Origin of the sequence: Sulfurimonas sp. (genome assembly GCF_023229025.1) — a bacterium.
Taxonomy (GTDB): Bacteria; Campylobacterota; Campylobacteria; order Campylobacterales; family Sulfurimonadaceae; genus Sulfurimonas.
On the sequence record NZ_JALOAA010000016.1, the window covers coordinates 1 to 43,965 of the forward strand.

A 43,965-nucleotide genomic window follows, 5' to 3' on the forward strand; every position below is an offset into this window, starting at 1 on the left:
ATGGCAAAAAAATTCTCACTTAGTGTTGAGGTTTTAGTCGCTGGAAACAATATTAAACTACTAAACAAGCAGATAAAAGAGCACAACCCAAAAATTGTAGTTATCGCCGATAAAGCAGATGTTTCAAAAGTGAATCATAAAAATGTTTTTTATGGGCAAGATGCTATTTTGAGAGTTATAGAAGATTCAAGTAGCGAGCTAGTCGTAAATGCGCTTGTCGGTTTCTTAGGATTACCGCCGACACTTACTGCGCTTAAATACGGCAAAAGAGTGGCTCTTGCAAACAAAGAGTCGCTTGTGGCTTGCGGAGCATTCATAGAGAGTTCAAAAATTCAACCAATTGATAGCGAACACTTTGGACTTTGGTACTTGATGCAGAACAGACCCGTAGAGAAGATGATTATAACTGCAAGCGGGGGAGCATTTCGTGACTGGGAGATAAAAAGGCTTCAAAACGCGACTCTAGCGGACACACAAAAACATCCAAACTGGTCGATGGGACAAAAGATAACCATAGATAGTGCAACTATGATGAACAAGATGTTTGAACTCTTGGAGGCAAGATGGCTATTTGGCGAGGGCAGATATGACGCTATCATCGAGACTAAATCACTCATTCACGCGCTCATAGATTTTAAAGACGGCTCGACTACGGCGCACTTTGCAAATGCAAGTATGCAGCTCCCTATAGCTTTTGCACTTAACGCTAAGATGGAAGAGAATATACTCCCTCATGTAGATTTGTTAAAAGTAGGCTCCCTAGAGTTTCGCCAAATCACAACCGATAGATACCCAATCTGGCAGATAAAAGAGGAGCTCTTAAAAAATCCTGCAAGAGGAACGGTCATAAACGCCGCAAACGAAGTGGCAATAGAGAAGTTTATAGCTCGTGAGATAGGTTTTATGGATATAGCAAAAAACATTATAAAAGCGTATGAGAAGTTCGATGCCGTGCCAAAAAGTGTAGATGAAGTGTTTGCTCTTGATGAAGAAGTTAGAAGATATATAAAAAAATGAATTATATAGGCTCAAAATTTAAACTAGCATCATTTCTAAAAGAAGAAATCACAAAAGCCGTAGGGAGTGATTTGTCTCAAAAAGTATTTTGCGATATTTTTGCAGGAACGGGGATAGTCGGGCGCACTTTTAAAAAAGATGTAAAAAAAGTAATAAGCAATGATCTAGAAGATTATAGTTTTGTGCTCAATAAAAACTATATTGAAAATCACGAAGAGATAGTGGGTAAAGAAGGGTTTATTGAAGAGCTAAACTCTTTAAAGCTAATTGATAGCGGCTTTATCTACAATCATTACTGTATGGGTAGCGGAAGCCAGAGACAATACTTTAGTGATGAAAACGGTAAAAAGATAGATACTATTAGAACAAAATTAAAAGAGTGGAGTGAGAGAAAAAAAATAGAAGATGATTTGTACTATTTTTTGCTGGCTTCTTTACTTGAAAGTGCCGACAAAGTCGCAAATACAGCTTCTGTCTATGGAGCATACTTGAAGCACTTAAAAAAATCGGCACAAAAAGAGTTGGTACTACAGAGCGCACACTTTGAGCTTAACGATAACCCTCATGAAGTTTATAAAAGCGATAGCAACGAGCTGATAAAAAAGATTCAAGGAGATATTTTGTATCTTGATCCGCCTTACAATCAAAGGCAGTATAGTGCAAACTATCATCTCTTAAACACTATCGCTCTCTATGATGAGTTTGTTCCAAAGGGTAAAACAGGGATGAGAGAGTATAACCGCTCAAACTACTGTAAAAAACAAGAAGTAGCTAAAAGTTTTGAGGATCTTATCAAAAATGCTGATTTTAAATATATCTTCTTGAGTTATAACAATGAAGGTTTGATGAGCAGTGAACAAACAAGAGCTATTATGGAAAAATATGGGAAGTATGATCTAAAAACCAAAGAGTACCAAAGATTTAAAGCAGACAAGACCCAAAACAGAAACCATACTGCAAATAGTACTTTTGAGTATTTGCATATTTTGGAGAAAGTATAGATGACGGAAAATATTGACAAGGCTGCAAGTGGAGGCGATTTGCTTACTTGGGGAGTAATGTTTGGTCTGCTTATTGTTGTAGCAATAGGTTTGGCTATTTGGGATAAAAAGAGTACAAAAGAGTAAAAATGATACTAAGCATAGAGAGTTCATGTGACGACAGCGCCATAGCAATTACAGAGATAGCGACAAAAAAGCTTCTTTTTCATAAAAAGATATCTCAAGAGTTGGAGCACTCTGTTTATGGCGGGGTTGTTCCAGAGCTTGCGGCTAGGCTTCATGCAGAGGCACTTCCAAAGATTTTAGAGGAGTGTAAGCCTTACTTTAAAGAGCTAAAGGCGGTTGCAGTCACATCTTCACCGGGGCTTACAGTCACACTTATTGAGGGTGTTGTTATGGCAAAGGCCATCTCTATCGCTCTAGATATACCAATCATCGGAGTAAATCATCTCATAGGACATATCTACTCGCTCTTTATAGAGAAAGAGACTCAGTTCCCTTTGACGGTTTTGCTGGTCTCAGGCGGGCATACTCAGGTTATGGAAGTAAAAAACCTACAAGAGATAAAAACGATTGCAAAGAGTATGGATGATAGTTTCGGCGAGAGTTTTGATAAGGTTGCTAAAATGATGAACCTTGGTTATCCCGGTGGTCCTTTGATTCAAGAGTTAGCAAAGGGTGGAGATAGAAAAAGATACAACTTTACCGTTCCGCTTCATCAGTCGCCACTTATAGCCTTTTCATACTCTGGGCTAAAAAACTCGGTCAGGCTAGCTATAGAAGCAGCAAATGAGGATGACTTTAAAGATATAGCCGCTTCATTTGAGCATATAGCAACAGCGCATATTATACAGAAGCTAAAAAAATATTTTAAAGCAGTTCCGCCAAAAACTTTTGCTATAGTAGGCGGAGCTAGTGCAAACTTATATCTTCGTTCCCAGATAGAGGAGCTACTAAAGCCGTATAAGGCAGGTTTGCTATTAAGCGAACTTAAATACTGCTCAGACAATGCCGCAATGATAGGGAGAGTCGGAGTTGAGATGTATGAAAAAGGTATGTTTAGCTCGCTTGACGAACTAGAAGTTTGTCCTAAAAGTGTCATTTAGCTTAAAAAATTCTTGGCGTAATATGCATTTTTTCTAAGTTAAGAGCAAAATTATTTCATTTCAAATATACTTCTTTCACAAAAAGTAATAAATCATATTTGACATGAATGTGTCAAGCTTTAGTGCCTTAACGGCTAGCATAGATGGCGGAATTACTTCCAATATCGTTTAAAATAAAATTAAGGAATAAAAATGGCAACTACAAAATTCAAAGGTACAGACGTAGAACTATTAGGAAATGAAGTAAATGTTGGTGATAAAGCACCGGAAGTAACAGTTGTAAACTCAGATGGTTTAGGCGATGTAGTAGTTGGTGGCGCTCAAGGCGTTAAGCAACTAATCATAGTTGTTCCTTCTCTAGATACAGGCGTATGTGCTACTGAGACTCGTAACTTCAATGCAAAAGCTTCTAAATTAGAGGGCGTTAAAACTACTGTTGTCTCTATGGACTTACCATTTGCATCTGGTAGATTTTGTGCTGCAGAGGGAATTGACAAGTTAACTGTTGCATCTGACTTTAGAAATAAAGACTTTGCAAACGCTTATGGCGTACTACTTGGCGGTTCTGTTCTTGCGGGTGTTACATGTAGAGCAATTTTTGTTGTTGACGAAAATGGAATCGTTACTTACAAAGAGATTGTTCCTGAAATCACAGAAGAGCCAAACTACGACGCTGCAATCGCTGCTGCTAACTAATTATACAAACTTCTCCTTCTTCTTTACTATAGGGCTTTTGCCCTATATCAATCAAGCAAAATTTTGATACAATAATCCTATCTACAGAGAAGGATTTCACATATGAAAAAAGTTTTATACACTTTTGTCTGCAGTACGGTTTTCGTCACTACCGTTATGGCTGATATTGCAAGAGTTGAGATGGGTGTGGGTGCATGGTTGCAAACTTCAAAAGGTAGCGCGTCTTATAGTGACGGCGGAGCTGATGGTAGCTATACCTCAAGCAAAAAAGATTCTACAGAGCCTTATATTTGGCTACTTATAAAACATCCGATTCCTGTTTTGCCAAACTTAAGAGTCGAGTATGTCTCTATGGAGGATGACGGCACAGCAAGCGGTCAGTTTAAAGATTTTGATATCGGTACAGGAAACTTTACCACTCTCTCTTACGACATGAAACAGTACGATATTATTCCCTACTATAACATTCTTGATAACACGGGTTGGGTAACGCTTGATTTGGGTTTAGATATTAAAATCATTGATGCATCTTATACGGCAGCGCCTTCAGCTCCATTTTTAGGCTACAGCGATAGTGTGACTTTTGCTATTCCTCTTCTTTACGCAAGAGTAAGAGTTGAGATTCCATCAACTGAGATTGGTCTAGAGTCTGATATAAAGTACGTTACAACCGGTGATTCTACAGCTTATGATATTAGAGCAAAAGTTGATTATACTTTAGATTTTGTTCCTGTTGTGCAGCCTGCTTTGGAAGTTGGATATAGAGTTCAAAAGTTAGACATTGACGAGAGCGGTGTTGATGCAAAATTAGATATTGATTTTTCAGGCTTTTATGCAGGATTGATGCTTCGTTTTTAACTGCTTAGCCTACAAGGCTAAGCCCAACTTTTCCTTCATCTATCGAGATTACCTCTATTTGAGGCAGATATTGATTTAGCGAGAGAACTTCAAGTGGATGAGAGACTCTTTTTGCACTCATCTTTGAGATATGAATCATTCCGTCATTTTTAAGCCCGATGTCCACAAATGCCCCAAAATCTGCAATATTTCTCACAACTCCCGAGACAAAACTTCCAACACGAAGCATTTTTATATCTGTTATGCCATCTTTAAACGGAATTGGCGGCAGCTCTTCTCTTGGGTCAAATCCGGGTTTACTAAGCTCTTTAATGATGTCTTTTAGAGTTTCAGCTCCAACACCAAGTTCTTTTGCTTTAGCTTGGATATCTATCGTTATTAAGTCTAAGCCGATTAATTTCTTTGCAACTTCATAACTCTCTGGATGGATACCGCTGTTGTCAAAGGGATTTTTTGCATCTTTTATGCGGATAAATCCAGCTGCCTGCTCATAAGCTTTTCTACCTAATCCTTTTACTTTTAAGAGTTGCTCTTTTGTTTTAAAAGTTCCATTCTCTTCCCTAAAAGCTATGATGTTTTGGGCAATTTTTGAGCCTATTCCCGCTACATAAGATAAAAGTGAGAGAGAGGCGGAGTTTATGTCTACTCCTACACGGTTAACCAAATCAATAGTTACATCTGTTAGCTTTTTTTCCAAAAGTTTCTGGTCAACGTCATGTTGATACTGCCCTATGCCTAAAGATTTTGGGTCTATTTTTACAAGTGCCGCCATCGGGTCTTGGAGTCTTTGAGCGATAGAGATAGCGCCTCTTATTGTTACATCAAGATTTGGGTATTCAAGTGCGGCTATCTTAGAAGCGGAGTAAACAGATGCTCCCGCTTCTGAGACAACTGTGTAGTTGAGTTTTACTCCCTCTTCTTTGTTGATTCGTGCAAAAAACTCCTGAGTCTCTCTTGAGCCTGTTCCATTGCCGATGGCTACACCTGTTATGTTATACTTTTTTGTTAGTGTTAGTACTCTGTTTTTAGAGTTTTCATAATCTCTCTGCGGCTGGGTCGGGTAGATGACGCATGACTCAAGGTAGTTTCCGTTCTCATCAATAACTGCAAGTTTGCACCCTGTTCTAAAAGCAGGATCAACGCCTAAGATCACTCTTTTTGTAACTGGAGGAGTCATTAAAAGCTGATTTAGATTTTTGCCAAAAACGGAGATTGCGGCACTATCAGCTCTCTCTTTTAGCTCAACGTGAACCTCTCTCTCAAGTGAGGGAAGCAGTAGTCGTTTTAGTCCATCTCTGTATGCTTCAAAAAGCAGCTCTTTTGATGTTGAAGCATTACGGGGGATTTTGTACTCTTTTATATTTGCTTCTATTTTTTCTATGTCGATGCTTATCTTTACACTTAACTCTCTCTCTTTTACGCCGCGCATAATGGCAAGATAGCGGTGAGATGGAATGTAGGCTACTTTTTCACTTTTTCCTTCAAAGTTTTTAAAAGTTCCGTTTTCATCAAAGTTTTTTCTCTTTTTAACTTCTAAAATACCAAAACGAAGCATACCGTTTCTGATGGCTTCACGTTCACGAGGTATATCGGCATAACGCTCTGCTAAAATGTCCTGTGCTCCTTGGATAGCATCTTCAACTGAAGTAACACCGCCTTTTACAAACTCTTTTGCTTTTGATTTAAACTCACTCGTAGTAAGACGTGCTTTTTCTAAGATGTCAGCAAGTGGTGTAAGCCCATTCTCTATGGCAGTTGCGGCACGTGAGCTCTTTTTCTCTTTATATGGACGGTAAATATCCTCTAAAACTCTTAAGCTCTCAGCCTCTTCTATGCTCTTTTTTATTGCGTTGGTTAAAGTGGCTCTCTCTGCAATTAGCCTTGAGATTTCCTCTTTACGCTCAAGCAGTTTTTTGGCACTCATGTAGATACTCTCAAACTCACGAAGTACTTCATCATCGGCTCCGCCTGTCATCTCTTTGCGGTAACGTGCCATGAATGGGATGGTAGAGCCCTCATCAAGAAGCTTTAAAATATTTTCAATATGCTCTTTCTTTAGCTCTGTTTTTTTGGTTAGTAGATTGATTAAATTATTAATATCTTTTTCCCTCGCACTCTATAAAATCTTTTTGGCTCAAATCTTCTAAGAGAGTTTTAAAACTCTTAAGAGCAAAAAGCTTTACATTTTCGCCTTTTAGGGCTTTTAGCTCATTTGAAAAACCGCCCTTTGAGACGATTATGCTAATATCGGGTGCAAGTTCTGCAAGTTGACACTGCTCGCGTAGTTTTGTAAGAGAGCTCTTTTTTGCTTTTTGGTTTGAGTATCTGCACGCACCCGCAATAACTTTGCCGGACTTTGTTTTTGCCAAAATATCTATCTGCGTATTTCTATCCCAATAACTTCCTATCTCTACAATAGGATCATCATTGAAACTTTTTTTTACAAGCTCATGTGAGAGCTTTAAAAATATAAGCTCATAAAATTCACTCTTTCGGTTAACAAAGGACTCTTTTGCCTCTTTGAAGTCTCCCTCTTTTATAGTTTTAAAAAACGGCGATACAAAGGCAAACCAAAAGCGCATAAATGGAGTGTTGAAGCTTAGTTTTTCATCTACTTTCTCATCACTATTCGGCGGTGACTCAAGTGAGAACTCGGTTTTTAAAATTCCTTTATCGCAAAGTGCATCAATAGCATCTTCGCCCTCAGCTCTTGAGATACGCGCTCTCTTTAGCGCAGAGTGAATCCGTCCATCACCAACGGCAGCGGCACTTAAAAGCAAGTGGCTTATCTTGTCGCTATGAGTTACTTTTGTAATGTCGCCATGAATATAGGTATAGTTTTTTAAAATCTTGCTCTCAATCAACTCTTCAAGGCTCTTTGACATATCAACACTCCAACTCATCCCGCCAAAAACCGCAAAATACTCTATAGCCTGCTCTATATCTTGAGGATTGTTCTGAAAATAAAAAGAGCGAAATTGCTGAAGTAGTGTCGGTTTTTTTGACATGTAAGAGCCTTGGAGTTGTTTTTGAAATTATACTTGAATAAAGATTATATTGTATAAAAAAGCACTCTATTTGCATATTGAAAGTTTTTAATGCTAAAATTTCACTCTCTAAAATTTCTCCTCATCGCTTAATAGGATAAAGCAGTCCCCTCCTAAGGGATAGCTCGAGGTTCGACTCCTCGTGGGGAGACCAATTTTTATTTAATAACCTACCGCCGTCTTTTTATTTTTACTAGAGAAATGATATACTTTAGTATGATTAATCTATCTGCAGATAAACAGCTTGGCATAATTCTTCCAAACACGAACAGGGCACTTGGCGTAGTTTTAAAAGAGGTCACGCCAAGCGAGATGCAGACCCTTTTAAAAGAGAAAGATTTAAAATCCATTGTGAACTCATTTTTTAAACAGAGCGCTCAAGGTTCAGACGAGACTCTTTTAAATCTTGTAAAGAACAATCCCACACTAAAAGATTTAGGCAATATATCCGGCAGTGTAAAAGAGCTTTTAAACGCACTTAAGAGTGAAAAAACTGCTTTACCGATTGAGACTACTTTACAAAAGTTTCTTCTTAACATGAAAGAGCTCAACGAGCCGATTTTAAAGCAAAAACTTGAAAATAGCGGTGTTTTTTTAGAGTCAAAACTTAAAAATGTGCAAAACCCACACCTTGAGCTAAAAAATCTACTTTTATCACTTGAGAAAAGTATTGCAAAAAGTGATATATTAGGGGCAAGAACATTGACTCAAAATATAAAGGATTTACTAGGGACTCAACTGCTAAAAGAGGCTTCAAATAGTGCGCTGATTCAAGCTCCAAAAGATGAAAAAACAGCTTTGGCTCAGCTTGCAAAAGGGGTTGAGAATATTGTCTCAAAGCTATCAGAGCAGCTTAGAAGTGCTGATATTACAAGCACAAAAAGTTTTGAAAAGCAGCTCGGTAAGCTTGAACACCTTCTATCTTCAAAAATGATAAGTAGCGATAATTTTAAACCCGCGCTACTCTTAGATGCGCTGCAGAACTTAAGTGTGCAGATGCAGCAGAGTACAAAACCGGAAGTAAAAGGCTTGCTTGATGCATTTTTTAAAATTGTAGAGTCTCTTAAAGCAGTAGATCAAAATACTCATTTAGATAAAAAAATTCCTCAAGAGCTTCGCGGTGCAGTAGATACGCTAAAGGCAGCCGTTGAAAAATCAAATCCTGCTCCTTTAAAGGAGATGGCTGCAATAAGTTCAAAATTGGCTATATTTAGCAACCCTCAAAAGTTAGAAGTACATGAGGGCGTTAGGGAGATTTTATCTCAGGATTTAAAATCTACTTTGTTAAAAGCCGGCGATGAGATAGCAAAAGCATCCTACCCAAATCAAGCAGAGATTTTAAGGCATGTAGATAAACTGCTTTTGCAGATAGATTATTTTCAACTCCTATCCCATCTCTCAAACTCTTCGTCAATCTACCTTCCGTTTTCGTGGGATAGCCTAGAAGATGGAAATATAAATATAAAAAAAGAGAAAAACAGTAAGTTTTACTGCGATATTGAGCTGAAGCTAAAAGAGCATGGAGAGTTAAAGATAAAGTTGGCACTTTATGAAGAGAATCAGATAAATATTCATATCTACTCACAAAGCAGTGAGTTTAGAAAGATGATAAAAGAGAGTATCGGCTCTCTTCGCTCTGCTTTAATTGAGTCACATATTACGCCAAGAGAGATACGTATTTTTGATGCGTTAAAGAGAGTTTCTGCTTATGAAAAAGCAGAAAATCAAATTGATATGGGTTTTGAGGTAAAAGTATGAAAAAAGCTGCAGCTCTAAGATATGATGCTAAAAAAGAGAAAGCACCTCGCGTTGTTGCAAAAGGGAAGGGGGAGAGTGCTGAGAATATTATAAAAATTGCCCAGCTTCATAATCTTCCTATAAAAAAAGATGAAGACCTCATAGAACTTCTCTCAAAAGTAGAACTTGACAAAGAGGTTCCTGAGGCGCTATATAGAGCTGTTGCAGAGGTTTTTAGTTTTATCTATAAAGTGAGCAATAAGAGTTAAAAATCCTTATACTCTTTGATTTGCGTTATATCTATCCCTTTTTCTTTGAGTCTGTTTCCTATATCAAGAACTATTTTATTATATTTTTCAGTCTCTAAAAAACCTTCATACGCGTCCATCTTTTTCTCATACACTTTTGCCGCAATATTATTTATCTCACTAAGCGCTTTTGTGAGCTGCTCATCTAAATACTCAACAGTATCTCCTAAATATTTTTCTTCATCCATCGTTTTCTCCTTTTAGTTTTTTAATCTTCATTTAGCTTAGTTATATGCTCAGGTAGATTTTTACTGTTTGCCGCTCCTAATCTTTGGAGCTTTTGAAACTGGCTTGTTATGCTACCGCTTCCGGAGTGTAGTTTTGAGAATGTCTCCTCATAGGTTTTTTGAACCGTTGTTATCTGATTTCCAAGTTTTTCTACACTCTGTATAAATCCTGCAAATTTATCAAACAGCAACCCTGCACGCTGCGCAATCTCCTGCGCATTTTTTTGTTGGCGTTCATACTTCCAACTATTTTCAACTGCGCGAAGCGATACCATCAGAGTTGTAGGACCTACTAAAATAACGTTTCTTTTAAATGCATGATCAAAGAGGGAACCGTCATGCTCCATAGCCACTATCAAAGCACTCTCAATAGGGAGAAACATAAAGATAAAATCAACTGTTTTTACCCCTTTGAGATTTGCATAATCCTTCTCACTTAGCTCTTTAATATGTTTTTTTACAGAAGCGACATGTTCAAGGGCAAATACTACTTTTTGCTCCTCCTCTTCAGCTGACATGTAGCGCTCATAAGCAAGAAGAGAGTTCTTTGCGTCTATGATAATATCTCTGTTATCCGGAAGATGAACAACTACATCAGGGCGGTAGCGGCTGCCGTTGCTCTTGTGCTCTAGACTTACCTCCCGCTCATACTCTTTTCCTAGCCTCAAACCGGAGTTCTCAAGAACACTCTGTAGAACCATCTCTCCCCAGACACCCTGTTTTTTATTTTCACCCTTTAGCGCTTTTGTAAGGTTTTTGGCATCTTGACTCATCTGATGATTTATCTCTTTGATACTTCTTATCTCAGATTGAAGCATGGAACGATCTTTTGCCTCTTTTATATAGACATCGTTAATCTGCTTTTTAAACTCGTTAAACTGCTCTCTCATAGGGTTAATCATCTTGGATATATTCTCTTGATTTTGCATTGATAATTTTTGGGAGTTGTTCTCTAAAATCTTCTCGGCAAGCTCTTTAAACTCAAGTCTCATCTGCTCTTTGTTTTGCTCTAATAGCTCAAACTTCTCTCTGTTTTTTTCGTTTATACCATCAATTCTCTCTTGTAAAACAGCATTTTGGCTTTGTAAAACCGATAACTTCTCAGCCTCAAGGCGAAGTCTGTTCTTTAAACTACTTACTACACTAATCCAGACACCTATTGCGCCAAATAGCAGACCTATTGATAGGTAAAGGGCTTCAAACATTGCGTATATTCTCCAAATTATTGGTGTATTGTAGCAAAAAGATAATATAATCTACTTTTATAAAAAGTGAGGATTTTGTATGCAAAGTTTATATTTTGGGCGCAAGCCTGTTCTTAATCAAGATGCAGCAATTGAGTTTTATGAACTCCTATACTATTCTCAAAATATGAACAAAGAGGAGAATGGCTTTATATTTCAAAGCCTTCTTTGTAAGGCTCTTGATAAAATTGGCTCGCAGTTAGTAGTGGGCAAGCGCAAAGTGTTTATAAAGGTAGATGAGAGTCTCTTCTTTAGCGATAAACTATTTACTATATCTAGCGAGTTTTTTATCCTCTCTTTGAGTGCGGATATAGATGTAACAAAGGAGAGTGCTATACAAAGAGTCGCCTCTCTAAAGGAGAAGGGGTATATATTAGCCATTGATGATTTTACACTAAATGGTGCAGATATGCAGAAGTATGCAAAAATCTTAGATGAGGTCTCATTTGTAAAAATCAACTTTGATAAGAACATCTTAGTCAATGAAGAGAATATAGATATGCTAGCCCGTGTAAAAGAGAGAGGAGTTAGCGCTGTAGGTAAAAATATTTCGGACAGATTTAAGTATGAGCTCTCTAAAAGATTGGGTTGCGGGTTTTTTACCGGATACTATTTCTCAAAAGCAAAGATGTTTGAGGGGGATGAGTGCAAACCTCCAAGATTAAATATTTTAAAGCTCTATTCGCTTCTGGCAAATGATGCGGATTTTAATCTCATAATAGATGAGTTTAAAAAAAACAGCTCCATAACTATTTTGCTGCTTAAATATATAAACTCCGGGGCATTTCATTTTAAAAATAGAATATCCTCTATTAATCACATCTTAACCCTTGTAGGAAGAGAACCTCTGGCAAAGTGGCTTATGCTAGTAGTCTATTCGATGGCAAATCTTCCAAACCCAAAGACATCGCCCCTTATGCTTATGGTAAAAAATCGTACGGAATTAATGGAGAGAGTCCTAAGAGCGGTTGAGCCTGATGCCGGCAAGAGTATGCTTGAACAAGCCTACTTTGTCGGTGTACTCTCTTTAATAGATGTACTTTTTGAAGATAAGATGCAGAAGATTTTAGATGAGATGAACGTTTATGATGTTGTAAAGAGTGCACTACTGCATGACAAGGGTATCTTAGGTGAGATATATGTTTTAGTTAGAGATATAGAGGAGTTTAAGCCCGACTCTATAATAGAGTTTGAGCGCAGACACTCATTACAAAGCGGTACAATTAGTAATATTACTATAGAGTGCATGAAAGAGACCTCGGCATTTGAGATAGCTGTAGCTTCGATTTAAGGATAAAAGATGAGCGGAACAAAAAGAGCAAATATTAAAAGCGGGATGAGTGTGGCAATAGTCCTTAAAGAAGATCAGCAAAGCGGAAAACTTACAGACGGTATAGTGCGCGATATATTGACAAAATCTCCGATACATCCTCATGGAATCAAAGTCCGCCTTATGAGTCGTGAAGTTGGACGAGTAAAAGTAATATATTGATGAGTAAAACAGATTTTAAAACGCTTACTCTTACTAAAGAGATGCTTCATAACCTAAATGAGATAGGTTATAAAGAGATGACTCCCATCCAAGCCCAGAGTCTGCCTTTTATATTGGAGGGCAGAGATGTTATTGCGCAGGCTAAGACAGGAAGCGGTAAAACGGCAGCCTTTGGAATAGGCTTACTTCACAAGCTTCAAGTTAAAAAGTTTAGAGTTCAAACTCTTATACTCTGCCCGACACGTGAGTTAGCTGACCAAGTTGCCAAGGAGCTTAGAACTCTTGCAAGGTTTGCACACAATATAAAGATTTTAACTCTTTGCGGCGGAAGTGCATTTGGACCGCAGCTTGGCTCACTTCGTCATGGTGCACATATAGTTGTGGGAACTCCGGGGCGTATTTTAAAACACCTCAAAAAAGAGACGCTCTCTCTTAAAGACATGGACACGCTTGTTCTTGATGAAGCCGACAGAATGTTAGATATGGGTTTTAGCGAAGAGATAAATGAAGTTTTAGGGTTTACGCCAAAAGAGAAACAGACACTTCTTTTCTCGGCTACATATACGGATGAGATTATGGATATCAGTGCCAAAATCCAAAAAGATGCCATAAATATAAAAACAACATCTATAGAAGTGGCAAACAAAATCACTGAGCGATTTTATGAGGTGCAAAACTCTCAGAAGATAGATACGCTTATAAATATTTTTAGCAATTTCAAACCTGAGAATGTTATAGTTTTTGCTAACACAAAAGTAGAAGTTGACAAGATTGCTCAGACTCTGCAAAAAAGGAAGATAGATGCACTCGCAATTCATGGGGATTTAGAGCAGTATGAGAGAAACGATGTGTTAGTCCAGTTTGCTAATGGAAGCTGTAGAGTGTTAGTGGCAACTGATGTCGCAGCACGAGGACTTGATATAAAAGAGCTCTCCATGGTGGTTAATTATGACATGCCTCATGGCGAAGAGACTTATACACATCGTATAGGCAGAACAGCAAGAGCAGGTAAAGAGGGGTTGGCTTTTACTCTGTATGAAGCTTACGAGACAGATAAAGCTTATGAGTATAAGAATGAAACTCGCCTTTTTGAAGATGCAAGCAAGCTAAAAGAGATAGATGGATTTGAGATGAAACCCGCATATATAACGCTTGTTATAGAGGGTGGCAAAAAGGATAAGGTTCGTGCCGGAGATATATTAGGAGCACTAACGGGTGATGCGGGATTAGAGGGAAGTGCTATTGGAAAGATAGAGATCTATGAGAAGCAGAGTTACGTTGCCATTTTAAACAGCAAAATAGATAAGGCTCACAGTAAGCTCAAAGATGGAAAAATAAAAGCAAAAAGATTTTCTGTTTGGATTTTATAGTTACTTTTTCTCAGAAAATAGATACTTAAGATAAAAAAGGAGCACCGCATGAAAGAAGAGATAAGTTTGGAAATTATTCAAACTATTATTGATTCACAAAAAGATTTGATGATACTCTTTGAAGAAAATGACCCAATCCTTATAAACAGAGCTTTTAAAAAGTTTTTCACAGTATCCTCTTTAGATGAGTACAAAGAGGAGTTTGGTCCATTTGTGAATAATTTTGTTCCGCACCCTTCCTATTTTCATGAGGAAAAAATTGCAAAAGGGAGCAGTTGGGTTGATGCTATCTTAGAACTCAAAGAGAGTGAGAGGATTGTTAGTATGATGACACCTACATATGAGCCACACGCTTTTTTAGTACATGTACAGAAGATAGACAGGTATGTTATTGGCGTATTTGAAGATATTACGCAGACACTCATAAAGCGTATAATGATACAAAATAATGCAAGCATAGATATTCAAAGCGGCGCTTATGCTAAAAACTACTTTCTTCAAATTGCCCAAAGTTATCAAGATGCAGCCTCCTTTAACAAAAAAATAATCAGTGCGGTGTTGATAAAAATAACAAAAGAGGATGAGATTGACTTAGCAGAGCTAGTTAAACACTTCAAGAGTATTATACGCCAAGATGATATGCTAATTCGCTGGAGCAACGACTCTTTTTTGTTGGCATATCTTGTAGATAGTGAGCAAAATGCACAGAAGATGTTTGAGAAAATGCATGGAAATAGTTGCTCTTTTGAGTTGATAATTCAACGTGAAAAAGAGGGTATTAAAGAGTTTATAAAAAGAGTTGAGAGCTAAGCTAACTCTTTTTGCTAAAGAAGCGATATCTATTTCGCCCACTATTTTTTGCTTCATACATGGCGGTATCGGCATTTTTAAAGAGGGTCTGTTGATCAAGCCCGTCTATTGGGTAGATTGCGATACCTATTGAAGCGGTAACTAAAAGTTCGTTACCTTGATATATATGCGGTGTATTTATTATCTCAAGAAGTTTTTTGGCGATTCGCAGAGCCCCATCTGCATTACTGTTTGGCAGAATAAAAACAAACTCATCACCGCCGAGGCGAGATACGGTATCAACTTCACGTAAAATTGATTTAAAACGCTTAGAGAGTTCAATTAAAAGAGCATCTCCTGCATCATGTCCTAGGTTATCGTTAATATCTTTAAAGTGATCTAGATCTAAAAAAATAACACTAAACTTCTCATGATTACGCTTTGCCGCTCTTATTGCATACTCAGTATGCCCCTCTAGTTGAAACCTATTTGCAAGACCGGTGAGCGGATCAAAGTTTGCAAGACGGTAGATATGCTCTTCTGAGCGTTTCTTGTCTGTAATATCCTCTTTTATAGCAACATAGTGTGAGACTGTTCCGTTAGGTTGAAAAATTGGGGATGCTTTTACTCCTTCAATATATTCGGTACCATCTTTTCTAAGATTTACAAACTCCCCGTGCCATATTTGACCTTTTTTTAAGCTACTCCACATATCGTCATATGCTTTTGTCCGAATTGTGCCGGAGTGTAGAGAGTGAAAATTTTTACCGATTATTTCATCTTTTGTATAGCCGGTAGTTGTGTAAAAAACCTTATTTACATACTCTATGTTTCCGTCAATATTAGTGATTATGATGCTGTTTGGGCTCTGCTCAAGTGCCTGAGAGAGTTTAAGTAGTTCGTTTGCCTGCACTTTTAGTAGATGCCTGCTTTTGATAAGCATCAAAATAATAAAAAGCAACGAAAAGTGTACTAAGAGACCCATAGATGTTATAAGCATAGGGTAAAATGTGTCCGTAGAGTCATGAAAGCTCTCTGTGCTTGAGAAGTCTATATGCCATTTTCTGCCGTTTATCTCTACTGTTTTTTTAGCTTTATATTTAGGAGCGTGGGAAGAAGCGTTAGATGATTTATAAAGCAGACTAGCATCTGAGGTGTTTTGACTATCATAAATCTTAAAGTTTAAAATAGATGTACCCATGGCTATACTATCTAAAAGAGTGTTCATGCGAAAAGGGGCATAGACAAAGCCAAGCAGTGCGTCGCGTCTCTCCTGTATAGTCTCTGTTTTCATCCCCTTTTTATAAAGAGGCAGATATATCAAGATGCCTGCTTGTATATCTTCGTCAATCTCTTGAACTAGGGTCACTTTTTTAGACATAATAGCTTTTGCAGTATCTCTGGCTCTTTGCATGGCTAAGCGGCGAGTAGGTTCTGAGAACATGTCATACCCGATAGCTTCTATATTGCGTACATGCATTGGTTCGAGATAGAGAATTGAGCTATATTGCTCACGTTTACCTGTCGGTTTTAGCGAAAATGATTCAAACCCATCTTCTCTCATCTGTCTCTCTACTTGCTCCACCTCATTAGGTTTAATCATTTTTGCAAAGCCAAGCCCCTCAATCCCTTGATAGTTATGCTCAAGATCTAATGCTTGTACAAAATCATGCCACTCTTTACGAGTTACACTGTCGCTTCCATGAAAAAAACCTACTCCGCTTTGTAGAACTCTTTCATATTTAAGTATATGTTTTTGAATTTTATAGACGTACTCATTAGCAGCGGTATCAAATCTCTCTTGAGCTAGAGAGGCATGATAACTTTTGGATGCAGACCATACTACAATAGCAATAACTATAGATAATAAAATTAATGATATGTAAATTATATTATTTTTAAAGCTACGATGTTTTTGCACTATTTTTACTCCATATATATAAATATTATCTCAATGGGGCGCCTTATTCATTGATTTTAGTCAAATTGTGCCATATTTTTATCATATTTGTGTGAAATGTCGTCCAATTCGCCTTGAGCAACTTCTAAAAGCCCAAAGAGATCTTCTATCTCTTTTTCACCGGTAGAGATCTGTTTTGAAAGCTCTATGATTTTAAAACTATCGCCTCTATTTGTAGCCTCAAGTAGTTTCTGTTGGTAAGAAGCTAAACTCTCTTCAATCTCTACAATAGAGCTCTCAAGCTTTTCAATCCTTTTTTTAATAGGCGAGATACGTTTGTTTCTCTCTCTAATGAGAGCGGCTTTTGTTTTTTTGTTGTTCTTAAAACTTGTTTTAGGTTTTTGCTTGACTCTCTCTTTTTCCTCCTCTTCCCAGCCCATTTTTTCCAAAAATAGGTCATACCCGCCGTCAAAATACTCTGCACCGTTTTTTGTAAATATGATAAGTCTATCACATGTGCGGCGTAGTAGCTCTTCTGAGTGAGTTACTATAATTACGGAGCCTTTGAAGTTTTGGATTGCTACTGTTAGTGCTTCAATGGAGTCCATATCTAGGTGGTTTGTAGGCTCATCTAAAAATAGGAGATTTACATCACGTGCTAATATTTGGCCAAGCATGACACGGCTTTTTTCGCCACCTGAGAGAAGAGAGACCTTTTTATCTGCACTATCTCCGCTAAACATCATAGCTCCGGCAATAGCGCGTATGGCTTGCGCAGAGAGTTTTGTATTAGCAGAGTGAATTTCATCTAAGACACTGCTGCTTGGATGTAGCCTTGCAATGTTTGTCTGTCCGAAGTGTGCAAAAGTGGTGCTTGTATGCATCAAAACTTCCCCGCTAAGCGGCTTTAGCTCTCCTGCAATTGTGTTTAGAAGGGTTGATTTACCTTTACCGTTTTTCCCGATAATCCCAAGACGCTCCCCCTTTTGGAGTACAAAAGAGATATTTTCAAAGAGAATATTCTCAGGGGTATAACCAAAACTTAGATTTTTAACATCCAGAAGAACTTTTGCAGGGGTCTCTTTGTAGTTAAAATCAAACTCTAAAGATGAGTCATATCCCAAATCTTCAAGCATATCCATTTTCTGAAGCTGTTTTACTTTTGACTGCGCAAGAGCAGCGGTTGAAGCACGTGCTTTATTTTTAGCGATAAAGTTCTCAAGCTCTTTTACTTTTTTATCTTGTGAAATTTTTTGCTTCTCATGTAGCTCATCACTTGACTTTAACTGCTCATAATATTTGTGCGTATCTCCGGCGATAACTCTTAAACCTCTACGAACAATTCCCATTGTGTGTGTAGTGACGGCGTCCATAAAATCTCTGTCATGAGTGATTAAAATAACTTCGCCCTCAAAATTCTTTAGAAAACTTTTCAGCCATCTAAGAGAGAGAATGTCGAGATAGTTTGTCGGCTCATCCAGAAGAAGCAGATTTGGTTCGGTTACTAAGAGTTTTGCAAGGTTTATGCGAATTTGATAACCGCCTGAGAAGGAGAGCGGATCTTTTTCTAAGTCCTCTTGTGTAAAACCCAAGCCAAAAAGAATCTTCTCAACTCTGTAAATATCATACTTCATATCCTCTTCAAGAGCTAATGCTGCCTCTTCTCTAAGAGTGCTTTGGCTAAATTCAAGATACTGCTTTAGCGCACCTATTTTATACCCTCTTGGAATAATTACTTCCCCTGTGTCTGGGGTTTCTTCACCTAAAATAAGCTTAAAAAGTGTAGATTTTCCGCTCCCGTTGCGTCCGACTAAACCGACTTTGTTACCTGAGTTTAGTTTAAAGCTAAGGTCGCTAAATAGCTCCTGTTTGCCAAAACTCTTTGAGATATTAATAAGTTGTATCATTAGGCTCTTTTTTGTTTTATTTATAATGCCAAAGGAGTTACTTCCTTTGGCTACGCTAGCCGCTATGGCACTGAAGTTAGCCTCATTCGAGACAGAATATCGTTACTGCTGTTAATTTGAGAGATTTTTTATCTTTTCTAATATCCACGGCCACTCGCCATAACCGCTATCACTATTTATGTGCCCTGCGTTTTCTAATACTAGAGATTCTATATTAAGGGCTTCTTCAAGCTCTTGCGTCTCTTTTTTTGTTATATATGGGTCGTTTGTTGAGGTAATAAGCAGACTGTTTTTTGCATATAAGCTTGCTGGAAGAGTGCATGGAAAAAAGCTGCTGAGCTCTTTTATAGTACACTCTGGGCTTGGAGGAGAAACGAGAATAAGGTTTTGTACTTCTCTTATTTTTTTCTCGTTACAGAGATGAAACCAGAGTATATTTGCCAAGGAGTGACAAATAACAATATCCGGATTAAAATCTTCTAATTCTTTGGTTAACTGGAGTAACCACTCATTTTTATTTGGGAAATCAAAGTTACTAAATTTTAAAAAACTGACACAACCGTAATCTTTGGCAAGCTCTCCCGCAAGCCAACTCTGCCAATGTGGATAATCACTCCCGCCCCAGCCATGAAGAAGTAAAACCTTTTTCATTTTTATGAGTGCCTATCAATAGCATTTGTAATGCGCAATATAGTCTCATCTCTACCTATTATTGCCATTACATTATCAAGTCCCGGACCGGACATCTTTCCCAAAAGTGCAACGCGAAGAGGCTGGCCGATTTTACCAAAGCCTATCTTCATTTCATCGACGACTTCTTGCATTATATGGTGATAATCGCTTGGCAAGTGAAGCTCTTCTGATGTAGTAATCTTCTCCTTAAAAAGAGTAAGAATTTCTACAGTATCATCTTTGAAGGCTTTTTTTACGGCTGCTTGGTCATAATATGTTGGGGTGCTAATAATCTCATAGACGAGACCTGCCATCTCTTTTAATGTTTTTGCACGCTCTTTTAGAGCATCTAGCAAAATCTCTTTTTTATCATGTGAGGTTAGTAGCAGTCCATACTGCTCAAGCAGTTTTGCGAGTTCGTTATTTGGAGTGTTTTTAATATAGTGAGAGTTTAACCAGTCAAGTTTTTCGGTATTGTAGATAGATGCAGACTTGTTTATATTTTTTGGGTCAAATAGCTCTCTCATCTCATCCATGGAGAAAATCTCCTGATCTCCATGACTCCACCCAAGACGCACTAAGAAGTTTAAAAGAGTCTGTGGCATGTAACCCATCTCCTTGTAAGCCATCACATCAGTAGCGCCGTCACGTTTACTTAGCTTTTTACCCTCTGAGTTGTGTATCATAGGAACATGGTGAAAGTTGGGTGTCTTAAATCCTAGAGCATCGTAAACTACAATCTGTTTGGGGGTATTAGAGAGGTGGTCGTCTCCGCGTATGACCTCCGTTACTCCCATTAGATAATCATCTACTGCTACAACAAAATTATATGTAGGTGACCCGTCGGCTCGCGCAATTACAAAGTCATCTAAAATATCTTCAGCTTTAAAAACGGTATCGCCTTTTACGCCGTCTCTGACAACAATATCTCCACTAAGCGGTGCTTTAATGCGGATAACCGGCTCAATGCCTTCTGGCGGGGTGCCGTTAAAATCTCGATATCTGCCATCATACATTGTTCTTTGCTTGTTTGCCATTTGAGTCTCTCTTAGCTCTTTTAGCTCCTCTTTTGACATGTAGCATCTATATGCCTTTCCCTCATCAAGAAGCTGCTTTATATATTTTGCATATATCTCATCTCTTTGAGACTGGTACGTTATCTCCCCGTCATGCTCAAGTCCAAGCCATTTAAAGGCTTCTAATATTGCATCTGCCGCTTCCTTGGAGTTTCTAGCCTTATCTGTGTCTTCAATACGAAGAAGAAACTTTCCGCTATTTTTTCTAGCCCAGAGATAGGAAAAAAGAGCCGTTCTTAAGCCACCGATATGTAGATAGCCCGTGGGACTTGGAGCAAAACGAGTAACAACCATAAAAAGCCTTTGTAAAATAGTTATAGAATTTTAGGCTATCATTTGTTAAAAGCGGGTAAAATACTTTTTTAAATATAATAATAGTTCATAGGATAGCGAATGTATAAGATATTTTTATCTCTTTTTTTTGGTGCGGCACTTGGCGCAGAGTTAATAAGTGGAGTCAGCGCTGTAGTAAAAGGAGAGGCAGTCACTCTTTATGATGTAAAAGAGGAGATGAAAATATCTAAGGTCAACGCAGATACGGCAATAGATAATCTTATAAGAAAAAAATTAGAAGCTATTGAGATTGCTGAGAGAAAAATCAGTGTAACAAGCTCTGATGTTTATGATGATATTAAAAAAGTGGCTGCTGCAAATAAGATGAGCATAGATGAGTTTTATGAAGCTGTAAGAAATTCAAACGGCTTAACCTCTGCAGAGTTTAAAGAGAGGACAAGAGAGAAACTACTCTCACAAAAGCTCTACTCCTCAATTGCCTACTCCTCTATAGACACTCCAAGTGAAGATGAAGCAAAAGAGTACTACTTGCTTCATAAGGATGAGTTTTTGCATCCTACCGCTTTTAGAGTCATAATATATAGCTCAAACAATAGAGCAGATCTTGAAAAGAAAGTATCCATACCGATGTTTCACTCCGATGGAATAAAAATGGATGAGCAGCTTCTTGAGTACAATAAAGTCTCGCCAGAACTCTCAAGACTTCTTGAAAATACGCAAGTAAATAGTTTTACTCCGGTAGTAGCCGATCCAAACGGCTCATATGTGAGCTTCTATTTAAAAGAGGTACACTCTCCAAGCAGCATAGAGTATGAGAGTGTTAAGAATGAGATAATGAACCAGATTATGTCTCAAAAAAGAGAGCAGGTTTTAAGTGATTACTTTGCAAGATTAAGAAATAGTGCGGATATAAAGATTATCAGAGAGCCGTAGTATATGTTGAGCGATAAGAATTTTATAAATATTGCGCAAGAGTTAGCAAGCGCATCGAAGTGTGTCTCTAAGCAGGTTGGTGCCGTTATTGTAAAAGATGGAAGGATATTGAGTACAGGATACAACGGTACTCCTGCCGGATATATAAACTGCTGTGATTATTGGGAGGGCGAATATACGCATGAGCATCATGAGTGGTCAAAAACATATGAGATACATGCAGAGATGAATGCAATAATATGGGCTGCAAGAAAAGGTATCTGCATCGAGGACGCTACTATTTATGTGACGCTTGAGCCATGCAGTGATTGTAGTAAAAATATAATTGCAAGCGGAATTAAGCGCATAGTATATCTAAAGCCTTATGAGCACAACCACTCCGCAATTATCTCAAAATTTATAAAAGACAACAGTGTAAGCATTGAAATGTTAAGTGAAAAAGAGTAGATTATGAATGAAGAAAAAGAGCTCCAAGCGGAGATAGGAAAACATCTTATGCAGCCCGAAAACTACGGGAAAATTGAAGATGCCACTTGTGTTGGGGTTGGGATAGACCATGCAACGAAGAGTTACGTTATTATGTATATCAAAAGAGATAATAACTCTATAGTAGATGTTAAGTTCGGCACAAACGGCAATCAGGATACAACTACTTTAGGTTCGATATTTACAGAGATGATTAAAGGGGAGACAATAGAGAGTGCCCTAGAGATAACCTCGGCTCTAGAGAAGGATTTGAAGGATAGTTATGCGGCAATTCCTGCTCCAAAAGTTGACACGACTAAGCCCGAAGGCGAGCAGGTTGAAGCGATATCTACCGAGCATCAAGATAGTGCAAATATGGTACTTACCGCGTTTCGTGCAGCCATGCGTCATTATGAGAGAGTAGTCGGTGGTATAGAGGAGGAGCAGTTTGAGATGAGCATAGTTAAGACTTGCCCATACTCCACAACAGAGTGCCACTTTGTTAAAAAACAGAGCAGAGAGTCTTAACTATTTAAAAACTGTGCAATCTTCTCTGTGGGTCTTCCTATAATTGCGCTATCTCCTTTGATGATTATCGGGCGCTCTATTAGTTTAGGGTATTTTGCCATTGCAGATATTAAAGCTTTGTCGCTTTGTTCTTCTTTTAGATTTAACTCTTTGTATAAATCCTCTTTTGTTCTCATAAGTTCTCTAGGCGTGAGCTTAAGCATTTTTAAAACACTCTTTATCTTATTCTCATCAGGAGAATCTTCCAAATATTTTATCACATCAGCTTTGCATCCGCTTTGAGCGACTATTTCCATAGCTTGGCGTGATTTTGAACATTTTGGATTATGCCAAATAGTTATTTCTTGCATTTTGACCTCTTTTTTGTTTATATTTTACACTATAATTGAAAACAAAAAATATTTAAGGGGATAGTTTATGGTAGATGTAGTACTCTATATACATATATTGGCGGCAACTGCATGGATAGGTGGAGCATTGTTACTGTTTGCGTTAGGAATTTTATTAAAGGGGAAGGAGGCACAAGCGCAAACATATGAGTATTTAGGACCTCTTTATGGATATTTTGAGACTTTTTGGCTTATAGTTCTGCTTAGCACCGGCACATTTCTTTTTGTAAACTTTAATCTTATTGATGTGTTGACACTCGACCTTAATGAGTCAAAACTCGGGTACATGATGAGCAACAAGCTCTTTTATGTTGCTGCTATAACAATTTTTACGATTGTACATATGCGCATAGCGTTAAAGACACATAAGAATGAGCGCACTATTGTTCAAAAAATAGTATCACGCGCAAGCTCTATGATGATTTTCTTTTTAAACCTCATTGTATTATGGTACGCAATGCAGTTAAGACACATCCTCTCTTAGTAAGAGGATGCTACTATAGTAGTTTAAACTTTTTTAAAAGCATATACATTTTACAACCTATACAGTAGTTAAAAAGCGCCTCTAAGAGAGCGCATGCTGTTAATACAACCATAACCACGACAGTAGCAAATGCCTGATCTAACAAAAATAGAATAACTAAGAGTAGAGCAAATAAAAAACCTATCTTAAGTGCAAACTCTTTTGGGCCTGCATCGATTTTATCTTTTTTTACCCTAAAGAGTTTTGAGGTCACTCTTGCTATATTGTAGAGCGGACTTATCTTCTCATAACCTATCATACGTACAAAAAAGTCATACAGCAGAAGCGCTAAAATAACAAAACTTGGATAAATTATAAAAAAGATTCCAAGAGCAGAGACCTCTGAGGCAACTATTCTTACTATATTTTGATCTACTGTTTTATATGTAATTGGACAAGATTTCACCTATTTTTTCCTATATAGTGTAATTTAAAAATTTATTTTTATATCCGGAGAGCTCTGTTATGCTAACATCAAAAATATCTTTTATGCTCTCTCTTGAGTCGTCAAAAAAGAGACTGAGTATTGGATGCTCGACTTTTGTATCAACGATTTTTAAGTCATCCTCTAGAGCGATTAAGATATCTAAAACCTTTATCTCTTTTGGATCACGTGCAAGTATATATCCCCCTTTAGCACCTCTTATACTCTTTACAATTCCGGCACGTCTTAGTTTTCCAAGAAGCTGTTCAAGATAGTTTTGTGGGATATCAGCATTTGCGGCTATCTCTTTTATCTGCATAGGAGACTCCCCCTCATATTTGCTTAGTTCACATATTGCGGCTAAACCGTATGTTCCCTTTGTTGATATTAGTGGCATTACAACTCCAATATATAAAGTTTAGCAGAAGTATACACTCTTTTTTAAATAATGTAAAGTAATTTTGTCGTATTTAATAAATAATTTTAAAATCCTTTTTAACTCCCATAATAGAAGGGTTTAAAGCAATCCTAACTAAATAAGTATAGATTAACATTACAAATTTGCTTGACTTTACCTCTAAAATAAATTATACTTTCGTCAATTATTAAAATAGGAGGATAAGTAAGATGAAACATGCAGAAAATAGCATACAAAATGTTGTCGATGAGAATCAAACTCGCGTTCATGCAGGAGTAACACTGCTCTTTATGGGTGCATATCTATTTAGCGCAAATGAGTTATTTATATATATATTGATTTATGACTATTTAGTAAGAGTTTACATGACTCCTCTTATGAGTCCTATCTATTTAATCTCTACTATTTTAGTAAAGCTATTTAATCTAAAAGAGAGACTCAGTGAGGGCTATGCAAAGGAGTTCGCTTCACATGTCGGCTTGAGTATGCTCTTTGCGGTATTAATAGCAGACCTCTTAAATGAGACAACGGCAGCTCTTTTATTAACCGTTTTTTTGGCTCTATGGAAAATAGTAGAGGTTGCAAAAGATTACTGTTTTGCATGTAAGTTTTATGAACTATTAAAGAGTAAAAATATTGAGCTGGAGTCACTATGAATTATGCAAAAAATGTAACACAACTTATTGGAAATACGCCCTTGGTGAAGATAAATATTGCAAGCAAAAATGCATTGGTACTCGCAAAATGTGAGTTTATGAATCCAACACACTCTGTAAAAGATAGAATCGGAAATCATATGATTCAAGAGGCGATAAAGCAGGGTTTAATTGACAAAGATACTGTTGTAGTTGAGCCGACAAGCGGTAACACTGGAATTGCATTGGCAAGCGTGTGTGCTAGTCTTGGAATAAAACTTATCCTTACTATGCCAAGGTCAATGAGTCTGGAGAGGCAGCAACTTTTAAAAGCGCTTGGTGCAAAGCTCGTTTTAACAGATGCAAAAAAGGGGATGAGCGGCGCGATTGAGATGGCACATGAACTAGAAAATGAGTTGAAAAATAGCTTTATGCCAAGACAGTTCTCAAATATGGCTAATCCTGAAATCCACAGAAAAACAACAGCGCTTGAGATATTAAAAGATACCGATGGTAAGGTTGACATCTTAGTTTTGGGAGTAGGAACAGGTGGTTCAATTACCGGAATCGGTGAAGTGTTAAAGAGCAAAAATCCAGATATAAAAATCATAGCCGTTGAGCCTCAAAGTTCTGCGGTACTCTCACATGAAGATGCCGGTTCGCATGAGATTCAGGGGATAGGAGCGGGATTTATTCCTGATGTGCTAAATAGTAAAATTTATGATGAAGTTATTAAAATAAGCAATGAAGACGCAATCAACTCCTCAAAAGAGCTGGCAAAAAAAGAGGGTCTTTTGGTGGGTATATCCTCAGGTGCAAATGTTTTTGCTTCAACTCAAGTTGCTAACAGGCAAGAGAATAGAGGTAAAACGATAGTTACTATTTTGTGTGATACCGGAGAGCGGTATTTAAGCTGCGGACTCTACGATGAGGAGTGATGATGCAGGAAAAAGCATATAGGTCGGTTATCAAAACTATCTCATGGAGAACAGTAGGGACGCTAGATACGATAGTAATTTCTTACATAATAACAGGCAATTTAGTTATGGCGGCATCAATAGGCTCCATAGAGGTTGTGACAAAAATGATTTTGTACTACTACCATGAGAGAGCGTGGAACAAGATAGAGATTGGCAGACATAAAGCCACGGCAAACGATTATCATATATAAGAGGAAAATAGAGTGATAGAGAAAATAGCAAAACTAAACCAAAGATTTAAAAATCAAGAACCGAAAAAAGTTTTAAAACAGTTTTTGGAGGAGTATAAAGAGAAGATAGCACTCTCTTCAAGCTTCGGGGCAGAGGATCAGGTTTTGAGTGACATGATTTTAAAAATAGATGAAAGTGCAGAGATATTTACGCTCGATACCGGAAGACTTCCCTATGAGACATATGATGTAATGAACAGAACGAATTTAAAATATAAGACAAAAATAAAGGTCTATTTTCCACACAGCAGAGATGTTGAAGAACTATATCAAAAGCAGGGAATCAACGGCTTTTATAACTCTGTAGAGAATAGAAAGGAGTGCTGCTATGTGAGAAAAATAGTACCTCTACAAAGAGCACTCAAGGGCGTTGATATCTGGATAACGGGTATTAGAGCCGAGCAGAGTCCGACACGAGAAGATATGCAACTTTTTGAGTGGGACGAGGCAAACAGAGTTATAAAACTAAATCCGCTTGTTTCATGGAGCCAAAGCGATGTTTGGGACTACATAAAAGCAAACGATGTCCCATATAACGCCCTGCATGACAAAGGGTATCCAAGCATTGGCTGCGCACCTTGTACAAGAGCGGTTAAAGATGGTGAAGATATACGAAGTGGAAGATGGTGGTGGGAAGACCCTAAACATAAAGAGTGTGGACTACATATAAAGGATACAAAGTGCTAGATACAAAAAGATTGACACATTTAAAACAGCTTGAGGCTGAATCTATTCATATACTTAGAGAGGTCGTTGCGGAGTTTGACAATCCTGTGATGATGTACTCTGTGGGAAAAGACTCCGCGGTTATGCTTCATCTTGCTCTAAAGGCTTTTTTTCCTGCAAAACTGCCGTTTCCGCTTCTACATGTAGATACAAAATGGAAGTTTAAAGAGATGATAGAGTTTCGTGATAAAAGAGCAAAAGAGGAGGGTTTTGAGCTTTTAGTTCATTCCAATCCAGAGGGGATTGAAAAAGATATAAACCCTTTCGTGCATGGCTCGGCTCTGCATACCGACATCATGAAGACACAAGGCTTAAAACAGGCACTAAACAAATATAAGTTTGATGCGGTATTTGGCGGAGCAAGAAGGGATGAGGAGAAATCCAGAGCAAAAGAGAGAATCTACTCTTTTAGGGATAAAAACCATAGATGGGACCCTAAAAACCAGAGACCGGAGCTGTGGAATCTCTATAACTCAAGAGTGAACAAAGGTGAGAGCATAAGAGTTTTTCCACTCTCAAACTGGACGGAGCTTGATATTTGGCAATATATCTACTTAGAGCATATTCCGATTGTGCCACTCTATTTTGCAAAAAAACGACCTGTTGTTGAAAAAGACGGAGTCAAGATAATGGTGGACGATGAGAGAATGCCCATAGAAGAGGGAGAGGTTGTAAAAGAGGAGATGGTTCGCTTTAGAACTCTGGGGTGCTATCCTCTGACGGGAGCGGTTGAGTCAAACGCTACAACGCTAGGCGAGATTATTCAAGAGATGCTTTTGACAAAAACAAGCGAGAGGCAAGGACGTGTAATCGATAATGATTCAGCGGGTTCTATGGAGAAGAAAAAAATGGAGGGGTATTTTTAATATGTCGGTATTAGATACAAAAATAGCAACGGATATAGAGAGTTATTTAAAAGAGCATGAGAACAAAGAGTTGCTTAGATTTATAACATGTGGAAGTGTAGATGATGGAAAATCTACTCTTATAGGAAGACTTCTACATGATTCAAAGATGATTTTTGAAGATCAGCTAGCAGCCATAAAGAAGGATTCAAAAAAGAGCGGTACAACCGAGGGCGAGTTTGACCTCTCACTTCTTGTTGATGGACTGCAGAGCGAACGCGAACAGGGGATTACCATTGATGTCGCATACAGATATTTTACGACAGATAAGAGAAAGTTTATCATCGCCGATACACCCGGACATGAGCAGTACACAAGAAACATGGCAACAGGTGCGAGTACTGCTGATTTGGCAATTATTCTCATTGATGCTAGATACGGTATGCAAACGCAGACAAGAAGACACTCTTTTATAGCAAAACTGCTTGGCATAAAGCATATAGTTGTTGCGATAAACAAGATGGATTTGATGGAGTTTAGTCAAGAGGTTTATGAAAATATATCAAGAGAGTACCTCTCTTTTGCAAAAGAGCTTGGGCTAAGTGATGATATTACACTAATTCCCATCTCTGCCCTAAATGGCGACAATGTGGTTGATAAAAGCCCAAAATCCCCATGGTACAGAGGCGAGACACTTCTGCATCTTTTGGAAAATATAGAGATAGGAAGTGACAGAGATTTAATGCATTTTAGATTGCCTGTGCAGTATGTAAATAGACCAAACCTCGACTTTAGAGGCTTTTGCGGAACTATATCTTCTGGCATCATAAGTGTCGGCGATAACATAACAGTTTTGCCATCAGGAAAAAGCTCAAGAGTAAAAGAGATAGTCACCTATGATGGCAATCTGGATTACGCATACGCGCAGCAGGCAATCACTCTAAGGCTTGAGGATGAGATAGATATAAGTCGTGGCAATATAATCGTTAAAAGTGACGAGCAGCCAGATAGCGGGGACTCTTTTGATGTGAATATTGTCTGGATGAGCGAAGAGCCGCTACTAAAACATAAGCAATATTTTATAAAAAGAGCTTCATCTTTGAGCGTGGGAAGCATAGATAAGTTTTACTATAAAACTGATGTAAATACTCTAGAGCAGCAGAGTGCAAACCTGCTTAATCTAAATGAGATAGGGCATGCAAAACTCGATCTAGAGAGCTCCTTAGCGTATGATGCGTATAGTAAAAACAAGGCTATGGGAAGCTTTATAATCATAGACAGAATTACTAACAACACGGTAGGTGCCGGAATGATTGTGCAAAAATCAGAGGAACCTTCAAAAACAAAAACTTCAGAATATTCAGAGTTTGAAGTGGAGTTAAACGCACTAGTGAGAAAACATTTTCCTCATTGGGAAGCAAAAGAGATTTTTTAGGAATAAAACATGTCAAAAGAGACAAAAGCACAAAAAGTTGAACGGATAAAGAGCCAAAAAGATGGTCTGGATGTTTTAAGCGATATATATCGCTATGCAAAAACGAGCCAAGAGATTGACCCGGAAGATATAGAGAGATTTAAGTGGTATGGGTTTTATTCCCAAAACAAAAATCTTCAAGACAAAGATGACGATACTCTATATTTCATGCTAAGAGTGAAACTTATAGGCGGCAGACTTAATCTAGACGGGCTTGAAGCTGTAGCTGAGATTTCAAAGAGATATGCAAGAGGAACTGCCGATTTTACAACAAGACAAGACATTCAGCTCCACTTTATAAAGGTAGAGGACTTACCGGCAATTTTTGAGCGACTAAAAGAGGCTGGACTCACTACTGTTTTTGCGTGTGGCGATGTTCCGAGAAATGTTGTCACATGTCCCGTAAGTGATGTTGATAGTGAGCGAATTTATGATGTTGACACAATTACAAAAGAGATAAACGAATATTTTGACGCAAACAGAGAGCTCTCAAATCTTCCTAGAAAGTACAAAGTCGGGATTAGCGGCTGTTCTAAACACTGTGCCTCTCATGAGATACAGGATTTGAGTTTTAATGCGACAAAATTTCAAGATGGCACTGTTTTGTTTGATGTAAGTGTTGGCGGTGGTTTGGGCTCAAACAGACAGATAGCCTCTCATCTAGGTTATGTACAAGCAGAGCAGGTTTTGGCGGTTACAAAGGCTGTTACCGAGATGTACAAAGAGTATGGAAACAGAGAAAACAGATACAAATCAAGACTAGGACATCTTCTTAAGAGTTTTGGAGTAGATAAATTTTTGCAAACACTAAACTCAAAACTAGACTTTACTCTTCAAAAAAGAGAAATTCAAGCCTACACTCCTTATGCAAAAAGAGGACATTTTGGTATTCATAACAGCATAAAAGAGGGCAGAAGCTATATCGGTTGTGCGGTTAATGGCGGAAAAATAGGGGCTAAAGGATTATACAGTCTTTTGGATATACTTAAAAAATATGAAGCCACCGCTATAAGAGCGACAATATCTCAAAACTTTGTCATAACTGATTTGCCAAGCAAAAATGCTCATGCTGCAGCAAAAGAGCTCTCTAGGATAAAAATAGACGCAAATCCATCTCCTTTTAAGGCAAGAAGTATCTCTTGTACGGGGATAAATTTTTGTAAATATGGAGTCTCTGAGACAAAAGATTTGGCGATTGAGCTAGCAGAGTATCTAGAGAAAAGGTTTCCTAATTTTAGTGAACCGCTCTCATTTAGTGTTAACGGATGCCCGCACTCATGTGCCCATCCGCACATTGTAGATATTGGGCTATTGGGATGTAAGTTTAAGCATAACGACAAGACAGTGTCTGGGTTTGAGTTGATTTTAGGCGGCTATCTTGAGGGGGACAAAAGCAGTTTTGGAAAAAAAACAGGTATAAAATTTATCCCAGAGGATGCGTTTAAAATTGTAGGAAGTGTAGTTGAGAGTTACAAAAACACTCATTATAAAAATTTTCAAGACTATGCAGCAGGAGTTTTGTATGAGTAAAGAGCTATTTAGACCACTTCTCTTAGAGGATAAAAAAAATTTAAAAGAGGAGATAAGAAAGGGTATTATCGGAACTCACAAGAGACACTATTTTGATTATACAGCTTCAGGACTCGCATATAAAGCGGTAGAGTCGCGTATAGCTGAGGTTTTAAAAACTTATGCAAATACACACTCAAAAGAGGCTTCAATGGCAGCAAAAACAGATCTTTTGTATAAACAAGCGCGCATACATTTAAAGAGTTTGCTAAAGCTTGAGCCTGATTTTGCTATTTTACCATCGGGTTGTGGAGCAACGGCAGCTATTAAGAAATTTCAGGAGATTTTAGGGATATATATTCCGCCTGCTACTCGTAAAAGATTTAAAATTCAAAGTCATAGCTCATCACGCCCGCTTGTTGTTGTCGGGCCCTATGAGCACCACTCAAATGAGGTAAGTTACCGCGAAGCGCTATGTGACACGGTTAGAATAGGGCTTAACAGCGATGGGGTGATTGACCTAGAGCAGCTTGAAGATGTTTTAAAAACAAGTAAACATATTGAAAAAATAGGTGCCTTTTGTATAGCCTCAAATGTAACGGGCATTATTACTCCATATGAGAAGATTTCTAAAATACTGCGTAAATATGGAGCAATCGTATGCTTTGATGCTGCCGCTTCATCTCCATACATGAATGTTCCATCCTCCTTTTATGATGTAATGTTTCTATCTCCTCACAAGCTTATAGGAGGTCCCGGCTCATGTGGACTATTAGCAATAAGAAAATCCCTTATAGATGATAATATTGCGCCGACATTTGCGGGCGGCGGAACTGTTGAGTATGTAGATAGGAACAGCCACCTTTTTGTTGATGAGAAAGAGGCTCGCGAAGATGCCGGAACTTCTCCTATACTGCAGTTGATTCGCGCTGCACTTGCCTATCAATTACGTAATGAGATAGGGTTTACTTGGATTAAAAAAGAGAAAAACAGGTTGATGAAATATCTTACTCGGGGGCTTTTAGATATAGAGGGGTGTACGATTTACGGAAGTTTAAGCGAGGAAAATATCGGGATAGTCTCCTTTAATATAGAGAGTGTCGACCCATATCAACTCTGCTCCTATATGTCCGGCAAAAATGGCTTGCAGACTCGTGCAGGTTGCTCATGTGCCGGACCGTACGGACATGACCTTTTGGGGCTTGATGATAACCACACTATGGAAGAAAAACCGGGATGGCTTCGTATAAGTATCCATTTTTCGCAGGAGATTAGCGATATTGACTACCTACTTCATGCTATAAATAAAAGCATTTGTGAGATAAAAAATTAAGAGCTATCAAATAGATACAATAGTACAATTCACAAAAGCTTATCTAAGGCAGACAGAATGGTTTACGAACTATCAAATCCTCTCACTAAGACATTGATTACACACTTAAGAGACCAAAAAAGCGATGCAATTCGTTTTAGACATACAATTGCAGAGCTTACAAAACAGCTTGTTTATGAAGCGTTAAAAGAGTTTTCGTTAATTCAAAAGAGTATAAAAACTTGGCAGGGGGAGCAGAGTTTTGGCGCAATTGATGAGAAAAATATAGTAGTAGCAACGGTTTTGCGAGCAGGCATGCCGATGCTAGGTAGCGCCATAGAACTTCTGCCTGATGCGGCAGCAGGTTTTTTGGCGATAAAAAGAGATGAGACTACGCACAAAAGTGTTCTCTATTATGACAGGCTTCCAGAGTGTAGAGACAAAACTATACTCTTAGTTGACCCGATGGTAGCAACCGGCGGCTCAATTTGTGATGCGATAGAGCTTATAAAGAGTAGAAATCCTAAGAAAATAGTTGCACTAAACATTATAGGCTCGCCTGAGGGTTTAGAGAGGGTAAGTAAGAGATATTCTGATGTTGATATATACATCGCGCAGATAGATGAGAGATTAAATAGCGACATGTTTATAATTCCGGGGCTTGGAGATGCGGGTGACCGCTCTTACAACACGCCAGAGTAGCCTTTTGAGAAGAGTTAAACTAAAAGAAAAAAGTCCGCAAGAGATACTTGAGTATTTTGAGAGCTTAAATGTAGAAGATGGCGAAGTTGTTGAAGTGGAAGTTTTGGACTCAGATATAGATAGCATAGGTTATAAATCATTTGTTGATTTGGCACAACTCTTCTTTATGAAGATGCTTACCCCAATAAAAAATGATGAAAATAGCACTCTTTTGAGATTTGAAAAATTAAATGAGAGCGTCTCTTTTCATAAAGAGAAGAGGGGTAGTGAAAAGTATGGAGCGGGGAGTGAATTTTTTAGTATTGATAAAACTGCTCAGTTTAGTTTTTTATACCACTATCAAAAAGCGTTATCGTTTATAGATATAAAAAGCAAAAAAAGAGTTCTAAATCTCGGAGTAAATCGCGGTGATGAGTTTGCGGTTATAAAAGATATACTTAGAGATAAAGAGTTTAAAAATATAGAGTTTGTAGGGGTTGATTACTCTGAGTCGGCAATAGAGTATGCAAAAAAAGAGTTTTTAGCTTATGAGAATGTAGCATTTTTTTGTCATGATATAAATAGACTCCCCGAATTAAACTTGGGTAAGTTTGATTTGATTATCTCTATAGGAACGCTTCAAAGCTCTAATATAGAGTTTAATGCTACTTTTATGTCTATATACCAAAACTATTTACAAAATAGCGGCGCTATGATACTTGGCTTTCCAAATTGCAGATGGATAGGCGGTGAGATGATTTATGGTGCAAAAGCCCCTAATTACAGCTTTAGCGAGCTTGGCTTGGTGCTAAAAGATATACACTTTTGCAAAAAATATCTACAACAAAAAAAGTACAGGGTAACGGTAACAGGAAAGGAGTATCTTTTTTTAAGCGCTAGAAAAATATAAGATATTTAAAAGATTAGCATAAATTTTAATGCCGATTTTTTTTATTTGGATATACTTTTTTATAAAAAAGTAGGAGGAGTTATATATGGATAACTATAGTGCGATGCTAGGGAATGAACTGTTTCAAAAGAGTTATTTTAAAGCTCATGAAAAAGAGTTTTTGGAGCTTGCCAACAAGGGTCAAACGCCAAAAGCTCTTTTTATAGGGTGCTCAGACTCAAGGGTTTTGCCGGATTTAATGACTAATAGTGCCCCCGGTGATCTATTTGTTGTAAGAAACATCGGTAATTTTGTTGCTCCATATAAACCCGATGAAGATTTTCACTCAACAGCTTCAGCTATAGAGTACGCAGTAAGTGTTTTAAAAGTAAAAAGCATAATCGTATGCGGACATACAAAATGCGGAGCGATAGAAGCAATTTACAACAAAAGATGCTCACGAGATCCGGAACTAGTACATACAAATACATGGCTTAGTCTTGGAGAGAGTGCTAAATCACAAGCTCTTTTGGCTCTTGGATTAGAGGCTGATAAAGAGACTTTGTACCGTCTTACTGAAAAGTTATCAGTAATTTCACAACTAGAGAATCTTTTAACTTATCCTTCGGTAAAAAGCAGAATAGATAAAGATGAGATATCAATACATGGCTGGGTTTATGATATACAAAGCGGTGAGATAGAGTATTATGACCCGGAGATTTCACAATTTGTTTCGCTTAGCTCACTCAAAAAAGAGAGTTAGAGCAGCCATTTTTTTATCCAAACACTTAGAACATAAAGTCCCCAAACATGCTGTTTAAAGCCTCCGGTTGAGGCTTTTTGGATATACTCATCAAGTTTATCTTTTTTAAATAATCCTGTCTCTTTATTTATCTCTTGAATCAACTCTATTTTTTTAGAGTTTATCAGATACTCCATGTAAGGGTTAGAAAATCCCTTTTTCTTTCTATTAATAATTTTATCGTTTAAGTGTGGCTGTACAATTTTTTTTAGAAGTGCTTTTGTGACTCCATCTTCGTAGCGAAGTTTTGGGTCTATACTAAAGATATAAGATGCTAACTTATGGTCTAAAAAAGGTGTTCGTGATTCGATAGAATTAGCCATAGAAGCACGGTCTAGTTTTGCAAGAAAATGCTCTGCTTGAAAGAGGTTCAAATCAATGTAGCTGTACCATGTAGCCTCATCTGTATGTAAAGAACTCTCAAACCTCTCTCTATAATCTTTTAGATACTTTAGGGATTGATTATCTTTTATATTTTGCTTAAAAAGAGCATTTTTTTGAAGGTCGGTAAAATTTTCTCCTGATGTACGAAAAAGCAAGCTCTCATCAAAGATTCGTTTATAGTGCTCCCACTCTCTATTCATTGAAAAATTTGCTCGGAAATATTTTTTTAACCAGTTTTTGCTTTTTATATTTGAGAGATTCTGAATGTCAAGATATTCAAAGTATTGTCTATAACCTAAAAATAGCTCATCACTACCCTCTCCGCTTAAAACTACTTCGTAACCATCTTTCTTAATCTCTTCAAAGAGTAGATATAGAGGAACTGCGGCTGGATCGTTTAGTGGTTCATCAAGCATATCTAATACTCTTTCGCTGGCATTTATGAAGTCATTTTGAGTTATCTCAACTTCTTTATTGCTAAGACCTAAAAATTCTGCACTCTCTCTTGCATTTTGTCTCTCATCATATTTTGCGTAATCTTTGTAGCCTAAAGTGTATGTTTGCAAGTTTATACCGCTTTTAAGAGCGTAAGCATTTATTGTCGCGCTGTCAATACCGCCTGATAGCAGAGATGCCATAGGAGTATCAAAACTCAGCCGTATGTTGATGGACTCTTCAAGTAGTTTCTCTAAAGTGCTAACAGCTTCATCTTTGTTAGTTATAACACTTGGTTTGTTATTAAGTAGGTCAAAGTATCTTTTTACCTTTACAGATTGGTTTTCAAACTTGAGATACTCTCCCGCAGCTAGCTTTTTGATGCCTCTAAAAAATGTAAAAGGAGGTGTGGGTGCTAAAAATGACAAGTAACTAAGAAGAGCATCCTCATCCATCTCCCTCTTATGCAAAAAGGGCACAAGAGCCTTTATCTCGGAGGCAAACAGAAAACTTTTACCCTCCATATAAAAGAGAGGTTTTTTACCGAGTCTGTCACGAAAAAGGTATAAAGTACTGCTATGAAGAAGAGCAATTGCAAACTCTCCCCTAAGATAAGATACAAAATCTACACCCCATTTTAGATAGGCTGCAACTATTACTTCACTATCACTATCTGTTTTAAATACAAACTCACTTCCAAGCTCTTGTTTTAACTCTTTGAGGTTATAAATCTCTGCGCTTAGTGAGATTAAAATTTCGCCATGATAAAGCGGTTGCTTTAAGTTGGAGTGAATCTGCGCCGTATCTATATTTTGGCATGTAAAAAAGAGATTTTCTCTTTGAACAACTTTGTAAAAATCAGGGGTTTTATGGGGTAGAAGCAAGAGTGCCTTTTTTGCTCTGCTCTTATCATGCTCGCCTAATATACCAAAAATCGCACACACTATAGAGTCACTTCACTGTTTTTTAAAAGTAGAACCGTGATGTCATCTTCCATATAGTCATCTTTCATTATCAGCGCCGAAGCCCCCAAATCATTTGCAATCTGCTTTATCTGAGAGGTTGTCATGTAGTTGTAGGTCTTGCTGACCTTATCTCCATGAAGAACATTAAAGATAAAACCTATTTTAGAGGCACAGTAGCAGTTTTGTATAAAGAGGTGTGTCTCGAAACTCTCTAGCACATTCATAGCACCGCTGCAGATATAGTAATCAGCCAAGGGGAGTCTCTCTTTGCAGATGTCGGCAATAACTATCTCACAGCCGGTTTTATGGCTTGCAATCGAGTACATGTCAGGTAGTGAGTCTATGCCGATATAGTTTTTAGGCGCTTTTTTTCTCTTTAACATATGGGTATATAGATCTCCAAACCCACATCCCGCATCTGCAATAGTATATGAACTAAGAGTATCGGGAAGCATCTCTAAGATAACATCAAATCTGATTTTCTGAGACTCCTTAGAGTGCCAGTTTACACCTCTTGCCGTGGTACCGTATTTCTCTATGGCAGAGGAGTAAAATTTTTGATTATCAACGCGTGGCATGAGAAAAAATTAAAAAAGTAATCATTGTCTGTTTTTCCAAAAAAATAGATTTGCTTTTTGAATTATAGTATAAAATATATTTAGATTGTTTTTTTATTATGTTAGAATGTTGACAATATGTTATAAGGAATTGTTATGAGTCATATGTACAATCTCGCGATAATAGGTGCCGGTCCGGCAGGAATTGCTACTGCGGTTGAGAGCTATTTGCAGGGGATTAGAGATATTGTTCTACTGGAGAAGGATCAAAATCACAACGCAACTATACGAAAATATTATAAAGACAACAAAAGGGTTGACAAAGATTGGAAGGGTCAGAAGGTTGAGCTTGATGGTAGAATCTACTTTGTTGACGGCACAAAGGAGAGTACGCTGGATTTTTTTGACGAGATATTAAATAATCACTCCGTAGAGCTTCAAACACATGTTGAGGTTCAAAGCATAGTTAAAAAAGATGGATATTTTGAGGTTTTTATGGCAGGAAAAAGCATAACCGCAAAGTATGTTGTCGTTACTATAGGAAGAATGGGAAAACCAAATAAGCCTACCTACAAGATACCGATGGGGGTTAAAAAGAAGATAGGATACACGCTTGATGGATGCGGTGAGGGTGAAAAGATTTTAGTAGTTGGCGGGGGAGATAGCGCAATAGAGTACGCAGTTGATTTAAGTGCTAAAAATGAAGTTTCAATCTGCTATAGAAGAGAGACATTTAGACGTGCAAACCCTACAAACCAAAGAGATATTGCAAATGCAATTATGCACAAAGAGGTAGAGCCGATTTTAGGTATAAACATTAATGCTCTTGAAGATGTGGATGGCAGAGTGAAAGTTATCTTTAGTGAAGTAGAAGCACAAATTTTTGATAGAGTAATCTACGCAATCGGAGGAACTACTCCTAGCTCATTTTTAGCAAGTGCGGGGATAGAAGAAGAAGATGCAAAGCCTGTTCATGACGATAACTATGAAACAAATATAAAAGGTCTATTTGTAGCCGGAGATATTACGCAGGAGAGTGGCGGAAGTATAGCTTTGGGATTAAATCACGGTTATGCAATAGCTTGTCATATTCAGCAAAAATAGTAGAGCCTCTGTCTCTACTCCAAGGAGTTTAAAAGGTTTAAAAAGTCTATTTTGTTAGAAAATCCGATACTCTGGTAAGTTATCTCCTCTTTATTTGGCTCTACAAAAAATGTAACCGGTACTACGGGAGCATTAAGGTATTTTGGAAAATTCCCCTCTTGGCGATTTATGACTAGAGGGATATAGTTTGATTTTATCTTATCATCAACATTTTTATCCATTAGTGTTTTTTTCTCAAACTTGCTACACCAAGGACAGTAGTTTGTAATCATGAGAATCATAAGGCTTTTATTCTCTTTTTTTGCTCTCTCAAGAGCCGTTTTATACTCCGTCTCATATGCCATCTCTTTAGCAAACTCTTTATACCCGTCGGCAAAGAGCATCAAGCTTAGCATCACTATAAGCAGTAGTTTTTTCATAAGTTGTCATCCTTGTATTGCTGTGCAAAGTTATACAAAAGCTCTTGAGCAGTCTCAAGTAAGTCAAACTCTAAATCTTCTACAACCAAAATCCGACTGCTCATGTAGGAGATTACAAAAATATTATCTTTTGTATCAAGCCTCTTTGCATTCTCCCCTAGCATCAACTCTATTTTCAGAGCAATAGTATCTCCCACCCCTATATAGCTGATAAGAAATGCAAGTGACCTTGTAGAGAAGTTTTGAGTATTGATCTCAAGCTCTTCAGATGTCTCTACAATCATATCAAGCAGAATCTGTTTATATTTTTTATCAATTCTATCGCTATTTAGCTCTACTACGGGGTAGTAGCTCTTAACACCGCTTAGTTCAAAAGGTGTCTGTGCATTTGCAAACAAAGCAAATAGTGATAAAAATATAGATGTTTTAATGAATTTCATTTTTGACTCCACTTTTTTTAATTTTATAGTTATTTATCAACTTAATAATAATCATTATAATAATTGCTTGGAAAAGTGAAGCTAAAATAAGCGCATAGTAGTTAAGTTCGTCTATACTTTTTGCATTATAAGCAAGAGTTGCCATAGCGATGAGAAGAGTTAGCGGCATTGAGTGAGAGAGACCCATAAGTATAGAATCTATAAGTTTTAACTCCTTTATAAAAACAAGAGAAGCCACAACCCTCATTAACGTCATAGCAAGCGTAATAAAGAGCGCTTTTTCTATAAGCCCGTCCATAAATAGCATCTCAAGGTTAAAGGAGCTACCTATATGGATAAAAAATATAGGCACTAAAAATCCAAAACCAAAAGAGGCTAGTTTCTCAGGGAGCTCATGTTTGTGTTCAAAAAAGGTAGGAATAAAAATTCCTGCTAAAAATGCACCAAAAGCGAGCTCTAAATCTAGATATAGCATAGCTCCTACAAGAAGAAAGAATATCCCCATGGAGAGTCTTATATCTTGTTCTTTGTTATCATCATGCGGCATAAGAGAGGTTGATACTTCCGGAAACCACCAAAAAAGAAGCTCCATGGCACGAAATAGTAAAAACATAAATAGTAAAAATAGCGCAAGTGCAAAGATTGTTTTAAAAAGACCCATTCCAAGACCTGACTGTAGGGCAGCAGATACTAGAGTCAAAAATCCTATGCTGACTATCTCGCCTATTGCTCCTGCAGTCATTGAGAGAGATAACCAAGGAGTTTTTCCGTACTCCTTTGATAGTGTCGCTATAAGCCCAACAGAGATGAGCGGTAGAAGCACCATAAATATCTTTCCAAGGTCAAGGTAGAGGGAGATGGCAATAGAGAAAGCATATAAGACAATAAGGTAGATAATGATTTTTTTCATTAAGTCTTTTGGGGTCTTGAGAGTGTTTTTTAAGTTTATTTCAGTTCCGGCTATAAACATAAGATATAAAAATCCAAGTTCTGCAACTATTTCAAAAAGATGCTCCTCATGCAAAAAACCAAAGTAAGCGAAAATAGCTCCAAATATAATCTCAATAGGTGTAGTAGGAAGCTTTAAAAGTTTCGCAAAAAAGGGCGAAAATATGATTATAAGAGAAATTGTTACTACTAGGATTACATTTTCATTCATTTGTTTATCGTACCGTTTTTGCTATTTTTAGATTTAGTGATTTTAGCATATCTAAATCTTTATTCATATCACGCCCACTCGTTGTGAGGTAGTTTCCAATTACTATAGAGTTTGCACCATGTGAGAAAATCTCGCTCTGTCTATCGCCAAACATTAGCTCACGTCCTCCGGCAACCATTATGCGCTCGGCAGAATCAAGCGTATTTCTAGTAAGCTGTATAAGAGATAGAGCCTCATCGACACTTAGTGGGTTTGGAGCAAGCTCAAGTGCTTCGTTGTGATGATAAAAATTTATAGGAACCGATGTGGGGTTTAGAGATTTTAGAGACTCAAGCATTGAGACTCTATCTTCATGGCTCTCCCCAAGTCCGAAAATCCCGCCGCTAATAAGCACTAGTCCTGCTTTGTTTACATTTTCGCATGTCTCATATCTATCATCCCAAGAGTGTGTCGTGCAGACTTTTTCATAGTACTCTCTTGAGGTTTCAAGGTTGTGATTATACGCTTTTATACCGGCTTTTTTAAGAGTAAGAAGCTGCTCAAGCGTTGCAGTACCGTTACATGCTATTAGTCTAAGATGTGGCACCTCTTTTGTCAAAATCTTAGCAATTGAGCAGACAAAAGAGAGAGTTTTTTCACTCAGACCCTTATCCGCACTTACAAGACAAAATCCCAGAGCACCGTTTTCATAAGCAGTTTTTGCCTCTTTTAGGATAATCTCTATATCTTTTTGTTTATAACGCTCAATATCTGCTTTGTAGCGTATGCTCTGAGAGCAAAATTTGCAATCTTCATTACATGTACCGCTATTTATATTGCAGATTGAGCATAGAAATATCTCTTTATTCATGGTTTTGCCTCGTGTATCTAAACTCTTCTTTTTTTATCTTGTCGCTTTTATTGGCTCTTGTGTAACTTGTTACGATAAACTCACTCTCTTTTATCTCAAGCATCGCCCACTCAGAGAGCGGTTTATTTCTTGCGCATACTTCACCGGAGTTTAAAAAGAGAGTGTTGTTAACAAACTCTACAGAAAATTCGTGCGTATGGGCAAATATTATAACATCTACATCTGGAGTCATATAAAAAGGGAGATGCATAAGCTTGAACTTAGTGTTTGCAAGCTTAAAATAGTATGGCTCTTGGACAAGATTGAACTGATTGTGAAACTGCGCCAGATGGGCATCGTTGTTTCCATAGACTGCTTCGTACCTTAAGCCGCTCTCTTTTAGGAGATGAAGCACTTCAACATCTACGATATCGCCCGCGTGAAGCATAAACTCAGCACCGTCGGCTACAAGGGCATCAATTGCTCTTTTGGCTTTTTTCACTTTTGTGTGAGTGTCTGCTATGATGCCTATTTTCATGATCTATTTTACTCTATATCTTCAATCGGTATTCTTGCTTTACATTTTATACATTCGTAAACCTCTTTGCCTCGGTAAGTTCTTCTTGCCAAAGATCCATCGCAGCCGCTCTCTTTACACTTGATAGTTGTAGGCTCGAATTTTGAGATAAATTTACAATCAGGATAGTTCTCACATCCCCAAAACGGACCTCGTCTTGAGTTTTTAAGGCTTATTTTACCACCGCAATCAGGACATGGAGTCTCGCTTATCTTCTCCTCAACATTTATACTTTTTGTGTTTTTACACTCAGGATAACCGCTACATGCTAAAAACTGACCGTTTCTACCACTCTTTACAACCATCTCCTTGCCGCATTTATTACAAATTTCATCGCTTGACTCAGAGTTTGACGACTCTTTATCGCCATCACTACTTTCAACTTGTTCAGTATATTTACACTTTGGAAAGCCGCTACATGCAATAAACTCCCCAAATCTACCTGAACGAAGAAGCAACTCTTCACCACACTTAGGACAAGCACGACCAAGAGGTTTAGCAACTTTTAGAGAGACTATTTTCTCTTTACCTTCCGCAATTTGCTCTAAAAACGGAAAATAGAAATCGCTTAATAGCTTCTGCCAATCATTCTGACCTTCTGCTACTTCATCTAGCTTCTCCTCCATGTTCGCAGTAAAAGAGACATCTACTATATTTGCAAAATTCTTCTCTAAAATTTCTGTGACGGTAAATGCCATCTCTGTAGGGATAATCTGCTTTTTCTCGATTGTAACATAAGTTCTATTGCTAAGAGTTGCAATTGTCGGAGCATATGTTGATGGACGCCCAATTCCTTCACTTTCAAGTTTTTTAATAAGCGCCGCCTCAGAGTAACGAGCTGGGGGCTCTGTAAAGTGCTGCTCCTGTTTTACTTTTTGTATCTCGGCTGCTTCGCCCTCTTTGAGTGTTGGAAGAAGTTTGTCTTTATCCTCCGTTCCCGTGAGAGCGTAAAAACCATCAAAAATAAGTTTTCTTCCACTCGCTCTATATTCGTTCTCTTTACCGCTAAAGATAATGCTCTGCTGCTCAAAGATAGCATCATTCATCTGACATGCCATAAATCTCTCATATATTAGACGGTAGAGTTTAATCTCATCGGGTTTTAAAAAGCTCTGTGCAACCTCTGGAGTAAATTGCAACACTGTAGGACGAATTGCCTCATGAGCCTCTTGAGCACCTTTTGCTTTTTTGGTATAAGTTTTAGGCTCTTTTGGAAGATACTTTTTGCCGAATCTGCTCTCAATTACGCCACGAACAGCGCTTACTGCTTCATGTGAGAGGTTTAGTGAGTCTGTTCTCATGTATGTAATAACACCACTTGTCCCGCTTGGAGTTTTTACACCCTCATAAAGAGCTTGAGCTACCATCATTGTTTTTTTAGGAGTAAATCCGAGTTTGCTTGAAGCAGTCTGTTGAAGAGTAGATGTCATAAACGGTGGCGGAGTTGAACTCTTTCTCTTTTTTGTCTCAATTTTTGATATGACAAAAGAGTCAGCTTTGACACTATCAACTATTGCGTCCGCTTCTTTTTTATTTGTAATTGATAGTTTTGAGAGCTTGCTTTGTTTATGTGAGGTTAGAGTTGCTTCTATATCTTTTTTAAAGAGCGTGTCTATTGTCCAGTACTCCTGTGGAACAAACGCTTTAATCTCACGCTCACGATCTACTACAAGCTTTAGAGTTGAGGATTGAACACGACCTGCTGAGAGCCCTTTTTGTATTTTTGAACTTAGAAGCGGAGAGAGTTTGTATCCCACAACACGGTCAAGAATACGTCGTGCTTGCTGGGCGTTTACCATATCCATGTCTATTTTACGAGCGTTTTGCAAAGCGTTTTTTATCGCAGTTTTTGTTATTTCATGAAAAACTATTCTAGGAAGTGTCTGGGGGTCTCTTTTGATAGCATGAGCTATATGCCACCCAATTGCCTCACCCTCGCGGTCCTCATCGGTTGCGATATATATTGTATCACTCTTCTTTGCTAAGGTATTTATCTCCTTTACCGTTGCCGCATTCTCTTTAGCAACGCTATAGGTAGGAACAAGATGATTCTCTTCATCTATGCTTATTCCAAAACGTGATTTGGGCAGATCTCGTATATGCCCCTTAGAAGCTATAACCTCATACTCTTTGCCTAGAAAGTTTTTAATGGTCTTGGCTTTAGCGGGTGATTCGACGATAATTAAGTTCAAATAGTTTTCCTATTGTGCTATACATTATATATAGTATAGTTATTTTTAAGTTCGCAAGTGTAGCAAAAAAAGTATAAATTGTAAAAAGATAGATTTTACAAAGAAACTTCAAAAGTTACTAAACTTATTTTTTTAAGTGACGATTTAGTACTCGTCGGGACATGGAAGTCAAGATAAAATTTAATGAGAGCCAAAAGCTCTTGACCCAAAAAGGATTTATCATGGGATTTAGAATAAACACAAATATAGGTGCAATGAATGCACATATGTATGCAACAAAGAATAATGTCGGACTAGATAAAAGTCTTAATTCACTAAGTTCAGGTTTGAGAATTAATAAAGCTGCTGATGATTCGGCTGGTTTGGCAATAGCAAATAAGCTCTCAGCTCAATCAAACGG

Annotated in this window: 47 protein-coding genes, 1 tRNA gene and 1 pseudogene; 30 read left to right on the top strand and 19 right to left on the bottom strand. The window is 37.7% G+C overall.

The genetic code is table 11. The annotated features are described in order from the left end of the window. The 6 genes from dxr to M0Q20_RS05480 all read left to right on the top strand — a co-directional run. A partial coding sequence (gene dxr / locus M0Q20_RS05455) for a 1-deoxy-D-xylulose-5-phosphate reductoisomerase (RefSeq protein WP_295059161.1) occupies window positions 1–1,017 on the top strand: 1,017 nt, incomplete at its 5' end. Further along, window positions 1,014–2,018 (top strand): DNA adenine methylase, encoded by a 1,005-nt coding sequence (locus M0Q20_RS05460; protein WP_295059162.1) that lies wholly within the window; start codon window positions 1,014–1,016, stop codon window positions 2,016–2,018. The genes dxr and M0Q20_RS05460, both read left to right, overlap by 4 nt. Beyond that, complete coding sequence (locus M0Q20_RS05465; RefSeq protein ID WP_295059163.1) at window positions 2,019–2,144, top strand: hypothetical protein; 126 nt, start codon at window positions 2,019–2,021, stop codon at window positions 2,142–2,144. It begins immediately after the preceding gene. A gap of 2 nt (window positions 2,145–2,146) precedes the next feature. Next, window positions 2,147–3,124, top strand: coding sequence for a tRNA (adenosine(37)-N6)-threonylcarbamoyltransferase complex transferase subunit TsaD (gene tsaD / locus M0Q20_RS05470; RefSeq protein ID WP_295059164.1), 978 nt, complete (start codon window positions 2,147–2,149; stop codon window positions 3,122–3,124). A gap of 192 nt (window positions 3,125–3,316) precedes the next feature. Further along, complete coding sequence (gene tpx, locus M0Q20_RS05475; protein WP_295059165.1) at window positions 3,317–3,820, top strand: thiol peroxidase; 504 nt, start codon at window positions 3,317–3,319, stop codon at window positions 3,818–3,820. Window positions 3,821–3,922: 102 nt separating this feature from the next. Further along, window positions 3,923–4,678 carry a TIGR04219 family outer membrane beta-barrel protein gene (locus M0Q20_RS05480; protein WP_295059166.1) on the top strand — a complete coding sequence of 252 codons (756 nt, stop codon included), beginning with the start codon at window positions 3,923–3,925 and terminating at the stop codon, window positions 4,676–4,678. A 4-nt stretch (window positions 4,679–4,682) separates the two neighbouring features. Here the strand turns inward: M0Q20_RS05480 and M0Q20_RS05485 are convergent, their stop codons facing one another. Both M0Q20_RS05485 and M0Q20_RS05490 read right to left on the bottom strand, forming a co-directional pair. Then, window positions 4,683–6,776 carry a Tex-like N-terminal domain-containing protein gene (locus tag M0Q20_RS05485; protein WP_295059207.1) on the bottom strand — a complete coding sequence of 698 codons (2,094 nt, stop codon included), beginning with the start codon at window positions 6,774–6,776 and terminating at the stop codon, window positions 4,683–4,685. Continuing rightward, the gene (locus M0Q20_RS05490) at window positions 6,772–7,686 is read right to left on the bottom strand and encodes a DUF234 domain-containing protein (protein ID WP_295059167.1); all 915 of its coding nucleotides are present in this window, start codon (window positions 7,684–7,686) and stop codon (window positions 6,772–6,774) included. The genes M0Q20_RS05485 and M0Q20_RS05490 overlap by 5 nt, the downstream gene beginning before the upstream one ends. 117 nt (window positions 7,687–7,803) lie before the next feature. Here M0Q20_RS05490 and M0Q20_RS05495 point away from each other — a divergent pair. From M0Q20_RS05495 to M0Q20_RS05505, 3 genes are all read left to right on the top strand, one after another. Next, a tRNA-Arg gene (locus M0Q20_RS05495) sits at window positions 7,804–7,879 on the top strand. Window positions 7,880–7,941: 62 nt separating this feature from the next. Further along, window positions 7,942–9,483, top strand: a complete 1,542-nt coding sequence (locus M0Q20_RS05500) for a flagellar hook-length control protein FliK (RefSeq protein WP_295059168.1) — start codon at window positions 7,942–7,944, stop codon at window positions 9,481–9,483. After that, window positions 9,480–9,731, top strand: a complete 252-nt coding sequence (locus tag M0Q20_RS05505; RefSeq protein ID WP_295059169.1) for an EscU/YscU/HrcU family type III secretion system export apparatus switch protein — start codon at window positions 9,480–9,482, stop codon at window positions 9,729–9,731. The genes M0Q20_RS05500 and M0Q20_RS05505 overlap by 4 nt, the downstream gene beginning before the upstream one ends. Here M0Q20_RS05505 and M0Q20_RS05510 read toward each other — a convergent pair. Further along, entirely contained in the window at window positions 9,728–9,958 is a 231-nt protein-coding gene (locus M0Q20_RS05510) for a hypothetical protein (protein ID WP_295059170.1), read from the bottom strand. The genes M0Q20_RS05505 and M0Q20_RS05510 overlap by 4 nt on opposite strands. A 20-nt stretch (window positions 9,959–9,978) precedes the next feature. Beyond that, complete coding sequence (locus tag M0Q20_RS05515; protein ID WP_295059171.1) at window positions 9,979–11,202, bottom strand: DNA recombination protein RmuC; 1,224 nt, start codon at window positions 11,200–11,202, stop codon at window positions 9,979–9,981. Window positions 11,203–11,281: 79 nt separating this feature from the next. Between M0Q20_RS05515 and M0Q20_RS05520 the strand changes: the two genes are divergently transcribed. From M0Q20_RS05520 to M0Q20_RS05535, 4 genes are read left to right on the top strand one after another with little or no spacing between them, the layout of a single operon-like run. Beyond that, a complete protein-coding gene (locus M0Q20_RS05520) occupies window positions 11,282–12,532 on the top strand; it encodes an EAL and HDOD domain-containing protein (protein WP_295059172.1) in 1,251 nt (416 codons plus the stop codon). A 9-nt stretch (window positions 12,533–12,541) separates the two neighbouring features. Then, window positions 12,542–12,733, top strand: a complete 192-nt coding sequence (locus tag M0Q20_RS05525; protein ID WP_295059173.1) for a YwbE family protein — start codon at window positions 12,542–12,544, stop codon at window positions 12,731–12,733. Further along, window positions 12,733–14,103 (top strand): ATP-dependent RNA helicase DbpA, encoded by a 1,371-nt coding sequence (gene dbpA / locus M0Q20_RS05530; RefSeq protein WP_295059174.1) that lies wholly within the window; start codon window positions 12,733–12,735, stop codon window positions 14,101–14,103. The genes M0Q20_RS05525 and dbpA overlap by 1 nt, the downstream gene beginning before the upstream one ends. Window positions 14,104–14,151: 48 nt before the next feature. Further along, window positions 14,152–14,913, top strand: coding sequence for a hypothetical protein (locus M0Q20_RS05535; protein ID WP_295059175.1), 762 nt, complete (start codon window positions 14,152–14,154; stop codon window positions 14,911–14,913). Window position 14,914: 1 nt separating this feature from the next. On the opposite strand, the gene M0Q20_RS05540 is transcribed toward M0Q20_RS05535, so the two are convergent. The 4 genes from M0Q20_RS05540 to gltX form a co-directional block, all read right to left on the bottom strand. Further along, complete coding sequence (locus M0Q20_RS05540; RefSeq protein WP_295059176.1) at window positions 14,915–16,813, bottom strand: CHASE domain-containing protein; 1,899 nt, start codon at window positions 16,811–16,813, stop codon at window positions 14,915–14,917. A gap of 56 nt (window positions 16,814–16,869) precedes the next feature. Beyond that, complete coding sequence (locus M0Q20_RS05545; protein ID WP_295059177.1) at window positions 16,870–18,699, bottom strand: ABC-F family ATP-binding cassette domain-containing protein; 1,830 nt, start codon at window positions 18,697–18,699, stop codon at window positions 16,870–16,872. A gap of 111 nt (window positions 18,700–18,810) precedes the next feature. Continuing rightward, window positions 18,811–19,350, bottom strand: a complete 540-nt coding sequence (locus tag M0Q20_RS05550) for an alpha/beta hydrolase (protein ID WP_295059178.1) — start codon at window positions 19,348–19,350, stop codon at window positions 18,811–18,813. Between the two features lie 2 nt (window positions 19,351–19,352). Beyond that, window positions 19,353–20,741 (bottom strand): glutamate--tRNA ligase, encoded by a 1,389-nt coding sequence (gene gltX, locus M0Q20_RS05555; RefSeq protein ID WP_295059179.1) that lies wholly within the window; start codon window positions 20,739–20,741, stop codon window positions 19,353–19,355. A 99-nt stretch (window positions 20,742–20,840) separates the two neighbouring features. On the opposite strand from gltX, the gene M0Q20_RS05560 reads away from it, so the two are divergent. Genes M0Q20_RS05560 through M0Q20_RS05570 form a run of 3 tightly spaced genes read left to right on the top strand, consistent with a single transcriptional unit; the run spans window position 20,841 to window position 22,667 of the window. Then, a complete protein-coding gene (locus tag M0Q20_RS05560; protein ID WP_295059180.1) occupies window positions 20,841–21,674 on the top strand; it encodes a peptidylprolyl isomerase in 834 nt (277 codons plus the stop codon). 3 nt (window positions 21,675–21,677) lie between these two features. Then, the gene (locus M0Q20_RS05565; RefSeq protein ID WP_295059181.1) at window positions 21,678–22,121 is read left to right on the top strand and encodes a dCMP deaminase family protein; all 444 of its coding nucleotides are present in this window, start codon (window positions 21,678–21,680) and stop codon (window positions 22,119–22,121) included. A gap of 3 nt (window positions 22,122–22,124) precedes the next feature. Next, entirely contained in the window at window positions 22,125–22,667 is a 543-nt protein-coding gene (locus M0Q20_RS05570) for an iron-sulfur cluster assembly scaffold protein (RefSeq protein WP_295059182.1), read from the top strand. Here the strand turns inward: M0Q20_RS05570 and arsC are convergent. Continuing rightward, window positions 22,664–23,017 (bottom strand): arsenate reductase (glutaredoxin), encoded by a 354-nt coding sequence (arsC, locus tag M0Q20_RS05575; protein ID WP_295059183.1) that lies wholly within the window; start codon window positions 23,015–23,017, stop codon window positions 22,664–22,666. The two genes, M0Q20_RS05570 and arsC, sit on opposite strands and share 4 nt — an antisense overlap. A 67-nt stretch (window positions 23,018–23,084) precedes the next feature. Between arsC and M0Q20_RS05580 the strand changes: the two genes are divergently transcribed. After that, window positions 23,085–23,540 (top strand): hypothetical protein, encoded by a 456-nt coding sequence (locus M0Q20_RS05580; protein WP_295059184.1) that lies wholly within the window; start codon window positions 23,085–23,087, stop codon window positions 23,538–23,540. A 13-nt stretch (window positions 23,541–23,553) separates the two neighbouring features. Here the strand turns inward: M0Q20_RS05580 and M0Q20_RS05585 are convergent, their stop codons facing one another. Together M0Q20_RS05585 and M0Q20_RS05590 are read right to left on the bottom strand one after the other, a co-directional pair. Continuing rightward, window positions 23,554–23,985: a DUF4395 domain-containing protein gene (locus M0Q20_RS05585; protein WP_295059185.1), complete on the bottom strand. Its 432-nt coding sequence runs from the start codon at window positions 23,983–23,985 to the stop codon at window positions 23,554–23,556. Window positions 23,986–23,995: 10 nt separating this feature from the next. Further along, complete coding sequence (locus M0Q20_RS05590; RefSeq protein WP_295059186.1) at window positions 23,996–24,400, bottom strand: Rrf2 family transcriptional regulator; 405 nt, start codon at window positions 24,398–24,400, stop codon at window positions 23,996–23,998. 230 nt (window positions 24,401–24,630) lie between these two features. Here M0Q20_RS05590 and M0Q20_RS05595 point away from each other — a divergent pair, with 230 nt between their 5' ends. The 11 genes from M0Q20_RS05595 to M0Q20_RS05645 all read left to right on the top strand — a co-directional run bounded on the left by M0Q20_RS05595 (window position 24,631) and on the right by M0Q20_RS05645 (window position 34,465). Continuing rightward, on the top strand, window positions 24,631–25,077 hold the full coding sequence (locus M0Q20_RS05595; protein ID WP_295059187.1) for a DUF4395 domain-containing protein: 447 nt from the start codon (window positions 24,631–24,633) through the stop codon (window positions 25,075–25,077). After that, entirely contained in the window at window positions 25,074–25,994 is a 921-nt protein-coding gene (gene cysK, locus M0Q20_RS05600) for a cysteine synthase A (RefSeq protein WP_295059188.1), read from the top strand. The genes M0Q20_RS05595 and cysK overlap by 4 nt, the downstream gene beginning before the upstream one ends. Window positions 25,995–25,996: 2 nt before the next feature. Next, complete coding sequence (locus tag M0Q20_RS05605; protein ID WP_295059189.1) at window positions 25,997–26,227, top strand: DUF2061 domain-containing protein; 231 nt, start codon at window positions 25,997–25,999, stop codon at window positions 26,225–26,227. Window positions 26,228–26,239: 12 nt separating this feature from the next. Beyond that, a complete protein-coding gene (locus M0Q20_RS05610) occupies window positions 26,240–26,953 on the top strand; it encodes a phosphoadenylyl-sulfate reductase (protein ID WP_295059190.1) in 714 nt (237 codons plus the stop codon). Beyond that, entirely contained in the window at window positions 26,947–27,858 is a 912-nt protein-coding gene (cysD, locus tag M0Q20_RS05615) for a sulfate adenylyltransferase subunit CysD (RefSeq protein ID WP_295059191.1), read from the top strand. The genes M0Q20_RS05610 and cysD overlap by 7 nt, the downstream gene beginning before the upstream one ends. 1 nt (window position 27,859) lies before the next feature. Further along, a complete protein-coding gene (gene cysN / locus M0Q20_RS05620) occupies window positions 27,860–29,272 on the top strand; it encodes a sulfate adenylyltransferase subunit CysN (RefSeq protein WP_295059192.1) in 1,413 nt (470 codons plus the stop codon). A gap of 9 nt (window positions 29,273–29,281) precedes the next feature. Continuing rightward, window positions 29,282–30,841: a nitrite/sulfite reductase gene (locus M0Q20_RS05625; protein ID WP_295059193.1), complete on the top strand. Its 1,560-nt coding sequence runs from the start codon at window positions 29,282–29,284 to the stop codon at window positions 30,839–30,841. Then, window positions 30,834–32,153 carry an aminotransferase class V-fold PLP-dependent enzyme gene (locus M0Q20_RS05630; RefSeq protein WP_295059194.1) on the top strand — a complete coding sequence of 440 codons (1,320 nt, stop codon included), beginning with the start codon at window positions 30,834–30,836 and terminating at the stop codon, window positions 32,151–32,153. Before M0Q20_RS05625 ends, M0Q20_RS05630 begins: the two co-directional genes overlap by 8 nt. 57 nt (window positions 32,154–32,210) lie before the next feature. Continuing rightward, on the top strand, window positions 32,211–32,834 hold the full coding sequence (gene upp / locus M0Q20_RS05635) for a uracil phosphoribosyltransferase (protein ID WP_295059195.1): 624 nt from the start codon (window positions 32,211–32,213) through the stop codon (window positions 32,832–32,834). Between the two features lie 4 nt (window positions 32,835–32,838). Next, complete coding sequence (locus tag M0Q20_RS05640) at window positions 32,839–33,723, top strand: methyltransferase domain-containing protein (RefSeq protein ID WP_295059196.1); 885 nt, start codon at window positions 32,839–32,841, stop codon at window positions 33,721–33,723. An 85-nt stretch (window positions 33,724–33,808) separates the two neighbouring features. Beyond that, entirely contained in the window at window positions 33,809–34,465 is a 657-nt protein-coding gene (locus M0Q20_RS05645) for a carbonic anhydrase (RefSeq protein WP_295059197.1), read from the top strand. Here M0Q20_RS05645 and asnB read toward each other — a convergent pair. Both asnB and M0Q20_RS05655 read right to left on the bottom strand, forming a co-directional pair. Next, the gene (gene asnB / locus M0Q20_RS05650; RefSeq protein ID WP_295059198.1) at window positions 34,462–36,267 is read right to left on the bottom strand and encodes an asparagine synthase (glutamine-hydrolyzing); all 1,806 of its coding nucleotides are present in this window, start codon (window positions 36,265–36,267) and stop codon (window positions 34,462–34,464) included. The two genes, M0Q20_RS05645 and asnB, sit on opposite strands and share 4 nt — an antisense overlap. Next, window positions 36,267–36,866, bottom strand: coding sequence for a class I SAM-dependent methyltransferase (locus M0Q20_RS05655; RefSeq protein ID WP_295059199.1), 600 nt, complete (start codon window positions 36,864–36,866; stop codon window positions 36,267–36,269). The genes asnB and M0Q20_RS05655 overlap by 1 nt, the downstream gene beginning before the upstream one ends. 135 nt (window positions 36,867–37,001) lie before the next feature. Here M0Q20_RS05655 and M0Q20_RS05660 point away from each other — a divergent pair, with 135 nt between their 5' ends. Then, entirely contained in the window at window positions 37,002–37,949 is a 948-nt protein-coding gene (locus tag M0Q20_RS05660) for an NAD(P)-binding domain-containing protein (protein WP_295059200.1), read from the top strand. 14 nt (window positions 37,950–37,963) lie between these two features. Here M0Q20_RS05660 and M0Q20_RS05665 read toward each other — a convergent pair whose 3' ends face one another. Genes M0Q20_RS05665 through topA form a run of 6 tightly spaced genes read right to left on the bottom strand, consistent with a single transcriptional unit; the run spans window position 37,964 to window position 43,565 of the window. After that, complete coding sequence (locus M0Q20_RS05665; protein WP_295059201.1) at window positions 37,964–38,368, bottom strand: thioredoxin family protein; 405 nt, start codon at window positions 38,366–38,368, stop codon at window positions 37,964–37,966. Further along, window positions 38,365–38,808, bottom strand: coding sequence for a hypothetical protein (locus M0Q20_RS05670; RefSeq protein ID WP_295059202.1), 444 nt, complete (start codon window positions 38,806–38,808; stop codon window positions 38,365–38,367). Before M0Q20_RS05670 ends, M0Q20_RS05665 begins: the two co-directional genes overlap by 4 nt. Next, on the bottom strand, window positions 38,795–39,967 hold the full coding sequence (locus tag M0Q20_RS05675) for a cation:proton antiporter (RefSeq protein WP_295059203.1): 1,173 nt from the start codon (window positions 39,965–39,967) through the stop codon (window positions 38,795–38,797). The genes M0Q20_RS05670 and M0Q20_RS05675 overlap by 14 nt, the downstream gene beginning before the upstream one ends. A gap of 4 nt (window positions 39,968–39,971) precedes the next feature. Further along, on the bottom strand, window positions 39,972–40,817 hold the full coding sequence (locus M0Q20_RS05680) for a biotin synthase (RefSeq protein ID WP_295059204.1): 846 nt from the start codon (window positions 40,815–40,817) through the stop codon (window positions 39,972–39,974). Then, entirely contained in the window at window positions 40,810–41,334 is a 525-nt protein-coding gene (locus M0Q20_RS05685) for a metallophosphoesterase (RefSeq protein ID WP_295059205.1), read from the bottom strand. The genes M0Q20_RS05680 and M0Q20_RS05685 overlap by 8 nt, the downstream gene beginning before the upstream one ends. Window positions 41,335–41,342: 8 nt before the next feature. Beyond that, a complete protein-coding gene (gene topA / locus M0Q20_RS05690; RefSeq protein WP_295059206.1) occupies window positions 41,343–43,565 on the bottom strand; it encodes a type I DNA topoisomerase in 2,223 nt (740 codons plus the stop codon). Window positions 43,566–43,786: 221 nt separating this feature from the next. On the opposite strand from topA, the pseudogene M0Q20_RS05695 reads away from it, so the two are divergent. Beyond that, window positions 43,787–43,965, top strand: a pseudogene (locus tag M0Q20_RS05695) (flagellin); the annotation flags it as partial.

What these genes read in the sequence shown, in the direction of transcription:
- M0Q20_RS05460 (WP_295059162.1), top strand. Translation starts at nt 1,014, where the DNA reads ATGAATTATATAGGCTCAAAATTTAAACTAGCATCATTTCTAAAAGAA.
- M0Q20_RS05465 (WP_295059163.1), top strand. Translation starts at nt 2,019, where the DNA reads ATGACGGAAAATATTGACAAGGCTGCAAGTGGAGGCGATTTGCTTACT.
- tsaD (WP_295059164.1), top strand. Translation starts at nt 2,147, where the DNA reads ATGATACTAAGCATAGAGAGTTCATGTGACGACAGCGCCATAGCAATT.
- tpx (WP_295059165.1), top strand. Translation starts at nt 3,317, where the DNA reads ATGGCAACTACAAAATTCAAAGGTACAGACGTAGAACTATTAGGAAAT.
- M0Q20_RS05480 (WP_295059166.1), top strand. Translation starts at nt 3,923, where the DNA reads ATGAAAAAAGTTTTATACACTTTTGTCTGCAGTACGGTTTTCGTCACT.
- M0Q20_RS05490 (WP_295059167.1), bottom strand. Translation starts at nt 7,686, where the DNA reads ATGTCAAAAAAACCGACACTACTTCAGCAATTTCGCTCTTTTTATTTT.
- M0Q20_RS05500 (WP_295059168.1), top strand. Translation starts at nt 7,942, where the DNA reads ATGATTAATCTATCTGCAGATAAACAGCTTGGCATAATTCTTCCAAAC.
- M0Q20_RS05505 (WP_295059169.1), top strand. Translation starts at nt 9,480, where the DNA reads ATGAAAAAAGCTGCAGCTCTAAGATATGATGCTAAAAAAGAGAAAGCA.
- M0Q20_RS05510 (WP_295059170.1), bottom strand. Translation starts at nt 9,958, where the DNA reads ATGGATGAAGAAAAATATTTAGGAGATACTGTTGAGTATTTAGATGAG.
- M0Q20_RS05515 (WP_295059171.1), bottom strand. Translation starts at nt 11,202, where the DNA reads ATGTTTGAAGCCCTTTACCTATCAATAGGTCTGCTATTTGGCGCAATA.
- M0Q20_RS05520 (WP_295059172.1), top strand. Translation starts at nt 11,282, where the DNA reads ATGCAAAGTTTATATTTTGGGCGCAAGCCTGTTCTTAATCAAGATGCA.
- M0Q20_RS05525 (WP_295059173.1), top strand. Translation starts at nt 12,542, where the DNA reads ATGAGCGGAACAAAAAGAGCAAATATTAAAAGCGGGATGAGTGTGGCA.
- dbpA (WP_295059174.1), top strand. Translation starts at nt 12,733, where the DNA reads ATGAGTAAAACAGATTTTAAAACGCTTACTCTTACTAAAGAGATGCTT.
- M0Q20_RS05535 (WP_295059175.1), top strand. Translation starts at nt 14,152, where the DNA reads ATGAAAGAAGAGATAAGTTTGGAAATTATTCAAACTATTATTGATTCA.
- M0Q20_RS05545 (WP_295059177.1), bottom strand. Translation starts at nt 18,699, where the DNA reads ATGATACAACTTATTAATATCTCAAAGAGTTTTGGCAAACAGGAGCTA.
- M0Q20_RS05550 (WP_295059178.1), bottom strand. Translation starts at nt 19,350, where the DNA reads ATGAAAAAGGTTTTACTTCTTCATGGCTGGGGCGGGAGTGATTATCCA.
- gltX (WP_295059179.1), bottom strand. Translation starts at nt 20,741, where the DNA reads ATGGTTGTTACTCGTTTTGCTCCAAGTCCCACGGGCTATCTACATATC.
- M0Q20_RS05560 (WP_295059180.1), top strand. Translation starts at nt 20,841, where the DNA reads ATGTATAAGATATTTTTATCTCTTTTTTTTGGTGCGGCACTTGGCGCA.
- M0Q20_RS05565 (WP_295059181.1), top strand. Translation starts at nt 21,678, where the DNA reads ATGTTGAGCGATAAGAATTTTATAAATATTGCGCAAGAGTTAGCAAGC.
- M0Q20_RS05570 (WP_295059182.1), top strand. Translation starts at nt 22,125, where the DNA reads ATGAATGAAGAAAAAGAGCTCCAAGCGGAGATAGGAAAACATCTTATG.
- arsC (WP_295059183.1), bottom strand. Translation starts at nt 23,017, where the DNA reads ATGCAAGAAATAACTATTTGGCATAATCCAAAATGTTCAAAATCACGC.
- M0Q20_RS05580 (WP_295059184.1), top strand. Translation starts at nt 23,085, where the DNA reads ATGGTAGATGTAGTACTCTATATACATATATTGGCGGCAACTGCATGG.
- M0Q20_RS05590 (WP_295059186.1), bottom strand. Translation starts at nt 24,400, where the DNA reads ATGCCACTAATATCAACAAAGGGAACATACGGTTTAGCCGCAATATGT.
- M0Q20_RS05595 (WP_295059187.1), top strand. Translation starts at nt 24,631, where the DNA reads ATGAAACATGCAGAAAATAGCATACAAAATGTTGTCGATGAGAATCAA.
- cysK (WP_295059188.1), top strand. Translation starts at nt 25,074, where the DNA reads ATGAATTATGCAAAAAATGTAACACAACTTATTGGAAATACGCCCTTG.
- M0Q20_RS05605 (WP_295059189.1), top strand. Translation starts at nt 25,997, where the DNA reads ATGCAGGAAAAAGCATATAGGTCGGTTATCAAAACTATCTCATGGAGA.
- cysN (WP_295059192.1), top strand. Translation starts at nt 27,860, where the DNA reads ATGTCGGTATTAGATACAAAAATAGCAACGGATATAGAGAGTTATTTA.
- M0Q20_RS05625 (WP_295059193.1), top strand. Translation starts at nt 29,282, where the DNA reads ATGTCAAAAGAGACAAAAGCACAAAAAGTTGAACGGATAAAGAGCCAA.
- M0Q20_RS05630 (WP_295059194.1), top strand. Translation starts at nt 30,834, where the DNA reads ATGAGTAAAGAGCTATTTAGACCACTTCTCTTAGAGGATAAAAAAAAT.
- upp (WP_295059195.1), top strand. Translation starts at nt 32,211, where the DNA reads ATGGTTTACGAACTATCAAATCCTCTCACTAAGACATTGATTACACAC.
- M0Q20_RS05645 (WP_295059197.1), top strand. Translation starts at nt 33,809, where the DNA reads ATGGATAACTATAGTGCGATGCTAGGGAATGAACTGTTTCAAAAGAGT.
- M0Q20_RS05655 (WP_295059199.1), bottom strand. Translation starts at nt 36,866, where the DNA reads ATGCCACGCGTTGATAATCAAAAATTTTACTCCTCTGCCATAGAGAAA.
- M0Q20_RS05660 (WP_295059200.1), top strand. Translation starts at nt 37,002, where the DNA reads ATGAGTCATATGTACAATCTCGCGATAATAGGTGCCGGTCCGGCAGGA.
- M0Q20_RS05665 (WP_295059201.1), bottom strand. Translation starts at nt 38,368, where the DNA reads ATGAAAAAACTACTGCTTATAGTGATGCTAAGCTTGATGCTCTTTGCC.
- M0Q20_RS05670 (WP_295059202.1), bottom strand. Translation starts at nt 38,808, where the DNA reads ATGAAATTCATTAAAACATCTATATTTTTATCACTATTTGCTTTGTTT.
- M0Q20_RS05675 (WP_295059203.1), bottom strand. Translation starts at nt 39,967, where the DNA reads ATGAATGAAAATGTAATCCTAGTAGTAACAATTTCTCTTATAATCATA.
- M0Q20_RS05680 (WP_295059204.1), bottom strand. Translation starts at nt 40,817, where the DNA reads ATGAATAAAGAGATATTTCTATGCTCAATCTGCAATATAAATAGCGGT.
- M0Q20_RS05685 (WP_295059205.1), bottom strand. Translation starts at nt 41,334, where the DNA reads ATGAAAATAGGCATCATAGCAGACACTCACACAAAAGTGAAAAAAGCC.